Annotated in this window: 55 protein-coding genes (2 of these 55 running past the window's edge); 5 read left to right on the top strand and 50 right to left on the bottom strand. The window is 67.4% G+C overall.

The window, feature by feature from the left end; translation table 11 throughout:
- From flhB to RAB70_RS14080, 18 genes are all read right to left on the bottom strand, one after another.
- Positions 1-831 carry the 5' portion of a flagellar biosynthesis protein FlhB gene (gene flhB / locus RAB70_RS14165; protein ID WP_017909010.1) on the bottom strand. Its footprint begins 300 nt before the window's first position, so the window shows 831 of its 1,131 coding nt (coding positions 1-831); its start codon is at positions 829-831; its stop codon lies off the left edge, out of view.
- A 105-nt stretch (positions 832-936) separates the two neighbouring features.
- Entirely contained in the window at positions 937-3,825 is a 2,889-nt protein-coding gene (locus RAB70_RS14160; RefSeq protein ID WP_148830006.1) for a diguanylate cyclase, read from the bottom strand.
- A 234-nt stretch (positions 3,826-4,059) separates the two neighbouring features.
- Positions 4,060-4,851 (bottom strand): flagellar biosynthetic protein FliR, encoded by a 792-nt coding sequence (gene fliR / locus RAB70_RS14155; RefSeq protein WP_017909008.1) that lies wholly within the window; start codon positions 4,849-4,851, stop codon positions 4,060-4,062.
- Positions 4,851-5,348: a hypothetical protein gene (locus RAB70_RS14150; protein ID WP_265529089.1), complete on the bottom strand. Its 498-nt coding sequence runs from the start codon at positions 5,346-5,348 to the stop codon at positions 4,851-4,853. The genes fliR and RAB70_RS14150 overlap by 1 nt, the downstream gene beginning before the upstream one ends.
- Before the next feature lie 41 nt (positions 5,349-5,389).
- Entirely contained in the window at positions 5,390-5,659 is a 270-nt protein-coding gene (locus RAB70_RS14145; protein WP_010343869.1) for a flagellar biosynthetic protein FliQ, read from the bottom strand.
- Positions 5,660-5,663: 4 nt separating this feature from the next.
- Complete coding sequence (gene fliP / locus RAB70_RS14140) at positions 5,664-6,494, bottom strand: flagellar type III secretion system pore protein FliP (RefSeq protein WP_148830046.1); 831 nt, start codon at positions 6,492-6,494, stop codon at positions 5,664-5,666.
- A gap of 2 nt (positions 6,495-6,496) precedes the next feature.
- On the bottom strand, positions 6,497-6,913 hold the full coding sequence (gene fliO, locus RAB70_RS14135) for a flagellar biosynthetic protein FliO (RefSeq protein WP_017911181.1): 417 nt from the start codon (positions 6,911-6,913) through the stop codon (positions 6,497-6,499).
- The gene (gene fliN / locus RAB70_RS14130) at positions 6,910-7,248 is read right to left on the bottom strand and encodes a flagellar motor switch protein FliN (protein WP_148830047.1); all 339 of its coding nucleotides are present in this window, start codon (positions 7,246-7,248) and stop codon (positions 6,910-6,912) included. Before fliN ends, fliO begins: the two co-directional genes overlap by 4 nt.
- Entirely contained in the window at positions 7,245-8,252 is a 1,008-nt protein-coding gene (gene fliM, locus RAB70_RS14125; RefSeq protein WP_148830048.1) for a flagellar motor switch protein FliM, read from the bottom strand. Before fliM ends, fliN begins: the two co-directional genes overlap by 4 nt.
- Before the next feature lie 13 nt (positions 8,253-8,265).
- Positions 8,266-8,784: a flagellar basal body-associated FliL family protein gene (locus tag RAB70_RS14120; RefSeq protein ID WP_017909004.1), complete on the bottom strand. Its 519-nt coding sequence runs from the start codon at positions 8,782-8,784 to the stop codon at positions 8,266-8,268.
- A 249-nt stretch (positions 8,785-9,033) separates the two neighbouring features.
- Positions 9,034-10,332 (bottom strand): flagellar hook-length control protein FliK, encoded by a 1,299-nt coding sequence (locus tag RAB70_RS14115; RefSeq protein ID WP_148830049.1) that lies wholly within the window; start codon positions 10,330-10,332, stop codon positions 9,034-9,036.
- A complete protein-coding gene (gene fliJ, locus RAB70_RS14110; protein ID WP_010341649.1) occupies positions 10,329-10,790 on the bottom strand; it encodes a flagellar export protein FliJ in 462 nt (153 codons plus the stop codon). The genes RAB70_RS14115 and fliJ overlap by 4 nt, the downstream gene beginning before the upstream one ends.
- A 3-nt stretch (positions 10,791-10,793) precedes the next feature.
- A complete protein-coding gene (fliI, locus tag RAB70_RS14105; RefSeq protein WP_017908679.1) occupies positions 10,794-12,170 on the bottom strand; it encodes a flagellar protein export ATPase FliI in 1,377 nt (458 codons plus the stop codon).
- The gene (locus RAB70_RS14100) at positions 12,167-12,790 is read right to left on the bottom strand and encodes a FliH/SctL family protein (RefSeq protein WP_017908680.1); all 624 of its coding nucleotides are present in this window, start codon (positions 12,788-12,790) and stop codon (positions 12,167-12,169) included. The genes fliI and RAB70_RS14100 overlap by 4 nt, the downstream gene beginning before the upstream one ends.
- The gene (fliG, locus tag RAB70_RS14095; protein ID WP_017912588.1) at positions 12,787-13,776 is read right to left on the bottom strand and encodes a flagellar motor switch protein FliG; all 990 of its coding nucleotides are present in this window, start codon (positions 13,774-13,776) and stop codon (positions 12,787-12,789) included. The genes RAB70_RS14100 and fliG overlap by 4 nt, the downstream gene beginning before the upstream one ends.
- 10 nt (positions 13,777-13,786) lie before the next feature.
- Positions 13,787-15,505 carry a flagellar basal-body MS-ring/collar protein FliF gene (gene fliF, locus RAB70_RS14090; RefSeq protein WP_148829007.1) on the bottom strand — a complete coding sequence of 573 codons (1,719 nt, stop codon included), beginning with the start codon at positions 15,503-15,505 and terminating at the stop codon, positions 13,787-13,789.
- A 12-nt stretch (positions 15,506-15,517) separates the two neighbouring features.
- Complete coding sequence (gene fliE / locus RAB70_RS14085; RefSeq protein ID WP_010341655.1) at positions 15,518-15,880, bottom strand: flagellar hook-basal body complex protein FliE; 363 nt, start codon at positions 15,878-15,880, stop codon at positions 15,518-15,520.
- 256 nt (positions 15,881-16,136) lie between these two features.
- Complete coding sequence (locus tag RAB70_RS14080; RefSeq protein ID WP_230979392.1) at positions 16,137-19,631, bottom strand: glycosyltransferase; 3,495 nt, start codon at positions 19,629-19,631, stop codon at positions 16,137-16,139.
- A 708-nt stretch (positions 19,632-20,339) separates the two neighbouring features.
- Between RAB70_RS14080 and RAB70_RS14075 the strand changes: the two genes are divergently transcribed.
- Together RAB70_RS14075 and RAB70_RS14070 are read left to right on the top strand one after the other, a co-directional pair.
- Positions 20,340-20,702: a hypothetical protein gene (locus RAB70_RS14075; protein WP_148829009.1), complete on the top strand. Its 363-nt coding sequence runs from the start codon at positions 20,340-20,342 to the stop codon at positions 20,700-20,702.
- 186 nt (positions 20,703-20,888) lie between these two features.
- Complete coding sequence (locus tag RAB70_RS14070; RefSeq protein ID WP_148829010.1) at positions 20,889-21,806, top strand: hypothetical protein; 918 nt, start codon at positions 20,889-20,891, stop codon at positions 21,804-21,806.
- Positions 21,807-22,113: 307 nt separating this feature from the next.
- On the opposite strand, the gene RAB70_RS14065 is transcribed toward RAB70_RS14070, so the two are convergent.
- The 32 genes from RAB70_RS14065 to RAB70_RS13910 all read right to left on the bottom strand — a co-directional run bounded on the left by RAB70_RS14065 (position 22,114) and on the right by RAB70_RS13910 (position 53,986).
- Positions 22,114-23,247 carry an FkbM family methyltransferase gene (locus RAB70_RS14065; protein WP_148829011.1) on the bottom strand — a complete coding sequence of 378 codons (1,134 nt, stop codon included), beginning with the start codon at positions 23,245-23,247 and terminating at the stop codon, positions 22,114-22,116.
- 270 nt (positions 23,248-23,517) lie between these two features.
- Complete coding sequence (locus RAB70_RS14060; protein ID WP_148829012.1) at positions 23,518-24,141, bottom strand: UDP-3-O-(3-hydroxymyristoyl)glucosamine N-acyltransferase; 624 nt, start codon at positions 24,139-24,141, stop codon at positions 23,518-23,520.
- Positions 24,131-25,276 carry a Rieske 2Fe-2S domain-containing protein gene (locus tag RAB70_RS14055; protein ID WP_148829013.1) on the bottom strand — a complete coding sequence of 382 codons (1,146 nt, stop codon included), beginning with the start codon at positions 25,274-25,276 and terminating at the stop codon, positions 24,131-24,133. The genes RAB70_RS14060 and RAB70_RS14055 overlap by 11 nt, the downstream gene beginning before the upstream one ends.
- A gap of 14 nt (positions 25,277-25,290) precedes the next feature.
- Positions 25,291-25,935 (bottom strand): acetyltransferase, encoded by a 645-nt coding sequence (locus tag RAB70_RS14050; RefSeq protein WP_148829014.1) that lies wholly within the window; start codon positions 25,933-25,935, stop codon positions 25,291-25,293.
- Positions 25,932-26,669, bottom strand: a complete 738-nt coding sequence (locus RAB70_RS14045; protein WP_148829015.1) for an SDR family NAD(P)-dependent oxidoreductase — start codon at positions 26,667-26,669, stop codon at positions 25,932-25,934. The genes RAB70_RS14050 and RAB70_RS14045 overlap by 4 nt, the downstream gene beginning before the upstream one ends.
- Positions 26,666-27,430 (bottom strand): SDR family NAD(P)-dependent oxidoreductase, encoded by a 765-nt coding sequence (locus RAB70_RS14040; protein WP_148829016.1) that lies wholly within the window; start codon positions 27,428-27,430, stop codon positions 26,666-26,668. Before RAB70_RS14040 ends, RAB70_RS14045 begins: the two co-directional genes overlap by 4 nt.
- Positions 27,427-28,467, bottom strand: coding sequence for a ketoacyl-ACP synthase III (locus RAB70_RS14035; RefSeq protein WP_148829017.1), 1,041 nt, complete (start codon positions 28,465-28,467; stop codon positions 27,427-27,429). Before RAB70_RS14035 ends, RAB70_RS14040 begins: the two co-directional genes overlap by 4 nt.
- Before the next feature lies 1 nt (position 28,468).
- Positions 28,469-28,693, bottom strand: a complete 225-nt coding sequence (locus RAB70_RS14030; RefSeq protein WP_148829018.1) for an acyl carrier protein — start codon at positions 28,691-28,693, stop codon at positions 28,469-28,471.
- Entirely contained in the window at positions 28,690-29,874 is a 1,185-nt protein-coding gene (locus RAB70_RS14025) for a DegT/DnrJ/EryC1/StrS aminotransferase family protein (RefSeq protein WP_043091967.1), read from the bottom strand. Before RAB70_RS14025 ends, RAB70_RS14030 begins: the two co-directional genes overlap by 4 nt.
- A gap of 277 nt (positions 29,875-30,151) precedes the next feature.
- Positions 30,152-31,636: a sigma-54 dependent transcriptional regulator gene (locus RAB70_RS14020; protein ID WP_017908532.1), complete on the bottom strand. Its 1,485-nt coding sequence runs from the start codon at positions 31,634-31,636 to the stop codon at positions 30,152-30,154.
- Positions 31,633-32,016, bottom strand: a complete 384-nt coding sequence (locus RAB70_RS14015; protein WP_010341669.1) for a response regulator transcription factor — start codon at positions 32,014-32,016, stop codon at positions 31,633-31,635. Before RAB70_RS14015 ends, RAB70_RS14020 begins: the two co-directional genes overlap by 4 nt.
- Before the next feature lie 15 nt (positions 32,017-32,031).
- Positions 32,032-33,435 carry an RNA polymerase factor sigma-54 gene (gene rpoN / locus RAB70_RS14010; protein ID WP_148829019.1) on the bottom strand — a complete coding sequence of 468 codons (1,404 nt, stop codon included), beginning with the start codon at positions 33,433-33,435 and terminating at the stop codon, positions 32,032-32,034.
- A 267-nt stretch (positions 33,436-33,702) separates the two neighbouring features.
- Entirely contained in the window at positions 33,703-34,335 is a 633-nt protein-coding gene (locus tag RAB70_RS14005) for a response regulator transcription factor (RefSeq protein ID WP_017908534.1), read from the bottom strand.
- Between the two features lie 91 nt (positions 34,336-34,426).
- Positions 34,427-35,005, bottom strand: a complete 579-nt coding sequence (locus RAB70_RS14000; RefSeq protein WP_148829020.1) for a PilZ domain-containing protein — start codon at positions 35,003-35,005, stop codon at positions 34,427-34,429.
- Positions 35,002-35,301, bottom strand: a complete 300-nt coding sequence (locus RAB70_RS13995) for a hypothetical protein (RefSeq protein ID WP_017909625.1) — start codon at positions 35,299-35,301, stop codon at positions 35,002-35,004. Before RAB70_RS13995 ends, RAB70_RS14000 begins: the two co-directional genes overlap by 4 nt.
- The gene (fliS, locus tag RAB70_RS13990) at positions 35,298-35,717 is read right to left on the bottom strand and encodes a flagellar export chaperone FliS (protein WP_010341674.1); all 420 of its coding nucleotides are present in this window, start codon (positions 35,715-35,717) and stop codon (positions 35,298-35,300) included. Before fliS ends, RAB70_RS13995 begins: the two co-directional genes overlap by 4 nt.
- A gap of 148 nt (positions 35,718-35,865) precedes the next feature.
- On the bottom strand, positions 35,866-37,188 hold the full coding sequence (gene fliD, locus RAB70_RS13985; protein WP_017916434.1) for a flagellar filament capping protein FliD: 1,323 nt from the start codon (positions 37,186-37,188) through the stop codon (positions 35,866-35,868).
- A gap of 198 nt (positions 37,189-37,386) precedes the next feature.
- On the bottom strand, positions 37,387-38,571 hold the full coding sequence (locus RAB70_RS13980; protein ID WP_148829021.1) for a flagellin: 1,185 nt from the start codon (positions 38,569-38,571) through the stop codon (positions 37,387-37,389).
- Between the two features lie 97 nt (positions 38,572-38,668).
- Positions 38,669-39,853, bottom strand: a complete 1,185-nt coding sequence (locus RAB70_RS13975) for a flagellin (RefSeq protein WP_152246128.1) — start codon at positions 39,851-39,853, stop codon at positions 38,669-38,671.
- 829 nt (positions 39,854-40,682) lie between these two features.
- Positions 40,683-41,867 carry a flagellin gene (locus tag RAB70_RS13970; RefSeq protein WP_152246128.1) on the bottom strand — a complete coding sequence of 395 codons (1,185 nt, stop codon included), beginning with the start codon at positions 41,865-41,867 and terminating at the stop codon, positions 40,683-40,685.
- Between the two features lie 332 nt (positions 41,868-42,199).
- Positions 42,200-43,405 (bottom strand): flagellar hook-associated protein FlgL, encoded by a 1,206-nt coding sequence (gene flgL, locus RAB70_RS13965; RefSeq protein ID WP_017907281.1) that lies wholly within the window; start codon positions 43,403-43,405, stop codon positions 42,200-42,202.
- Positions 43,402-45,276 carry a flagellar hook-associated protein FlgK gene (gene flgK / locus RAB70_RS13960; RefSeq protein WP_148828685.1) on the bottom strand — a complete coding sequence of 625 codons (1,875 nt, stop codon included), beginning with the start codon at positions 45,274-45,276 and terminating at the stop codon, positions 43,402-43,404. The genes flgL and flgK overlap by 4 nt, the downstream gene beginning before the upstream one ends.
- A gap of 11 nt (positions 45,277-45,287) precedes the next feature.
- Positions 45,288-46,496: a flagellar assembly peptidoglycan hydrolase FlgJ gene (gene flgJ, locus RAB70_RS13955; protein WP_148828686.1), complete on the bottom strand. Its 1,209-nt coding sequence runs from the start codon at positions 46,494-46,496 to the stop codon at positions 45,288-45,290.
- Between the two features lies 1 nt (position 46,497).
- A complete protein-coding gene (locus RAB70_RS13950; protein WP_017912877.1) occupies positions 46,498-47,616 on the bottom strand; it encodes a flagellar basal body P-ring protein FlgI in 1,119 nt (372 codons plus the stop codon).
- 8 nt (positions 47,617-47,624) lie between these two features.
- Positions 47,625-48,326 carry a flagellar basal body L-ring protein FlgH gene (gene flgH, locus RAB70_RS13945; RefSeq protein WP_017908575.1) on the bottom strand — a complete coding sequence of 234 codons (702 nt, stop codon included), beginning with the start codon at positions 48,324-48,326 and terminating at the stop codon, positions 47,625-47,627.
- Positions 48,327-48,349: 23 nt separating this feature from the next.
- A complete protein-coding gene (gene flgG, locus RAB70_RS13940) occupies positions 48,350-49,135 on the bottom strand; it encodes a flagellar basal-body rod protein FlgG (protein ID WP_148828687.1) in 786 nt (261 codons plus the stop codon).
- Positions 49,136-49,237: 102 nt separating this feature from the next.
- Positions 49,238-49,993 carry a flagellar basal body rod protein FlgF gene (locus RAB70_RS13935; protein WP_017908573.1) on the bottom strand — a complete coding sequence of 252 codons (756 nt, stop codon included), beginning with the start codon at positions 49,991-49,993 and terminating at the stop codon, positions 49,238-49,240.
- A 106-nt stretch (positions 49,994-50,099) separates the two neighbouring features.
- A complete protein-coding gene (gene flgE / locus RAB70_RS13930) occupies positions 50,100-51,323 on the bottom strand; it encodes a flagellar hook protein FlgE (RefSeq protein ID WP_017908572.1) in 1,224 nt (407 codons plus the stop codon).
- A 29-nt stretch (positions 51,324-51,352) separates the two neighbouring features.
- Positions 51,353-52,027: a flagellar hook capping FlgD N-terminal domain-containing protein gene (locus RAB70_RS13925; RefSeq protein ID WP_017912876.1), complete on the bottom strand. Its 675-nt coding sequence runs from the start codon at positions 52,025-52,027 to the stop codon at positions 51,353-51,355.
- Between the two features lie 41 nt (positions 52,028-52,068).
- Positions 52,069-52,476 carry a flagellar basal body rod protein FlgC gene (gene flgC, locus RAB70_RS13920; RefSeq protein WP_017908570.1) on the bottom strand — a complete coding sequence of 136 codons (408 nt, stop codon included), beginning with the start codon at positions 52,474-52,476 and terminating at the stop codon, positions 52,069-52,071.
- A 2-nt stretch (positions 52,477-52,478) separates the two neighbouring features.
- Positions 52,479-52,877: a flagellar basal body rod protein FlgB gene (flgB, locus tag RAB70_RS13915; RefSeq protein WP_017908569.1), complete on the bottom strand. Its 399-nt coding sequence runs from the start codon at positions 52,875-52,877 to the stop codon at positions 52,479-52,481.
- A 158-nt stretch (positions 52,878-53,035) separates the two neighbouring features.
- Positions 53,036-53,986, bottom strand: coding sequence for a chemotaxis protein (locus RAB70_RS13910; RefSeq protein ID WP_026143352.1), 951 nt, complete (start codon positions 53,984-53,986; stop codon positions 53,036-53,038).
- A 113-nt stretch (positions 53,987-54,099) separates the two neighbouring features.
- On the opposite strand from RAB70_RS13910, the gene flgA reads away from it, so the two are divergent.
- From flgA to RAB70_RS13895, 3 genes are all read left to right on the top strand, one after another.
- The gene (gene flgA, locus RAB70_RS13905; protein WP_148828688.1) at positions 54,100-54,744 is read left to right on the top strand and encodes a flagellar basal body P-ring formation chaperone FlgA; all 645 of its coding nucleotides are present in this window, start codon (positions 54,100-54,102) and stop codon (positions 54,742-54,744) included.
- Positions 54,745-54,810: 66 nt separating this feature from the next.
- A complete protein-coding gene (gene flgM / locus RAB70_RS13900) occupies positions 54,811-55,128 on the top strand; it encodes a flagellar biosynthesis anti-sigma factor FlgM (RefSeq protein WP_026143351.1) in 318 nt (105 codons plus the stop codon).
- 2 nt (positions 55,129-55,130) lie between these two features.
- On the top strand, positions 55,131-55,193 hold the 5' end (the start) of the coding sequence (locus RAB70_RS13895; RefSeq protein WP_026143350.1) for a flagella protein. Its footprint extends 276 nt past the window's final position; only the first 63 of its 339 coding nucleotides appear in the window; it begins with the start codon at positions 55,131-55,133; its stop codon lies beyond the right edge, outside the window.

Below are 55,193 nucleotides of genomic sequence, written 5' to 3'. Positions count from 1 at the left end.
CGCCACCGCATAGTGGGTGGGGTTGACCACCACCACGTCGGCCTTGGGCACGGCTTCCATCATCCGCCGCTGCGACATCTGCATCTGCATCTGGCGGATGCGGCCCTTCACCTCGGGGCTGCCGTCGTTTTCCTTCATTTCCCGGCGCACTTCCTCGCGGGTCATCTTCAGTTTGCGGATGTAATTCCACTTCTGATAGGGCGCGTCGATCGCCGCCAGCAGCGCCAGCGCGCCGGCGGTGTACAGCAGCAGCCGCAGGGTGAAGCCCAGGCCGTGGCCGATGGCCTGCTCCAGCGGCTGCAGCAGCAGGCCGCGCAGGAAGTCGGTGCTGCCCCACAGGCACAGCATCGCGGCGCCGCCGACGAAGCCCATGCGCAGGATCGACTTGAGCAGTTCGACGATGGTCTCGGCGCCGTACATGCGGCTCAGCCCGTTCATCGGGTTGAGCCGGTCGAACTTGGGCATCAGCGCCTGGCCGGAGAAGCGCAGGGTGCCCATCAGCACCGGCGCGGCGAAGCTGGCCGCCAGGCAGATGCCGACCAGCGGCAGCACCACCCAGAGCAGGTTCAGCAGCAAGTCGCCGAAATGGCCGAACATCGCCTGCGGATGCTCGCGCAGCGACAGGTCCGGGCGCAGCGCCTGTTTCAGCCAGGCCACCGCCCCGGCGGCCATGGAGGTGGACAGGCCCATGAGGGCGAAGACGCCGGCGCTGAACACCGCGGCGGTCGCCAGTTCGCGCGAATGCGGGATGTTGCCCTGTTCGCGGGCTTCGCGCAGACGTTTGTCTGTTGGCTGTTCTGTGCGCTCTGCGCCTTCTTCGCTCTCGGACATCGGGGGTGCGCTCGGCCAGGATCGACCCTGCGCATTGCAAGGACCGTGCCGGTCCCTGGCCCGGATTCCGGGCGCTGCCGCCGCGCCTCTCGGCCGCGGCGGCGGCTAGGCGAGTTGCAGCTCGACCCGGTCGCGGCCCAGCCGCTTGGCCTGGTACAGCGCCGCGTCGGCGCGCGCCAGCAGGTGCTGCAGCGGTTCGCCCGGTCGATACCAGGCCACGCCGATCGAGGCGGTGATCGCCAACTGCCGCTCGCCGATGCGCAGCGGCTGCCCGGCGATGGTGGCGCGCAGGGCCTGCAGCCGCTCGCCGCAGCTCGGCGGCAAGCCCGGCAGCACCGCCAGCAGTTCCTCGCCGCCGTAGCGGCCGACCATGTCGGCGTCGCGCAGGTTGGCGCCCAGGCGCCGCGCCACCTCGATCAGCACCGCGTCGCCCACCAGGTGGCCGTGTTCGTCGTTGATCCGCTTGAAGTGGTCGAGGTCGATCATCGCCACTGCCAGCGGGGTCTGCTCGGCGTCGCTGCGGCGCATCTGCGCCGCCAGCGCCTCGAGGATGCCGGCGCGGTTGAGCAGGCCGGTGAGGGCGTCGTGCGAGGCCTTCACCGCCAGTGCGGCGCGGGCGATCTCCAGTTCGCGCTTGTCGTGTTCCAGCTCCTCGGTGCGCAGCGCCACCAGTTCGGCCAGTTCGCGCTGGCGCTGGTGCAGGCGGCGTTCGCGCCAGTGCAGCAGGGCCACCGCCAGGCCGCCGCCGAGCACCAGGTACAGCGCGATCATCGGCTGGCTGCGCCACCACACCGGCGCCACCGAGAACGCCACCCGCAGCGGCGCCGAGGCGCTGCGCCGGTAGGCGTCCAGCAACTGCACCTCCAGCACGTAGTGGCCCGGCGCCAGCGGCGGTTGCTCGAACTCGAAGTTGGGCGTGTGCAGCCAGCGGGTGTGTGCGCCCTCGAAGCGATAGCGGAAGCTGATGCGGTTGCGCTCGTCGTACAGGTCCGGCGAGCCGACCGCGATATGCAGCGGATCTTCGCTCCAGCGCAGGCGCGCGCCCGCGGCGATGGCGGCGCCGGCACGGCTGAACTCCTTGAGCGCCAGCCTTGGCGCCTGCGCCGGGAACAGCCGCGCCGGATCCAGCAGATGGGTGACGCCACGGCTGCTGCCCAGCCATACCGAGCCGTCGTGGTCTTCCAGGAAGGCCGATTCGGACATGTCGTTCCAGAGCAGCCCCTGCGCCTGCGTCAGCCGCGACCAGGCGCGGCCGTCGTAGACGTCCACGCCCTGGTTGTGGCTGATCCAGATCCACCCGTTGCGGGTGCGGCGCAGGCTGTACAGCTGCATGCCGCTCAACTGCGCATCGGCCGGCTGCAGGTACAGGGTGTCGCCGTCGAGCCGCCCTTGCCAGGCCCCGGGTCCATACAGGCTGGCCCAGGCCTGGTCATCGTCCAGGACCAGCAGCTTGCTGAGCACGGGTTGCGCCGGCGCACCATCCACGACCAGCCGGATCGGCGTCCAGGTCTCGCCACGCAGTCGGAACACGCCGGTCATACCCACCGCCAGCACGCTGCCGTCGCCACGCTGCTGGATGTCCGAATACTCGCCACCGGGCAGCGCCTGCACCTTCTGCGGCACCGCGTCGGCGTCGGCCGCCGCCAGCAGATACACCCCGCGGTTGCTGAGGATCCACACCCGGCCGCTCGCATCCACGAACAGCTGTTTGGCGATGCCGTCCAGCGGCGGGTAGGCGCGCAGCAGCCGGCCCTGCGCGTCGTATCGGCGCAGCGCGCCGACCGAGCCGATGCTCCACAGCGTGCCGTCCGCGGCGCGTTGCAGGCCGATCATCTGCGTGCCGTGGTCGCTGGGCCAGCGCTGGAAGCGGCCATCCTCGCGCAGGCGGTCGACGCCGCCCTCGTTACCGACCAGCAGGTCGCCGCGCTGGGTGCGCTGGATGCTCCAGGTCGGCGCCCGACTGATGCCCTGCGACACATCCCAGTTCTCGATCCAGCCGTAGCCGTTCCAGCGCAGCACGCCTTCGCCATCCATGCTCAGCCACAGGTCGCCGGCCTGGTCGAAGTGCATGGCGACGATGCTGCCATCGGGCAGGCCGTTGCGACGGTCGAAACTGCGCCAGCGTCCCTGTTCCCAACGCGCCAGGCCCTGGTTGGTCCGCACCAGCACGCGGTGCTGCGGGTCCAGCAGGATCGGCGTGCGCGAGGTCACCAGGGCCGGTCCGTCCAGCCCGGGGGGTGTCTGCTCCTGGAAGCGCGTCGCGCCGGCCTGCAGCCGCATCACCTTGCGACTGCCGACGACCCACAGGTTCCCGTCGCGGTCGCGCACCGCATTGCGCCAGAATTCGGGGGGCAGGCCCTGGGCCTGGTCGTAGCGGGTGGCGCGACCGTCGGCATCGATCCGGCACAAGGCCTTGGCGCAGCCCAGCCACAGTGTGTCGTCGACGACGAACAGGTCGTGGATGTCGGCCAGTTCCGGTTGCCGCGCCAGCGTCGCCGCATCGAACAGGGGTTGCAGTTCCCATCCCTTCGCATCGGCCTTGCGCACCGCGCGCAGCAGGCGGTGGTCGTCCAGCACCACCGTGCCCCAGGCCGGCGCGGCCAGGCGCGGGCGGTTGAGCGGGCGATGCGAGGGCAGGCTGCCGTGCTCCAGCGGCATCCAGCCGGCCGGCGAGCCATCGTCCACGTAGATCGCATCGAAGGTGGCCACCCACAGCCGCCGCTGGGCGTCCTCGGCGGCATCGGAGATGTAATGGCCGCCGTGGCCCTGCAGCTTCACTTGCTGGAACTGGTCGCCGTCGAAGGCATACAGGCCGCTTTCGCTGCAGACCAGCAGGCTGCCGTCGCGACGCTGCAGCAGACAGGTGCCGGCCAGGCCGAGCAGGCCTTGTTCCTGCGCATAGTGCCGCAACGGGATCACCTGGGCCTGTGTCGCCCCGGTGCAGGTCAGTGCCGACAGCAGCAGCCACAGCGGCCCCCACAGGCATCGACCCATGACCGTGCGCATGCGCGCTCAGCCGCCGCTGCACCGCCGTGGGACACGGCGATGGCAGGCACGAGCGGGCGCTGGCAGGCGATAGGGCATGGCGTACGACGAGCGATGGAAGGAAGGACGGACCGCGGCGATCGACGGGATCCGGGACGGTCGGCGCTGCCGCCGCCCATCCTGGCCCGCCAACGGTAGCCTGCCGTCGGTATCGGCCGCGTCGCGGCGCAGCTTGAGCGCCGGCTAGGCGGTCAGCGCGCGCGCGGCATTGAAGGCGGCATCGAACAGCCGCTGCACCGGCGCCCCCATCTCACCGACCAGCACCGCCAGCAGCGCCAGGCCCAGCACCACCGCCACCGGCAGGCCGAGCTGGATCGGGTTCAGCGACGGCGCCGCCTTGGCCAGCGCGCCGAAGGCCAGGTTCACCGCCATCATCGCCACCATGACCGGCAGCGCCAGGGTCACCGCCCCGCGCATGATGCTCATGAAGAAGTTAGGCGCGACCGAGGCCATGGCCTGCGCATCGGGCAGCGCGGTGCCGATCGGCAGCGCCTTGTAGCTGTCCACCAGCAGCGACACCACCGCCAGATGCCCGTTGGCGGTGAAGAACATCATGCCGAAGGCCAGGTAGAACCACTGGCCGATCACCGGCGAGTTGACCCCGCGCAGCGGATCGGCCATCTGCGCGAAGCCCAGGCCGGTGCTCTGCGAGACCAGTTCCCCGGCCATCGCCCCGGCCTCGAAGATCATCCGCAGCATGAAGCCCATGCTGGCCCCCACCGCCAGCTCCCGTGCCACGCTGAGCACCACCGCGGCATTGAACCCGTCCCAGTCCGGCACCGGCGGCAGGATCGGCGCCAGCGCAATCGCCAGCGTCCCGGCCAGGATCACCCGCACCCGCCCCGGCACCGCCTTGCTCCCGACCATCGGCATCACCGTCAACATCGCCCCGATCCGCAGCATCGTCCACAGCACCGCCCCGATCATCGCGAACGCCCGCGACCCATCGACGACCATTTGCGTGGCGGCATCCATCAGCCCGAGACCCCGTTAACCGCAACAAAAGAACGCCCGGTGGCGCCAGCGCGAAGCCAACGCCCCACCACCATCAATGGCACCCCGGCCGGCCCCTGACCAACCAAGGACACCGCACGACTGGCAACGACGCCAAAGCCAAAGCTGCGATAGCCGCAGCTGCCGCTTTTGCGGTTGCTGTTGCCGTTGCTGTTGTTTTGTTCTTGCTCCACCGGGTCCCCTCCGCAGCGGCGGAGCTGGCGGGCAAAACCCCCCGCAGGGGGGCGGCGCACAGGGATGTGCGCCGTTTTCGGCCGGGGCAGGATGCCCCGGCCGAAAATCCCGCTAGCGGAGCGGACCCGCGCAGCGGGCGCGAAGGCGGGGTGTGCTTTCTTTTGGTTACTTTTCTTTGCACAAGCAAAGAAAAGTGACTCGCCGCCAGGCGAAAGCTTTTGTTTTTCAAACGGCTCGCAGTAATGCGCAAGCCGTTGCTGATTCTGTCCAACAACGAAGGACATCAAAACGCTGGAAAGCGTAGCGGCAGACGCAGCCATCCCCGCTACCCAATCAAATGCGGAATACGCTGAAACAACATCGTCGTGTACTCCACCAGATGCGCCAGTAACATACTTCCCGTCGCGAACAACATCGCCGTCAACGCCACCACCTTCGCGATGAACGCAATGGTCGGCTCATTGAGCTGCGTCGCCGCCTGGAACACACCGATCACCACACCCACCGCCAACATCGCCAGCAACAACGGCCCCGCCACCCACAACACCGTGATCAACCCGCCACGCAACTCCGTCAGCGCCAGTTCCGGACTCATGGCCTCAGACCCCGTTGAAACTGGCAGCCAGCGTGCCGACCGTCAGCACCCAGCCATCGACCAGCACGAACAGCAGAATCTTGAACGGCGCCGAGATCAGCATCGGCGACATCATCATCATGCCCATCGACATCAGCACGCTGGCTACCACCAGATCGATGATCACGAACGGGATGAAGATCAGAAAGCCGATCTCGAACGCCGTCTTCAGCTCGCTGGTGACGAACGAGGCCACCAGCACCTGGAACGGCACCGCATCCGGGCCGCTGTAGGTGCCGTTGCCGGCCATGCCGGCGAAGGTCATCAGATCGGTCTCGCGCACCTGCGCCAGCATGAACGCGCGCAGCGGCTGCGTGGTCAGCGTCCACGCCGTCTGGAAATCGATCTGGCCGTTGAGATACGGGCTCATGCCCTGGCCCCAGGCCTTTTCCCACACCGGCATCATCACCAGCGCGGTCAGGAACAGCGCCAGGCCCATCAGCACCTGGTTGGACGGCGTCTGCCCGGTGCCCAGCGCCTGCCGCAGCAGGCCGAGCACGATGGTGATGCGGGTGAAGGCGGTCAGCACCAGCAGCAGCGACGGCAGCAGGGTGATGGCCGTCATCAACAGCAGGGTCTGCAGCGGCAGGCTCACCGGCTGCGCGCCGATCTTGCCGACGTTGACCTCCGGCAGCGAGGGCAGGGTGGGCGCGGCGTTCTGCGGGGCCTGCGCGGTCGGCGTGGCGGCCGGCGCCGGCTTGGCCTGCGCCCAGGCGAACGCGGGCAGCAGGCTCAGCGTCAACAGGATCAGCAGCAGGCGCAGGCGGCGGGCGTTGCGGTTCCAGAAAAACGGCATGGTCATTTGTCCTTGCGCAGCTTCTGCGCCAGAAGCTGGGCGAAATCGGGAAGCTGCTTGAACGGCTTGATCGAGGGCAGGGTCGGCGCAGGCGCCTGCGGCAGCGGCTCGGGCAGCTGATGCAAGGTGCGTACCCCGCCGGGCGAGACGCCGAGCAGCAGCTGTTCGCCGTTGACCTCGACCACCACCACCCGCTCCTTGGCGCCGACCGCCAGGCTGGCGACCACTCGCAGGCCTTGCGCCGGGCGGAAGCCGCTGCCGGGCAGGCGCTTGAGCACCCAGGCCATGGCCAGGATCAGGCCCAGCACCAGCAGCAGCGCGAACACCGCGCCGAGCAGGCTGGGCGCCGACGGCGCCGCGTTGCCGACGCCCGAGCCGTGCTTGGCGGTCTGCGTGGCGACGGCGAGCAGCAGGCTCACCGCAGTCTCCGGATGCGCTCGCTGGGGCTGACCACGTCGGTCAGACGCACGCCGAAGCGGTCGTTGATGGTCACCACTTCGCCGTGCGCGATCAGGGTGCCGTTGACGTACACGTCCAGCGCCTCGCCGGCGCCGCGCTCCAGCTCCACCACCGAGCCCTGGTTGAGCTGCAGCAGGTTGCGGATCGGGATGCGGCTGCGGCCGACTTCCAGCGACAGCGTCACCGGCACGTCCAGGATCACGTCCAGGTTCAGGTCGTTGGATTCGGCCACGGCGTCCGGCTGCAGGCTGTCGAACTGGGCCGGCGCCGGCTGGGTGGGATCGGTCTGGGTCATGGCAGGTCTTCCTGGGGAGCGGGGCGGCGGCGCAGCGCGCCGGGGGGATGGGTGGCGGTGATCTTCACCGCGTTCTGGCCGTGCGAGATGCCGAACTCGCCGGTGAACACCGGGATGTTCTCCACGCACAGCGGCACCTGCTTGGGCAGGTCGATCGGCAGCACGTCGCCGATCTTCAGCCGGGTCAGCTCGCGCAGGCTCATCTGTTTCTGCGCCAGCACGCTGGAAATGGTGACCTCCGAGCCGAACAGCTGCTCGCGCAGCATGATGTTCCAGCTCTCGTCGCGGTCCACGCGGTCGCTCTGGATGCCGGCGTCGAGCAGTTCGCGGATCGGCTCCAGCATCGAGTACGGCAGGGTCACGTGGATCTCGCCGCCACCGCCTTCCAGCTCCACGTGGAAGCGGCTGACCACCACGTACTCGCGCGGGGTGACGATGTTGGCGAAGTGCGGGTTGACCTCGGAATTGAGGTACTCGAACTCCACCTCCATCACCGGCGCCCAGGCTTCGGCCAGGTCGGCGAAGGTCTGCTTGAGCATCAGCTGGATCACCCGCATCTCGGTCGGGGTGAACTCGCGGCCTTCGATACGGGTGGGGTAGCGGCCGTCGCCGCCGAAGAAGTTGTCGACCACGGTGAACACCAGGGTCGGCTCGAACACGATCAGGCCGGTGCCGCGCAGCGGCTTGAACTTGATCAGGTTCAGGTTGCTCGGCACGTACAGCGAGTGCATGTAGTCGTTGAACTTGATCAGGTCGATGCCGCGCACCGACAGGTCGGCCGAGCGCCGGATCAGGTTGAACAGGCCGATCCGCCACAGGCGCGCGAAGCGTTCGTTGACCATCTCCAGGGTCGGCATGCGCCCACGGATGATCCGGTCCTGGCTGGAGAAGTCGTAGCTGCGCGCTTCGCCCGGCTCCGGCGGCGCCGGCTCGGTGTCCACCACGCCCGCGTCGACGCCATGCAGCAGGGCATCGATCTCGTCTTGGGAGAGCAGGTCGGTCATCGCGGCAGCGCCTTTACTGGGTGACGAAGCTGGTGAACAGGAGTTCTTCCACGCACTTCTTGCCGGTCTCGGCGGTCATCAGCTTCTGCGCGTCGGCCAGCGCCGCGGCCTGCAGCTTCTTGCGCCCATCGATGTTGGCGATGTCCTGCGCCTGCACCTGCGAGAACAGCATCAGCAGGTGCGCACGGATCGCCGGGGCGTTCTCGGTGATCAGCTTCAGTTCTTCCGGGTCGCGGGTCATCAACTGCACTTCCAGCTGCAGGTAATGCGGGCCGTCTTCCGCGCCGCCATTGAGATTGACCACGAACGCCGGGTCCATCGCGAAGTACTGCGCCGGCTTGGGGATCTCGGCGGTCTTTTCCTCGGCCTTGGCGTGGCCGCCTTCGGGCTTCTTCAGGAAGAAGAACGCGCCGGCACCGCCGCCGCCCAGCACCAGCACCGCCGCGACGACGATGATCAGCAGCTTCTTCTTCGACTTGCCGCCTTCCGGGGCGTCCTTGGCGTCTTTCTTGGATTTGTCGGCGGCTGACACTGAGCGGGCTCCTGAGGGGGTCTGCCCCTGAGGATGCAATCGCCGTGCCGAAACCGGGCGCCTGGCGCGCCGGGTGTTTGACGGCGCCGCCGCGCGCCATGCCGGCGCGGGCCGAGACCGTTGTGGGAGAGGGGATCGGACCCAGCGGAGGGGCCTCAACCCCGCCGTGTCCTTCCGACGAACGTCGAGGCCGAGACCCGTTCCACTCCCTCGATCGCCGTGAAGGGGCGCCTGGCGCGCCCCGGATCGTCAGGCGTAGGCGTCGAGCAGACCGCGCTGGCGCAACACCACTGCCGGAATCCCGACGCTGCCGGACAGGTCGTCGGCGAGCTCGCCGCCGTTGCGGCCGCCGCCCTGCGGCGTGCCCTGCGCATTGGCCTGCTGTTGCTGCGGCTGCTGCTGGCCGACGTCGGCCTGGCCGAGCTGGAAGCCGTGCTGGCCGAGCATGTCGCGCAGGCGCGGCAGGCTGTTCTCGAGGGCCTGGCGCACGTCGGCCTGGTTGCTGCTGAAGCTGGCGTTGACCTGGTCGCCGGCCATGTGCAGGCGCACTTCGACCGGGCCGAGCTCGGCCGGATTGAGCTTGATGTGGGCGTGGCCGATCTTCTGGTCGGCCAGCCAGCTGATGCGCGCGCCCAGTTCCTCGTCGAACTGGTTGCCGTGCAGGTTCGGGGTCGGCGTGGGCGAGCCGGTGAACGGCTGCGGATCGGCCAGGCGCGCCGTGGCGTGCAGCGGGGCCGCCGCCGCGGTCGGCACGATCGCGCTGGGATCGGCGGCGGGCGCGGCGTCGCCGCTCTCGCCACTCTTGCCGCCGGCCGCGGCGGCGATGGCGGCCAGCGCCGCCAACGGCGCCGCGGTGTCGGCGCCGCTAGCCTTGTCGGCGGACCCGGCCTGTGCCAACAGCATCGCGCCGAAGCCGCCGGCCGCAGAGGCCGGGGCGGTGCCGGCCGTTGCGGCAGTCGGATCGGTGGCGCCGGCCGCGGTCTGGGCCGCGGCGTCGCCGCCGAGCAGGGCGCCTACGCCGTTGGCCACGGCGCCGGCGACGCCGACCGCCAGCCCGGCCGCTGCGCCCAGCGGGGTCGCGGTGGCCGCCGGCAGCACCGCCGCGCCGATCGCCGGTAGCAGGCCCAGGCCGATGCCGGCCAGCCCGGCCGGCGGCCAGGCGCTGTCGTCGGGCTTGGCGTCCTCGTGCTTGTCTTCGGTCTTGGCCTTGCCCTTGTCGCTGCCCGAGGCCTTGGTCTCGGTGCTGCTCTTCTCGGCGTCCTGGGCGACCTTGTCGCCGGCCTGCGCGGTGCGCGCGGGGTCGCTGGCGGTGTCGTCCGCGGCGGCCGGACGCTTGTCCGCCTGGTCCTTGCCGGCGTTCTGCGCCGGCTTGGGCGTCTCGCGGGCGGCGGGCTTGGGCGCGGTGGTACGCGCCGAGCCGCCGCCGCCTCCGCCGAGCAGCTTGGCGAAGTCCTTGCCGCCGGCGCGGTCGGTGCCCTGCGTGTCGCTGCCGCCGCCGATCTGGCTGGCGCGGCCGCTGCCGCCCAGCGCGGAAAGCGCGTTGTTCATCGTCCGTCTCCGTCATCGTGTTCGTCGGCGGTGGCCGCCAGGCGCGCGCGGCGCGCGCCGAGGTCGTCCATCTCGCGCTGGCTGCGGCGGTCGTCGACCTTGCGTTCCTGCGCGCGGTAGCTGGCCGCGAGCTGTTCCAGCACCTGCTTGTCGCGGCTGGCCAGCAGCAGCCGGCTGCGTTCCATCTCCACCTTCTCGCGGTTGCGGTCCACGGTCTGGCATTGCTGCTGCACCGCGCTCTCCAGCCGGTCCAGGAAGGCGCGGCGGTTGGCCAGTTGCGCCAGGCTGGTCGCGGCCATCTGGCTGTTGGCGTACTCCTCGGCGTAGCGGCGCAGTTCCTCCAGCCGCGACTCGTGGGTGGCCAGGGCGCGCTGGCGCTCGGCGAGATCGCGGGCGACCTCGTCTTCGTGCTGCTGGGCGCGGCGGAGCAGGGGATCGAGACGTTGCGATTGCATCATGGCTTAGTTCTCGCGGTCGACCAGGCGCTTGAGGGCGGCCTGGCTGTGGGGCAGATCTGCGGCTTTGGCGACGTCCTGTCCGAGGAATTCCATGATCTCCGGCCAGCGCTCCAGCGCTTCGTCCACGGCCGGATCGTTGCCGCGCTGGTAGGCGCCGATGGTGATCAGGTCGCGGTTGGCCGAGTACGCGGCCACCAGCCGCTTAAGCGAGCGGATGCGCATCCGCCACGGCTCGTCGGCGATGTCCTGGACCACGCGGCTGACCGAGGACTCGACGTCGATGGCCGGGTACAGGCCGCTGTCGGCGACGCGCCGCGACAGCAGGATGTGGCCGTCGAGGATGGCGCGCGCGGCGTCGGCGATCGGGTCCTGCGGATCGTCGCCTTCGGTGAGCACGGTGTAGAAGGCGGTGATCGAGCCGCGGCCCTTGGCGCCGTTGCCGGCGCGCTCGACCAGGGCCGGCAGCTTGGCGAACACCGAGGGCGGGTAGCCGCGGGTGGTCGGCGGCTCGCCCACCGACAGGCCGATCTCGCGCTGGGCCTGGGCGAAGCGGGTCAGCGAGTCCATCAGCAGCAGCACGTTCAGGCCCTGGTCGCGGAACCACTCGGCGATGGCGGTGGCGCGGTAGGCGCCGTGCAGGCGCGCCAGCGGCGGGCGGTCGGCGGGGGCGGCGACCACCACGGCGCGGCGCAGGCCTTCCTCGCCCAGGGTGGTCTCGACGAAATCGCGCACTTCGCGGCCGCGTTCGCCGATCAGCCCGACCACGATCACGTCGGCAGCGGTGTAGCGGGTCATCATGCCCAACAGGGTGGACTTGCCGACGCCGGAGCCGGCGAACAGGCCCACGCGCTGCCCGCGGCCGATCGGCAGCAGCGCGTTGATCGCGCGCACGCCCACGTCCAGCGGGGTGGTGATCGGTTCGCGCGCCAGCGGGTTGATCGACACGCCGGCCATGCCCACCGAGCCTTCGGCGCGGATCGGACCCTTGCCGTCCAGCGGCACGCCGTCCGAGTCGATCACCCGGCCGAGCAGGCCTTCGCCCACTTCGACGCCGCCGCGGCGGTGCAGCGGCACCACCCGCGCGTTGGGCAGCAAGCCGTGGGTTTCGGCACTGGGCATCAACGAGGTGCGGTCGCCGGAGAAGCCGACCACTTCCGCGTCGACCCAGCCGCCGTCGACCTCGACCTTGCAGGTGGCGCCCATCGGCGCCTCGCAACCGACCGCTTCCAGGGTCAGGCCGACCGCGCGGCGCAGGATGCCTTCGCGGATCAGGCCGCGGCCGGCGGCCACGTCCAGATCGAGCTTGCCGAGGCGGCCGGCCAGGCGCAGGTTGCGCGCATCCAGCCAGTCGGCGGGGTGGGTGCCGGACAGCGCGCTCACAGGCCCGCTCCGGACTTGCGCATCACCGTTTCCAGGGCCGCGCGCAGGCGCGCCTCGAGGGTGCCGTCGATGCGCACCGATTCGGCGTGCACGCGCAGGTCGCCGCGGCTCAGGCTCAGGTCCGGCACCAGCCGGATGCCCTGATCCATCAGCGTCAGCAGCGGGGTCAGCGCGGCGATGTCGTCCGGGTGCAGGCGCACCTCGACATCGCGGCGCGCGCCGCCGACCGCGTCCAGCGCCTCGGCGACCAGTTCCGACAGCAGCACCGGGTCGGCCTGGTAGGCGCGGCCGACCAGGCTGCCGGCGATGCGCACGGCCAGCTCGCCGAGCGCGCCGACCACCTCGTTCTCCAGCCGCGCCAGCGGCCGCGAGAAGTTGTCCAGGATGCCTTCGATCTGTGCGGTGAGGCGGCGGATCTCGGCCTGGCCCTGGGCCAGGCCCTCGGCGTGGCCGCGTTCGAAGCCTTCGTGCTGGGCCGCGGCCTCGATCGCCTGGATCTCCTCCAGGCTCGGCGGACGCAGCACCGGCTCGTCCGGCAGCGCGTCTTCGTAGGGCAGCGCCGCCAGCGCGGACGGGGCATCGAGTTCCGGCGCCAGCCAGCGCACCACGTTGCCGTTCATACCATGGCCTCCGCACCGCTACCGCCCAGGCTGATCACGCCTTCGTCGGCCAGGCGCCGCACGATCGCCAGGATCTCCTTCTGCGCGGCTTCCACGTCGGACAGGCGCACCGGGCCGCGCGCTTCCATGTCTTCCAGCAGGATCTCGGCGGCGCGCTGGGACATGTTCTTGGTGATCTTGTCGCGCACCTTGATGTCGGCGCCGCGTAGGGCCAGGCCGAGACGGTCGCCGCTGACTTCGCGGAGCATGGTCTGCAGGCCGCGGTCGTCCAGCTCCACCAGGTTGTCGAACACGAACATCAGGTCCTGGATGCGGCTGCCCAGGTCGGCGTCGATCTTGCTGATCGCCGACAGCACGCCCTGGTCCGAGCCGCTGTCCAGGAAGTTGAGGATGTTGGCCGCGACCTTGACCCCGCCCACGTTGGACGACTTCAGGTTCTGGTTGCCGGAGAACTGCCGCTCCATGATCTCGTTGAGCTCGTTGAGCGCGTGCGGCGGGATGCCGTCGAGGGTGGCGATGCGCATCAGCACGTCGGCGCGGGTGCGCTCGGGCAGCAGCTTCAGCGCCTCGGCGGCCTGGTCGCTGTCCAGGTGCGCCATCACGATGGCGATGATCTGCGGATGCTCGTTGCGCACCAGGTCGGCGATGGAGCGCGGGTCCATCCACTTCAGGGTGTCCAGGCCGGTGGTGTTGCGGCCCAGCAGGATGCGGTCGATCAGGCTGCCGGCCTTGTCGGCGCCCAGCGCCTGCACCAGCACGTTGCGGATGTAGTCGTCGGCGCCCACGCCCAGCGAGGTCTTGCTGCCCAGCTCGGCGTTGAACTCCTCCATGACCTTCTCGACCTGGTCGCGCGAGATGCCGCTCAGCGTCGCCATGGCGATGCCGATCTTCTGCACCTCCTTGGGGTCCATGTGCTTGAGCACCTCGGCCGCGTCGGCCTCGCCGAGCGACAGCAGCAGCACGGCGGCGCGCTGGGTGCCATTCATTGCGTTCGCATCAGGCTTCACTGGCGACCCATCCCTTCACGACCTGCGCCACGCGCTTGGAATCCTGTTTGACCGCTTCGCGGGCCTGACGCAACCGTTCCTCGTAGGCGTCGGGCAGGGCGATGGCGGGGTTGCCGCCAGCGCCGCCGCTGAGGCTGGCGGTGTCCTCGCCCAGCGACGGCAGCAGCGGGTTGTCGTCGTCGAGCATCGACAGCTTGGCGTCGCGCGGCTCGTTGCCGTCGCGGTCGTGGCCCACCGACGCGGCCGGCGCGGGACCGGCGATCTGGCGCAGCGCCGGGCGCAGCACGCCGAACAGCAGCGCCAGCACCACCGCCGCACCCAGCACCAGGCGCGCGACGTTCATCACCCGCGGATCTTCCCACCAGCCGGGCTTGTCGGCCGCTTCCGGGGCCTGGCGGACGAACGGGGCGTTCATCACCGAGACGGTGTCGCCGCGTTCGGCATTGAAGCCCACCGCCTGCTTGACCAGGCCTTCGATGCGGGTCAGTTCGGCGGCGCTGAGCGCCTGCTCGGTCATCTTGCCCTTGGCGCCGGGACGCATCACGTGGTCCACCAGCACGGCCACCGAGACGCGCTTGATCCGTCCGGCCGGCTGCCGGGTGTGCTGCAGGGTGCGGTCCAGCTCGTAGTTGCGGGTGGCGCTCTTGGAGCTTTCGGTCGGGGTCGCGGCGGCGGCCTGCTGGGTGCCGGTGCCGGCGACGGGCGGGGCACCGGTGGCGCCCGGCTGGCCCGGCGCGCTGCCCGGCGAGTTGCTGGTCGCGCCGGGTGCGCCCTGCGGGCCGCTGGTGCTGGTGCTGCTGTCGCTGACCTGCTCGCTGCGCAGCTTCGGCGGGTCGCCGTTGTACAGCTCGCGCGCTTCCTCGACCACCGAGAAGTCCATGTCCACGTTCACTTCCGGGTTGACCCGGCCCGGGCCGGTCATCGGCTCCAGCAGTTCGCGGATGCGCTGGTTGTAGGCGCTTTCCTGGCGCCGCACCTGGTCGAACTGGGCGGCGTTGAGCGCGGCGTCGCTGTTGGGGTCGGCGATGGTCAGCATGCGCCCGCTCTGGTCGACCACGGTGACGCGGTCCGGCGCCAGGTCGGGGATGCTGGAGGCGACCATGTTGACGATCGCATCGACCTGGTTGCGTTCCAGGGTGGTGCCGCCGCGCAGTTCCAATACCACCGAGGCGCTGGCGGCCTCGCGCTGGCGGGTGAACGCGCTCGGCTTGGGGATGGCCAGATGCACCCGCGCCTCGCGCACCGGGCGCAGGCTGGCGATGGTGCGCGCCAGTTCGGTTTCCAGGGCGTGCTGGTAGCGCGCGTTCTCCACGAACTGGCTGACCCCGAAGCCGGGATCCTTTTCCATCACTTCGAAGCCCATGTTGCCGTTGTCGGTCAGGCCGGCGCCGGCCAGCTTCAGCCGCGCGTCGTACAGCTTGTCCTCCGGCACCGTGATCGCGCCGGTGGCCTGGTCGAGCTTGAACGGGATCTGCGCGGTGCGCAGCAGGTCGGTGGCCTCGGCCGTGCCCTTCTCGTCCAGGCCGGTGTACAGGGGAGTGTAGGCCGGCTTCTGCGACCAGAAGAACACGAACAGGCCGGCGGCCACGGCCACCGCGATCATCGCCATCAGGCCGATGCGCCGGGTGAGCTGCAGGCTCTGCAGGCGGTCGAACCAGGCCCCGGCCTTTTCGCTGTTGAATGTGTCTTTGCTGATCGCAAGCGCCATCGTCTTCTACCCTTACAGCGGCATGTTCATCACGTCCTGGTACGCCTGGACGAGTCGGTTGCGGACTTCCACGGTAGCGCGAAACGCCACCTGGGACTGTTGCGCGGCCAGCATCACCTTGGCCAGGTCGGCGCTGGGGTCGCCCAGTTCGAAGGCCTTGGCGAGGTCGCCGGACTTCTGCTGGGCCTCGTTCACGCCGCCGATCGCGTTGCGCAGGGTCTCGGTGAAGCTCGGGCCCTGCACGCCCTGGCTGCCGCCCAGGCCTTCGATCGCATTGCTGCGGCCGACATCGCCCACCCGCGTCTGCGCCGCCTGGCCGACCTGGCCCTGGTAGCTGCGGATCTGCGAAAGGATGGAGCTGATGGAGTCGCTCATACGGTGAAGTCCCTGCCGGGAGACGGCTTGCCCGTATGCAATGCAAGCGGTGTGCCGAAACGGCACTCACGTGTCGCGCAGCCTCCGGACAGGCATGCGCGGGGAAGGCCGGCACCCGGTGACGGGTTCCTGGCGCCGGCGGCACGGCCGGCACGGACCGCGCGCCGGCAAGGTGTCGGCAGGTTGACGCCGTGCGCCGCGTCACGGTCGGACGCGGGCGCCGCGCGGCGACCTCAAGGCCGGCGAGGGGACCGACTCAGTCCGGCAGCCAGGCTGCCCGCCACTCCTGCAGATTGGCGCCCTGCAGCAACCAGTCGCGCTGCACCGTCGCGCGCAGGGCAGTGCCGGCCGCAGTGCGCGCGTCGGCATCGGCCAGGTGCGCGCGGATCGCATTGACCCAGTCGCGAAAGCGATTCTTGACCAGGGTGACCGGCAGCGCGCCATCGCGGTAGGGCGGCAGGTCGCTGGCCACCACCGGATAGCCGCAGGCGCCGTATTCGAGCAGGCGCAGGTTGCTCTTGCAGCGATTGAACAGGTTGTCTTCCAGCGGCGCCAGCGCCAGGTCCAGGCCCAGTGCGGCCAGCGCCTGCGGATAGCGGGCGAAGTCCACGCCTGCGTGCACCTCGTGCACATGCCGGCGCAGCCGCTCCGGGCACAGGCCCATGAACACCCAGTGCACCTCGCCGGCCAGCGCCTGCACCACGTCGGCGATCAGTTCCAGGTCGCCGGTGTGGCTAAGCCCGCCGGCCCAGCCGACCCGTGGCTTGGCCGAGGCGGATGCCGCCGGCGGCGCCAGCGCGCCCCACAGCTGCGGCTCCAGCCGGTTGCGCACCACGCGGATGTCGCCGTGCAGGCCGGCCAGCGCCTCGGCCAGGTCCGGCGTGGAGACGGTGACCCGGTCCACCAGCGTGGCGGCGCGCCGCAGCGAGCGCAGCACGTCCTTGGGCATGTGCTCGCGATGCGCGCTCTTCAGCGGCAGGTTCGGCAGGTAGTCGTCCAGCTCGTAGACCATGAAGGCAGTGCCGAACCGGCGCATGCGCTCCATCCGCGCCAGTTCCGCGTCGCCGACCCGGCGCTGCAGCACCACCACGTCGGCACCGATGCGCTGCAGCTCCACCGGGTCGAGCAACCGCGCGTAGTACAGGCCGTCGATCTGCGCGGCCGCGGCCAGTGCCTGGAACGGCTGGATCACCCGGTACTGGCCGCTGCCGAAGGTGTCGCCGGGATGGGCCAGCACCCGCGGCAGCGGTTTCCAGGCCAGCGGCTGCCAGGAGAATTCGGACTCGGTCAACTGGAAACCGCCGGGCTGGTCCAGGCCCAGGCTCGGCGAATACGCCGGATCCTGCGCCAGCGCCGGCAGCCAGCGCTGCAGCAGCGCCTCGTCGGCCACCTCGCTGCGCGTGGCCGAGGCTGGTTGCAGCAGCAGCGCCTGCGGCGTCCACACGGTCCAGGCGCCCGTCGCCGCGGCGCGCAGGCACAGGTCCACGTCGGCGCCGCCGGCGGCGAAGCCCGCCGCGTCGAAGCCGGACAGGTGCTCGAACAGCGCCCGCCGCACCAGCAGGCAATGCGCCGACACCGCGCTGTAGCGGTGTGCCACCTGCAGCCGGCCCATGTAGCCCGGCTGCGCCATCGCCTCGCCGGCGAAGGCGTGGCCGGCGCCGGCCAGCAGGCCCGGCAGCAGGCCGGCATGGGTGATGCGGCCGTCGGCGGACACGCCCTTGGCGCCGACGATGCCGACTTCGGGCCGCTGCGCGTGGTTCATCAGCGCGTGCAGCCAGCCGTCCTGCACCGCGGCGCTGTCGGCGTCCAGGAACAGCAGGTACTCGCCTTGCGCCTGGGTGGCGGCGAGGTTGTGCGCCTCGGCCTGGCACACCCGCTGTTCCAGCGCGAACACGCGGATGCGGCCGTTGCCCAGTTCGGCTACCGCCTGCATCCACGCGGTGATCTCCGGCGCCTGGCTGGCGTTGTCCACCAGCAGCAATTCATAGGCGGGGTAGGCGGTCTGTTCGAGCAGGCTGACCACCGCGCGCTGCAACGCCGGCAGGTTGTCCTGCGCCAGCAGCACGATCGAGACCGGCGGCTGCGCGGGGTGGCCGTAGTCGATGCGGAACAGGCCGCCCGGCAACGGCTCGACCGTGGCCTGCGGATAGCCGCGGGCCTGCAGGTGCGCGGCGATCGCGCGCTGGCGCGCCGGACCGCCGGCCTCGGCGCTGGCCGGCGTGGCGACCAGCAGTGGCTCGGGCAGGTGTGCGATGCCGTCGCCGCCGTCGCGCAGGAACAGGCGCAGGATCAAGTCCAGTTCGCTGGCGCCGTCGTGGGCCGGATCGAAGCCGCCCAGCGTCCGCACCGCCGTGCGGCGGAACACCCAGTGCCCGGCCGTGGCCAGCGGATTGCCCAGCAGCAGGTCCAGGTCCGGGTCGGACCGCAGCAGCGGCGCCAGGGTGTCCGCGTCCACGGCCAGCCATTCGTCCGCATACAGTGCGTTGCACTGCGGTTGCTGCGCCAGTTCCAGCAGCAGCCGCAGCAGGCCGCCCGCGTAGAACCGGGTGCCCGCGACCACGCGCAGGCACCAGTCGCTGGCCGGCGAGGCATCCAGCGCGGCGGACAGCGCCGCGGCATCGGCCTCGGCCGGCAGCGGTGGCAGGATCCGGACCCGCGGGTCGGGCCACGCGGGGAGGGAGGCGTCGCCCAGCACCAGCGCCTGCACCTGCGCGAACGGCGTGCCCTCCAGCAGCAGGCTGTCCAGCGTTGCGTCCAGCGCGGCACGGTCGGCGCCGCGTGCGTCGACCAGCACGGTGAGCCGCGGCGCGCCGCCGAGGGCGTCCAGGCGCGCGTCGAGGAGGTCGCGTTGCGCCGGCGTCACCGTCCGCCGCGCCTGCCAGTCGCGCAGCGTCGCCTGTACGCAGACCCGCGCGTAGGCGTCCTGGATCGCCTGCAGCAGGTCCACCGGCGTGCCGGGGCCGCCGCCCAGCGGCGTCACCGTGACCTGGCGGACGTCGCCATCGCCGCGGTACCAGCCCATCGCGCGCACGCCCTGGCGGAAGTTGGCATGCCCCTGGTCGCCGATGCCTGGCTGGTCGCGGCCTGCCTGGCTGTATTGCTCTTCCGATACCCGGAAGCGGGTCAGCGGCTTTGCCAGCAGCGCCAGGTGGCCGCGGTGCAGCAGCTTGGCGTACAGCGCCAGGTCGCCGACCCAGTTGATGACCTTGCCGGCCAGCGTCATCAGCTCGTCGCCGATCTCCAGCAGGTCGCTGCGCCGGCACAGCACGCAGCTGGGCTCGCCGACGAAGTTGATGGTGTGGTCGGCCAGGAACGACAGCAGCTCCGGCCCGTCCAGCAGCACGTCGCCGGCGAACGGGAAGGCGGTGGCGTGGATGTCCTCCAGCGGCGCGCCGTGGCTGTCGATGCGCTGGCGGCGCGAGGACGCCAGCAGGACGTTCGGTGCACTCTGCATCGCCGCGACCAGCGCGGCCACGCAATCCGGCGCCAGCACGTCGTCGTCGTGCAGGAACTTGACGTACTCGCCCTGGGCCAGGGCGATGGCGCGCGCGGTGCTGCCGAGTTCGCCGTAGCGCTCCGGATTGCGGTGGTAGCGGATCGGGAACGGGGCCATCGCGGCGCGGCGTTCCACCACCTCGGCGATCGCCTCGGTGGGGTTGTCGTCGCAGATGACCAGTTCCAGCGCCGGATAGGTCTGGGCCAGCACGCTGTCGAGCGCCTGCTCGAAGTAGCGCAGCTTGTAGGCCGGCATGACCACGCTGACCAGGGGCGGGTGGGGCATGAACGATGGACCGTGTCGGGAGGGGCAGGTTCGGTCGCGAGCGAGGTCGCGATCAAGTGGGGCAGTTTCCCGATCATGCAATAAGCGTGCCGATGGATGTCGGCCCGGTGAAACGAAGGAAAGCGAGCTGGCGGGGCCTGAGTTGAAGAACGTGAAGCAGTGCTTCAAAGAGAAGACCGTTGAGCCCCGCCAATCGAGCGATGACCAGGCGTCTACATATAAGGAATCGTCGGCATAAGTGGCTTTGCGTCATCTCATAAGCCGGGATGACATGTCAGCAACAGCGAGCTGCGACATTGAGGTCGCTCAGACCGCAATTGAACACTCACGATTCGATGCAGTCGCAGGATTTGATCCTGCAACTCCCTACAGTGTCTACACGGCATGCGGTGGGAGTTAAAAGGATCACAAAAAGGCATCACATGGGCGGGCTTATCCCAGCTGCGAGCGTGAGCGTAATGATTCTTTGGGTTGAAAAACAACCTTCATGAAATGAGTTGATAGTTGGCGACTGCTATGCCTTCCATCCTGCCTGTAGTGAATTTACTGGAGTTATAGCGTCAATGTATATGTAAATTTGGTCGGGTAAAGTGATTCAATAAAAGGGGGGGTGATCAAATGAATTAGCTCATTCGGAAGTAAATTTTAAAGGCATAAATCACATTCAAGGAGGGTGCTATGGAAGCTGTCAAGATTGGTGCATTTTCGCGCTGTGTATTTCCGAATGGAAATGTGGTGCAAATTGTGCAGCCGTCGCAAAATAAGAACGGAATCTATCTGCGGACCGCAGGTATTCAGCCAGGGCATGGATGGGTGAACCTCTATGCCTCGGCGACGCCACCTCCTGGTCCGGGAGATATCGATACGCCAATTATTTTTGCGGGAAATGGATCCGCTCGTGCCGGTGAGCGTTCTCAGGTCCTCCTTCAATATCCTTTGTTCATCCCGTCCGGCCTTGGCTTGTGGGTTAGTAGCGGAAGTTTCCTCGATGGCGCGGCTGCTGATGGTGCGTTCTTCGCGACGTGGGATCTGCTTAGTTAGTAAGGGGGTAAATGTATTAATTCCCCTGTTTTTCACAATGAAGAGCGAATCTGTTGATTGTTTGAAAATCGTGAATTGGGGTTGCTGCGACAAACGGTAACCAAAGCCAGGAATTCGAAAATCATCATTGTGACTGCTGCGTTTTTGTCCGAAAAACTTCTTAACTAAATATCAAGGAATTTATTTATGTCGAATGCAATCTCGGGTGCCAATATCTACGTGAAAGCTGGTACGCGTGCGGATTTTGACGCTGCAGCGACGGCCGGTGAACTTGCGGCCCGTGAGCCATATTTCATCAGTGATGAAGGGCGGTTCGCGATGGGGACTAGCGCGAATGGCTACGTTACTTATGCCGTCGCATTGACTCAGGATTTGTCTTTGTATGTCTCCAATGCCGGCAGTGACTCCAATGACGGATTGAGCGCTGCGACGGCATTCCAGACCATTCAGCATGCTGTAGATGTCGCGCGGACTCGTTATTCGCTATGCGGCTATACAGTATTCATCAATGTCGCAGACGGGACCTATGTAGAAAACGTTGTGGTCGGCAATGTGGCCGGTGGCATCGTTCGGTTTGTAGGCAGTACGTCTGCGATTTGGCGTAATACTGCGGGATGGATCCTTACGGTGACTGACGCCAGCAGGGTACTCGTGTCTGGTTTTACGTTTGGCGGCGGCGCAACAGTAAACGGCATAGTGATTGGGAACAGAGCGTCTTGTAGTTTTTTGGGTGGTCACGTGTTTGCAGCGGTCACCGGTTCCCAAATCACAGTAGCGACCAATGGTGTCTGCTACGTGTCAGGTAATTATAGTATTACTGGCGGTGGTACCACCCATTATGGGGTGTACGATGGCGGTCAACTGATCCTTGGCAGTATCACTGTTAACCTGACAGGTACGCCGAATTTTACTATCGCCTTCGCTGACATTGGCCGGGTTGGTGGCATAAATGGCGGTGACAACACATTTACATTTTCTGGAGCAGCGACAGGAACGCGGTATAAAGTCTATGTAAACGGCGGTGTTTGGGTGAATGGAAAGGGGCAAAATGTGTTTCCGGGAAATTCGGCTGGAATTGTAAATACAGGTGGTAGTTACTATTGATATTTAGGTCCTGTGAGGCCATTTTTGGCGAACCCAGTAATCCGCCTTTTTCTGCCTGTTTTCTTATCGATGCCTCAGGGGAATATGCTGAGGCTGATATGAGGCTTGGGATCGGCGATGTCGTTGCGAAGTCGAAGTATGTCTATGCGATGCGCTGGTATGTCAACTGACGGTAGGTTGAACAATTTTTATTTAGTCCTGATTTTTGATTGAAATTTTCGTCGGAATTGAAGGCGTGGCGGCATCTCTAAAGAGATGCCGCCGCGTCCTCTCGATGCGGCGGGAGTCGCGCCATTTCCTATCTGTGTCATTCCACGTAAAGCACTGTGTCGTAGAAATATAGCGAGTACTGGCGCAGGCGCAGTCTGGCGTCCGGCAGGATCCGATTCAATTCGGCAACGATGTCCAATAGGTCAAGCGCGTGGTGATAGCCGGTAATGGCCATACGCGGACGGCAGCGCCGGATCAGCTCGGTGGCGCCGCGCAATACCTTGGCCTCTGCGCCTTCCACATCCATCTTCAGGACGCTGACGTGTTCGACCAGGTCGTCCAAACGCACGCAATCCACGCGCGCGTCGCCGCGTCCGTCTAACCGGCTGCCCATGGTGCCCTGGGCATCGAACGCCATGGTCCCGGCGACATCGGCGACCGCCGCGTTGTACAGGGTGGTGCGACCGCCGTCTTCTCCCAATCCATGCTGCAGTGCGGCGAAGTTGGCCGGATCCGGCTCAAACGCGTGGATGGCTGCATAGTCGTGTCGCGCCGCAGCCCGAAACTTCTTCACCGTGTCGCCGCGATATGCGCCGATGTCCACGTAGTGTTCGTCTGCGCCGATTCGCAGCGGATGCTCCACAGCCGAATACACCGAGTAGTACTCCTGCTCCACGGGGCAGAGCACGTCCAACAGTGGCCGTCGGTCCCCGTCCATGCGCATCCGCAGCACCGCATCCAGCGTACGAACGCTCAGCCCGTCGGCGAAGCGCGTGCGCAGGGCCTCGAACTGTGCGGCATGCGCCAGGGTCTGCTCCCGTGTCACCCGCCCGGTCTGATACACCAGCGGCATGTCCAGTGCGTACATCAGCTGCGGCAGATCGATGCCGCGGCCATGGCTCAGCCGCTGTAGTTGATCGAAGTGCAGCCAAGAGGCTGGCATGTACGCACAGTTGATCGAGGGTAACCCGGCCAAATCCGGATCGCGTAGGAACGCGCTGGTCGGCCGCACGTCGTCGAAACCCGCATTGGCGATGCGGCGTTCGTGTAGCAGATCGTCGAGAGCCACGATGCGAGTGCCGGGCGCGCGCTCGGCGATCAGGGCGGCCGCACGGGCCGCGAAGAGGCTGCCGAGGCTGGAGCTGGGAGCCAGGAAAATTGCGCCGCCGGCGCGCTTGCAGTCGTCGATCAGGTCCGCTTCGCGCTGAAGCGCGGCCACAGAGTCGTTCATGGGCTCACTCAAAAAGGGTGCGCTCACAGGCGCACATGTTGGGAAGACAGAGCAACGGGTGTCGCATCACTAGGGGCCACAGATTACGGCGCGAAGCACCCATCTTCGATCGTAGCGAAGCGCGCTAGGTGGGCGCCGTGCATACATCCCAGCCCTAAGTCACGGCATGACGCATGCTCTAGCGGTAGTCCACGAAACAACGCAGCCGCTTCGATTGCGCGGCACAGCAAATCGCTCAGTATCGGGATTCGCGGATGCTAGCGTAGCGGTTTACTTGCCGTAGACGTGGATGGGTTCATCGTAGCGGCTGTCGAACACGGTTCTTGGGGGGATGTCGTGACGGTACACTTGCGGCCACCCGAGTTCGCAGCCTCTGCCCACCTTGATTCCATGCTGCAGGATGACGCCACAGTGCAGCGTGCAATGGCTGCCGAGTTCGACGTTATCCGCCAGATGGACACCGTGGTCGAGCCAGCACGAAGATTTGATGCGGCTGCCGTAGCCGACGTGCGCACCGGACAGGATCACGGTGTTGTAGTCGATCTTGCAGTCAGGATCGACCACGGTGGCGGGACCGATGAAGCTGTTCGGTCCGATGCTGGTGCCTTTGTCGACGACCGCGGTCGGATGCACGAATGGATCCATGCGCCACCCACGTTCCATCACCGCCTGCATCAGTTCCATGCGTTTGAAGTTTCCGAAGCGTTGATCGAATGCCACGAAAACCCCACCGTTGTCCGCGGCAATAACGTCGAGAGCGGAAAAGTCGAAACGGTAGTCGGGGCCCTGTGGAACCTCCAGCCGTTGCAATGGCTGATCGGGCCGGGCCTGCTGCCACATGCGGAAAACCAGATCGAGAAAGGGGCCACCACCCACGATCCACTTAGATTCCATCGTTCTTCTCCATCATGGTGGTGTACCAGCGCTCGATCAGCCGATTGAACGCCTCATAGTCGCCTTGCTGAGGCACTGGCGCATCCGTGTGCAGCGCCGCCTGAACTTGTTCCATGATCTCGATGTCTTCGCCGACGACTAGCTTGCTGCCGTGCATCTGTGCGAGTAGCACCTGGTGCGATCCGGCATAGGCTTGTCTTTTTCGTGCCGTGAACCAGTAGATTTCGACATCCGTCTGGTTTGCGGAGATCGGAATGTGATTTTCCAGCGTGAACGAGTGCCCGCCGTTGGCGCTGGCGATGTGCATGTTCGGGAACGTCAGCCAGTTGTAGTAGACATCCTGATCGCCCCAGCGGTCCACTTTCTCGTGCCACCCGAAGTGCTTCATGCCATGAATGGCGGCGTCGGCGCCGCCGGTGCTGAATCGCGACATTTCCTTTCGCAGTCCGGCGACGGATGTGTCGGCCAGCGGCAACTTGGTTTCTTCCAGCAGCGCGCGGTCGACGTGTGCGACGAAGTCGACGGTCTTGGCAAGGCTTTTGGGGTGAACGAAGCGAGGGTGATTGGCGTCGCGCAAGTTTTCGTACGCCAGTTTCCAGTTGAAGCGGCCATGCCACGTGGTCACCATCACTTCGGTATCGTAGGCATTGGAGCTGCTCTCAAGCGACATCAAGAAGTCTGGAGAAAACTGCGATTCGAAAGGCAGGGGGGAGTCGTCGACGTTGACGAACAACAGGTTTCCCACCTCGCGCAGCGCGAACTCGCGTAGCTTCATACCGCGTTTTTCCGCGTCGCTGAAGCCGTACACTGCCTCGCAATCGGGAATGTTGGCGACACAGCCATCCGCATCGTACTTCCAGGCATGGTAAGGGCATACCAACGGCCGCCTTCCCACTGCCGCGGTCTGCAGCATCGCGCTTCGGTGTAGACAGACGTTCTCGAACGCACGCAGCCTCCCCTGGAAATTCTGGATGACGACCGGCACTCCGCCGATCTTGCGGGTGATGAAGCAGTTGTTCTCGGGAAGCAGCGTTTTCAGGCCAGCGAAGATCCACAGCTTGCGAAAGATCTTGCGTTGCTCGAGCGCGAAGATGTCCTGGGACAGGTAGTAGCGTGGCTGCATTCGTGAAAGCATCGGGGCAGGGTCTCTCAAGAATCTTTGCTAAAGATCAGCTTCGCAGGATTGCCGAACACGCTTGCACCGTCGGGGACGTCCTTCACTACAACCGATCCTGCGCCGATGATGGCGCCATCGCCGATTCGGATGCCAGGCAGAATGGTGGCATGCGGATGCACCGTGGCGTAGTCGCCAATGGATGCGCCTCCACCGACGAACGTCATCGCTCCGATCTGGGCATAACGCCCCACCTGCACGTCGTGCCCGAGCATGGTGTTGGCGTGGATGTTGGCGAAATCGCCCAGCCGTACGTTGGGGCTGAGCTGAACACGATGGCAGAGAATGCAACCCACGCCGATATGGACCTGCGGACTAAGGAAGGCCCCGGTAATGATCGGAATGAACTCTGCGTTTTTTTCCAGTAGCGGTGTTGCATACCGCTCGCGGGCGTGTGGATCTCCAATCGCGCAGACGAAGCGTTGTTCCGGGAGTGGATGGTGCGCGGCGGGCTCGCCTACGATGGGCAATTTGCAATCGGTGCCATCGAGAACATGTGGGCGGGTATCCAGGAAGCCCTGCGGCTGCCATTTCGTTCCGCAGTCCGGGTCGCCAAGCATCTGCGCCAGCACTTCGCGTCCCCAGCCACCTGCGCCGATGATGAGTACCGGGTGGGTCACAGGATGGACCCGCCATCCATGACCAGGCTCGTTCCAGTCACCCAACGGCTCGCGTCCGCTAGCAGATACACCGCTGCATTGGCCACGTCCTGGGGCTCGCCCAGTCCTAACGGATGCCTGGATTTCTGCGCTTCGAGTTGTTCCGTGCTCCACATGGGCGTGGCGACTGCGGATGGAGAAATCCCGTTGACGCGAATTCTGCGCTTGGCCTGCTCCAGCGCCAGGCATTTGATGATGCCGACCAGGCCGGCCTTCATGGCCGAGTAGGGGCCGACGCCACGTGTCCCAAGATGCGCCGCGGTGGACAGCATGAACACGATCGAGCCTTGCGGGACGATGGCATTGGCCTGGAGCAGGCGTTGCGTAAGCATCACTGGCGCCAGAAAATTGGTCGTGTAGATGTCGGTCATCGCGGCCTCGGTCAGTTGCCTGATCGGGCAATGCTTTTGCACGGCTGCACAATGCACAACGCCGTGGATGGCCTCGCCCGCCTCGCGTACCAGCGTTTCGCGCTGGTCGGAGTGGGTCAGGTCGGAGACGACGCGAAGATGGCCATCACCCTCAAGTTGGCCCAATGTCTCGTCGAGACGTTCCGCGTTGCGCCCGGTGAGGACCATGCGCGCGCCGCGTCTGGCGCAGGCGATGGCGATCTGCCGTCCCAGACCGGAGGACGCGCCGGTGACCAGAATGGTCTTTTCATGGAGCGAGAATGCAGCGAGCGTCGGATTCTTCATGCGTAGATGTCCATGGGGACGGTCAGGCCGCCATCGACGATGAAGTAGTTGCGGGTGATCCAGCGGCTTGCGTCGGCTAGAAAGAAGACTGCCGCATACGCGACGTCTTCCGGTTCCCCCATGTCCAATGGCGTCAGCTTGAACAGACCTTCCATGTTGCCTCCACTGCCCTGAAGTCCTTCCAGCAATGGCGTGCGAACGTAGCCAGGCGCAATGCAGTTGGCGCGGATGCCGTGCTTGCCGACCTCCTGGGCAAGCGATCGCACCATGCCGAGCAGGGCGCTTTTGCTGGAGGCGTAAGCGCTGCTGGCCATGGGGCCGATATGTGAAGCCACCGATGAGATGAACACGAGGGACCCGCCGGCGGCGATACGCTTCTTCGCCAGTAACCCCCGCGTCAACAGGGTAGGTGCGAATGTATTGCTTGAAAAGGTGTCTTCTAGGTGCGAACGATTGATCAATCGCACCGGTACCAAGCGAGAAATCCCGGCCGCGTTGACCACACCATGCAGGAGGCCGCACTCGGCCACCAGTCGATCGATGTCCTCTTGCCGGTCCAGATCCGCCTGGATCGATGCATGCCCGCCAGCAGGCATATCGTCCAGCGTGGATGCGAGCCGGTCCTGGTGTCTTCCCGTAATGAGGACCTGCGCGCCCATCTGCGCGCAGCAGAGGGCGACCTGGCGGCCGATGCCGGAGGAGGCACCGGTGACCAGGATGCGCTTGCCTTCGAGCGAGAATGGATCGGTCACAGGACTCACGACTCGATGAGATCCGGAAACACCGCGCCGTCGATATCGACCAGGCAGCTTCCCCAGGAGAGGCCGATGCCGAAGCCGCACAACAGCACGCGCTTGCCGCCTTCTTCCAGTTCTCTGTTGATCCGCGCGGTCATGGTCACCGGCAGCGAGGCGCCGCTGGTGTTGCCGAAATCGTGCAAGGTGGAGGGCACCTTTTCCGGCGGCAGGCCGAGCTTCTTGCGGATGGTCTCGTTGATCATCCGGTTGGCCTGGTGGAACACGAAGTAATCGACCTCGTCCTTGGACACGCCGCTGTAGTCGAGCAGCTTCTGCACCGCCGGCGGCACCCGCTGGGTGGAGAAGCTCAGTACCGCCACGCCGTCCAGTTGCAGGTCGGTACCACGGTGCCAGCGGTCGTGCTCGTCGGCTCGGTACGGGATCAGGTGCTGCACTCCGACCGGTTCGCGGTGGCCGCCGACCGGCAGGATGATCGCGCGGTAACCGCTGCCATCGCTATTGAGGTCGAAGTGCATCGGCGCGGCGTCGGCACTGAATTCCAGTGCGGTGGCGGTACCGGAGTCGGAGAAGATCGGGTCCTCGAGGTTGGCACTGCGGTCGCCGACCAGCAGCAAGCCTTTCTTGACGCCGCCAGCGGCGATCATCGAGCCGAGCAGGTTGATGCCGAACGGGTAGGCCGAGCAGCCCAGGTTGACGTCGAAGGCGATGGTGGCGTGCGACAGGCCCAGGCGGTCCTGCAGGATGATCGCCGTGGCCGGGATCGGGTAGTCCGGCGACTGGGTGACCACGATCAACGCATCGACCTCCTCACGCTGCCACTGCAGGCGCTCCAGCAGTACTTGCGCCGCGTCGAAGGCCAGATCGGAGAAGCACTGCCATTCGGCGGCCATGCGCCGCGTCTCGATGCCGATATTGCGCACCAGCCGCTCGCGCTCAGAGCGGATCTGCGGCCGGCAATCGGTGAGATTGGAGACGACGCGCTTGGGAACGCAGGTCGCCATGCCGGCGAAGCGTACGTTACGCAGCGTGGAGGTCGGCATGTTACGCCCCTGTCAGCTTGTACAGATCGCCCAGGGTGACCACGGCGGCCAGGTGCTCGCCGGTGATGGTCTTGCCGTAGTCCGTATCGAACATCACGATCACACCCAGTGCGGCCAGCGAATCCCATTCCGGCAGTTCGCGCAGCACCGTGTCCATGGTCACCTCGACCGGATTCTGAAAATCGGTCGCGGACAGGAAATTCTCGATAAACGTGTCTTGGCTCATGCTGCGGGTTCCACGGGTTGGGCGAAGGAGGGAGGGGCGGTGATGCTAGCGGAAGAGGAAGGGCGCGCGGGCATGACGCCGCCCGCCGCGGCGATCAGGTCGACGATGGCGTCCACCTGCTCGGCCGCCAGTCCGGGAAAGATCGGCAGGCACAGCACGCGCTCGGCCATCTGCCGCGCCACCGGCAGGCCGGCCGGGGCCGAGGAGGGCAGGCCGCGGTACATCGGGAAGTCGCTGATCAGCGGGTAGAAATAGCGGCGCACCAGAATGTCGTGGCTGCGCAGCAGCCGGTGCAGTTCGTCGCGCACCAGCGGGAAGGCGTCCTCGACCAGGATCGGGAACGAGGCGTAGTTGGACAGTCCCGGTTCCCGCGGCGCCAGGCAGCGGATCCCCGGCACCTGCGCCAGGCGCCGACGGTACTGCGCGTCGATCGCCCCGCGCTGCGCCAGTGCGTCGTCGATGTGCTGCAGTTGCAGCAGCCCGAAGGCGGCGTTGATCTCGCTCATCTTGCCGTTGATGCCGGTGGCCACCACCGTGGTCTCGTCGACGAAGCCGAAGTTCTTCAGGCGGCTGATGCGCTGGTAGGTCTTGGCGTCCGGGCAGACGATGGCGCCGCCCTCGAAGGTGTTGAACACCTTGGTGGCGTGGAAGCTGAGCACGCTGAGGTCGCCGTGGCGCAGGATCGAGCCGCCGGCGTCCTTGACCCCGAACGCATGCGCGGCGTCGTAGATGACCTTGAGGTTGTAGGTATCGGCGATACGCTCGATCGCGCTGGTGTCGCAAGGCGTGCCATAGCAGTGCACCGGCATGATCGCGGTGGTGTGCGGGGTGATCGCCGCCTCGATCTTGAGCGGATCCAGGTTCATGGTCTGCGGATCGATGTCCACGAACACCGGCTTGATGCCGCGCCACAGCAGCGAATGCGCGGTGGCGACGAACGAGTATGGCGTGGTGATCACCTCGCCGGTGATGCGCAGCGCCTGCAGCGCGGTCAGCAGCGCCAGGGTGCCGTTGGTCAGCAGTGCCAGGTGATTGACCCCCAGATATTCGGCCAGCGCCTTCTCCAGTGCGCGGTGCATGTCGCCGCCGTTGGTCAGGATGCGGCTGCGCCAGATCTGCTCCAGGTAGGGGACGAACGCCTCCAGGGGCGGCAGCAGCGGACTGGTGACGGGGATGGACATGGGACCTGCCTGGCGACGGGTGGAAGTCCCCGGTGCGGAACGTGCCGCCCGGTGCTGTGGAAACGTGAAGCAAGCCACATGCCAAAGGTGCCTGTCCACTGCCGGCGGTGCCGATCGGGATGCGGTGCAGGCGAAACCTGGCTTGGCCGCCGCGAGCGCGCGCGCTGCGACAGCGCCCGCGTCGGACCGGCAGGTGACGAGGAAAGGGAAGAGGGCGTGGCGTTCCGAGGGACAAGGGGCGCGTCGGGTGCGGCCGCACCCGACGCCGTGCGCCGGCTCAGCTAGCCAGTTCGGTCTGGTCGCGGTCGATGCCGTACTTGCGCAGCTTCTCGACCAGGGTGGTGCGCCGCAGGCCCAGCAGCTGCGCCGCATGCGCAACCACGCCCTGGGTGCGCTCCAGCGCCTCGTTGATCAGCGCCAGCTCGATGTTGGCCATGTGCCCGCGCAGGTCCAGGCCGCTTTCCGGCAGCGTCGCCGCGGCCTGGGCCGGGGCATCCGCGTCCGTTCCCGGCTTGCCGCCGACGTGCAGGTCGACCACGTTGGGCACCCGCCGCGGATCCGTTGCGATCGGCGCCGGCGGGGCCGAGACGTCGATGGACGAGGCGAAGTCGCCGCGGTAGCGTGCCGGCAGGTCCTGCACCCGCACCAGACCGCCCGGGTGCAGCACCGCCAGGCGCTCGACCAGATTGGTCAGCTCGCGCACGTTGCCCGGCCACTCGTAGCTGCGCAGCGCCTGCAAGGCCTCTTCGGAGAAGCGCACTTCGCCGCGTCCGGTCCGCGCCAGTTGCGCGGCGATGGTGTGCACCAGCGCCGGCAGGTCGTCGCTGCGTTCGCGCAACGCCGGCATCTCGATCGGGAACACGTTGAGCCGGTAGAACAGGTCCTCGCGGAACTGGTTGCCGGCGATGCGTTCTTCCAGGTTGCGGTGGGTCGCGGCGATCACCCGCACGTTGCAGCGGATGGTCACGTTGCCGCCGACCCGCTCGAAGCTGCGCTCCTGCAGGACGCGCAACAACTTGACCTGCATCGGCAGGCTCATGTCGCCGATCTCGTCGAGCAGCAGGGTGCCCCCCTCGGCCATCTCGAAACGGCCCTTGCGCGCGCTCAGCGCGCCGGTGAAGGACCCCTTTTCGTGGCCGAACAGTTCGCTTTCCAGCAGATCCGGCGGGATTGCGCCGCAGTTGATCGCCACGAACGGACCGTCGCGGCGCGGCGACTGCTGGTGGATCGCCCGCGCCACCACTTCCTTGCCGGTGCCGGACTCGCCCAGTACCAGCACGGTGGTGTCGAAGGCGGCGACCTGGTCGATCAGCCGGCGCAGGCGGGTCACCGCGGCGCTGGTGCCGGTCGGGCCGTTGTCCTGCGCGGCACCGGCCTGGTGCTCGGCGTCCAGGCGCTTGAGGCTGGCGCGGCGCAGCAGGGTTTCCAGCTGCGCGTGGCGCAGCGGCGCTTCCAACTGCCACACGTTGGCTTCGTGCAGGCCATGGCGCTGCGCGAAGGCCTGCGCATCGCCGTTGAGCAGCAGCACCGGCGGCGGCAGCGAACTGCGCGCCACCCAGCCGAAGAAGGCATCGGCCTGGTCCTGGTCGTCGAGCCCGCCGACCAGGATCGCCATCCACTCGGTCTGCCGATGCCGGCCGGGCTGGACGTCGGCCACGTCGGTGACCCAACGCGGGTTGAGGTCCATGAATTCGAGCAGGCTGACGGTCCGCTCGGCGCGCACCGCGTCGTCATCGATCACCAGGATCCGCGATTCGCTCATGCCGGCACTCCTTCGGTCCGAAGTCCCTCCAGGATCGGCATCACTTCCTGGATGTAGGACAGCTTGCTGACGAAGTTGTCGGCACCGGCGCGCATGGCGTGCTCGCGGTGCTCGGCATCGTCGAAATGGCTGGCGATCACGATGTAGGGTGCCTGATCCTGGGTCTTGATCAGGCGCGTGGCCTGCAGACCGCCCATCTCGGGCATGGCCAGGTCCATCAGCACCACCTGCGGGCGCAACGACTCGGACCGCTCGATGGCCTCCAGGCCATTGGCGGCGCTGCCGATCACTTCCATCCAGTCGAGCTTGCGGAAGTGGCGCATGGCGGCGTTGATGAAACCTTCGTGGTCGTCGACCAGAAGCACGGACAGTTTGTTCATATGCGTCGTTTTTCCTTAGCCCGCACGGGCCAGCAGCGGTTTGCTGCCGCGGCGGCGTTCGCGTGCGGGAGCGATGTCCAATTGTTCACGATACTTGGCGACAGTGCGCCTTGCCACGTTCACGCCCTGTCGCGACAGCAGCCCGGCGATGGCCTCGTCGGCCAGCGGCCGCCCCGCCGGCTCGGATTCGATCAGGCGCCGGACCATGGCGCGCACCGCCTGGCCGGACACCGCCGCGCCTTCCAGGCGCACGGCGAAGAAGTGCTTCAGCTCGAACGTGCCGCGCGGGGTCTGCAGGTACTTGCCGGTGGTGATGCGGGAAATGGTCGACTCGTGCATGCCGATCGCCTCGGCCACTTCCTTGAGGGTCAGCGGCGCCATCGCTTCCTCGCCCTTGACCAGGAACGCCGACTGACGCTCGACGATGGCGCGGGTGGTGCGCAGCAGGGTCTCGTAGCGCATCGACAGGCCGCGGGTCAGCCAGCGCGCTTCCTGCAGCATCTCGCGCAGCGGCTGCGCGGCGTCGCCGGCCTCGGCCAGGGCGCGCTCGTGCATCGGGTTGACGGTGACGCGGTGGGTGGTGGCCGGGTTCAGCGCGACACGCCAGGTGCCGTCGGCGTGCCAGGCGACCACGTCCGGCAGGACATGGCCCAGATCCTGCGGCTGCAGGCAGTCGCCGGGCCGCGGCTGCAGCGACAGGATCAGCCGCACCGCCTCGCGCACGTCGTCGGTCTCGGCGTCGAGCTGGCGACCGAGCAGGGCGTAGTCGTGGCTGGCGAGCAGGTCGAGGTCGCCGGCGAGGATGCGCGCGGCCAGGTGGCGGCCGGGCACGCGGCCGGGCAGGTCGCTCAGCTGCGCCTGCAGGCACTCGCGCAGGTCGCAGGCGCCGAGGCCGCCCGGGTCGCCGTGCAGCAGGCGCTGGCGGACGGCTTCGGCCTGCGCCACCGACAGGCCCAGCCGGGCGCTGGCCAGTTGCTGCAGGGTATCCAGCGCGCCGTCCAGGTAGCCGGCATCGTCGCAGTGTTCCAGCCAGAACGCGGCCGCCGCCAGTTCCGCCGCCGGCAGTTCCAGGGCCAGCCGCTGCAGCACGCGCAGGTGCGGATCGGTCGACTCGCCCGCGGCGATGCGCTGCATGCGGTCGTCTTCGCCGTCGTTCCAGCCGGCGGCCGGGATGTCCCACATCGAGGATTCGGGCAGTTCGTCGAATGCCGCGGTTTCCAGCGCCGCATCCTCGTGCTTGACCACCGGCTCGATCACGCCCTCGGGCTCTTCCAACTCAAGCAATGGATTGGTCTCCAGCGCGCGGCGGATTTCCAGTTCCAGTTGCATGCCATCGAGCTGCAGCAGCCGGATCGACTGCAGCAGTTGCGGGGTCAGATGCAGTTGCTGGCCCAGTTGGGCGGAAACGGTCGGCTTCATGCGGACTTCCTCGGTTCGGCGCCAACCCTCTGGCGCCCGTGGAACGCATAGTGCTTGTCGCCCGACGGTAACAGAATCGGGGTGTTCCTGAGTAGGGTAGTCAAATTCCCGACAGGGTGTCAGGGATTTCCCGACATGCGGCGCGTGGGCGCCGGACAGTCGACGGCGAAATGCCTGATGCAGCGGGGTCCGGCGGAAGCGTCACGCCTGCTGACCGATTAAGGCAAGCGCCATGCCAATGTCCCGTGTCGGGATGCCGTCCCCAGTTCAGCTCAGCTCGCCCTGGTGGCGTGCGGCCAGCAGGACCAGATCGTTGGCGCGGCGGCAGCCCAGCGATTCCATCATCCGCGCGCGGTGGGTCTCGACGGTCTTGACGCTGATGCCCAGGTCCGAGGCGATTTCCTTGTTGCTCTGGCCGCGGCCGATCTGGCGCAGGATCTCGCGCTGCCGCGGCGACAGTGCGGCGATGCCGACCGGGCGCTCGCGGCCGAGCATCGGCGCGATCATCTTGGAGGAGATCTGCGGGCTCAGGAACACCTGGTTGGCGCTGGCCGCGCGCAACGCCAGCTCCAGCTCCAGCGGGGCGGCGTCCTTGACCACGAAGCCGGTGGCGCCACGGTCCAGCGCATCGCGCACATGCACCGGGTCGTCGTGCATCGACATCATCACCACCCGGGTCTTGGGCGAGCTGTGCAGCACGTCGGTGAGCGCGTCCAGGCCGCTGCGCCCCGGCAGGGACAGGTCCATCAGCACCAGGTCGGGGCGGTGCAGGGTGGCCAGGTCCACGGCCTGTTGCGCGTTGCTGGCCTCGGCGACCACGTCGACGTCCGCAAACGTCTGCAGCAGCCGGCTCAGGCCGGCGCGTACCAGGGTGTGATCGTCGACGATGATGACTCGCACGGTGCAGGTCCTTCTATTCAGAGCCGCACATTAGCCGAGCCGCCCGCCGCCGCCAACCTCGCCGCGGCGGTCCGGGGGGCGGTGTGCCGGCTCAGCGCGCGCGCCGGCTGTCGGCGATCTGCCGGCGGTGCAGCCGGAACAGGTGGCGTTCCACGGCCTCTTCCAGGCCCGGCGGCTGTGTCTCGAACCGTAGCCAAAGTTGCACGACGCCCGCGGTGGCGGCCTCGGCCAGCACCCGTACCGGCAGTTCCAGGTGGTCCGGGAGCCAGTCCGAGGGCTGCAGGCGCAGCAGGCCGGCGGCGCCGGCCGCGGCGCCCGAGCGCGCGCCCAGCTCCAGCCGCACGCCCCGGCGCGACCAGCACAGCGGCCGCAGCGGCAGGGCATCCTCGTGCTGGCGGGCCAGCCGGCCCAGCAGCACCAGCATCAGGTCGAGCTTGGCCTCCATCCGCTGGGTCTGCGCGGTGGACTCGCTGCGGTCGTCGCTGCCGTCCTCGCCGCGCAGATCCTCGATCTGCGCCAGGCTGCGCAACAGCGCTTCGCCGGCAGCGAGCCGGCCGGCGCCGTTGCCCAGGCGGAAATCCGCCGGCAGCGCCAGTTCGCAACTGAGGGTGTCGTGGAACAGCTCGGCGTCGGCCGGGTGCTGCGCCGCGCCGTCCGAGCCGGTGTTCATCCCAGCATTCCGGCCTGCGAATAGAGCCGCGCGGCGTGGCTGGACTGGCGGCTGCTGCGCAGCCAAGCCGCGGCATGGTCGCGCTCCATGCGCATCTGCGCGGTCACCGCCTGCTGCAGGGCCAGCAACGGCTTCAATGCCTCGCGCGAGCGGTCGGCGCCGTCCTGCTGCAGATACGCCTGCAGGTGCCGCGCGTGGTCGGCGACCATGGCCTGGGCCAGCGCGTAGTCGTCGCCACGCAGGACCTCGCGCAACTCGTGCAGGTCGTTGTGCAGGTCGGCGAGCTGGATGTTCACGACGCGTTCGCCGTGGCCAGTTCGCGCTGCTGCGCGGGAATGGCGGCCCAGGCCGCGTCGATCTCGCTGAGCAGTTCCAGCGCTTCGGTCAGCGCGGCATCGTCGTTGTGCAGGTTGGCTTCGGTCAGCCGGTGCATCACGTAGTCGTAGAGCGCCGACAGATTGCCGGCGATCTCGCCGCCGGCCTCGTGGTCGAGCGAGCCGTTGAGATGGCCGACGATGGCGCAGGCCTCGCCGATCGCCTTGCCCTTGCGTGCCTGGTCGCCCTGCGCGAGGCAGGCCTGGGCCTGGCGGATGCGCTGGCAGGCGCCGGCGAACAGCATGGCGACCAGCTTGTGCGGATCGGCATCGGTGACGCTGGTGGAAATGCCCATCTTGCGATATTGCTCGGCGTACTGGCGGCTGGAACCGTACATGGAAAACTCCTCGGGTGGATCGGCTGGCCTCCGCGCCGCGCCGGTGAGCGGCGACGCTGCGGTTGCTGCGGCCAATCCGTAATGACTGTCGATACTCTTTCTATCGGCCGCCACGCGTCTCGACTTGAGCCGCGCGGCCGCCTGTGCGTCATTTGAACTGCTTGGCCAAACCGTCGCTCACGCTCTGCATCTGCGTCACCAGCGTCTCCATCGCCGTGAAGCGCGCGGTGTACTGGTCGCTCAGCGCTTGCATGCGCTTGTCGAGATCGCCGAGTTGGTCGGTCAGGTCGGCGATGTGCTTGTTGATCGCGTCGGTCCGCTGGGTCAGCGTGCCGCTGGTGCTGTCCAGGTTGCTCTTCAGCAGCGTGCTCATGCCGGTACCGAAACTGCCGTTGTTGCCGAGCAGGGTCTTGGCCGCCGACGGATCGGCGGCCGCCGCGGTGTCGAACTTGGCGCTGTCGAAGCTCATCACCCCGTCCTTGTCGATGGTCACGCCCATCGCCATCAGGCCGCTCACGTTGTCGCTGACCAGCCGGCGCAGCGACTGCTGCAGGCCGCGCACCATCGCATCGCCGGTCATCGGCGAGGCCTTCTTGTTGGTGGCGTCGTAGGCGCTGGACGACTTGAGCACGCTGTTGGCGGAGTTGTAGGCGCTGACCAGGGCAGTCAGATTGGCCTTCAGCGGGGTGTTGTCGTTGGTGATGTTGAGATTGAAGCTGGTGCCGGCCACGGCCTTGGTGAGATTGATGGCCACGCCGGGCACCAGGTCGGCGATGGTGTTGCTGCTGGAGGTGCGCTGGAAGCCGTCCACTTTCACCACCGCGTCGGCGGCGGCGATGGTCTGGGTCAGCCCGCCGTTGTTGCCGGGCGGGTAGGTGAGCTTGGCCAGGCCGCCGTCGCCGCCGGACGTGGTGATGGTCAGGGCGCCCTTGGTGCCGGTGTCGACCGCGTTGAGCACCAGATGGTCGCCATCGTCGGCGGTGACCACGCTGGCGGTCACGCCGGCACCGTTGGCGGCCTTGTTGATGAAGGCGGCCACGTCGCTGAGCTTGCTGCCGGCATCGACGTTGATGTTGAGCGTGGTGCTGCCGTAGGCGATGGTCAGGGTGCCGCCACCGACGACGGCGCCGCTGGCGTAGGCCGACGAGGTCAGTTTCTGCGACTGCGCCAGTTTCACCACCTCGATGCCGTATTTGCCGGCGTTGGCGCTGGAGGTCACGGTGGCGGTATAGCCGGCGCCGTCGTCGATGGTCGCCTTGTAGGCGCCCTTGTCGGCGCTGTCGGACACCGTGCTCATCGCCGTCTGCAGGTTGGACAGCGCGCTCTTGATCGTGCTCAAGGACGACAGTTGCGCGCTGGAAGCGGTACCGTCGCGGTTGATCCGGTCTTCCTGCGGCTGGCGTTCCTTCGCCACCAGTTTGGCGACGAAGCTGGGAATGTCCAGGCCTGAGCCGATTCCAGTGGTGGACATGGTGGCGGTCCTTGAGGTGGCCGGCACGCGGTGCGCCAGCGGCTGAGGGGAGTATCGGCGCGCGGGAGCGCTTCTTGAGCGGCGCCTGCGCGTTGCGACGGCTCCCCGTGCCATGCAAATCCTGTGCCGCATCCAGGGCGTCAAAAAAAGGCCCCTCCTTGCGGAGGGGCCCCGTGGTGCGTTGCGGTGCGTCCGTGCTTAGCCCTGGAGCAGGCTCAGCACGCTCTGCGGCGCCTGCTTGGCCTGAGCCAGCATGGCGGTGCCGGCCTGCTGCAGGATCTGCGTGCGGGTCAGCTCGGCGGTTTCCTTGGCGTAGTCGGTGTCGCGGATGCGGCTGCGCGAGGCCGACAGGTTCTCCGAGGTGGAGCTCAGGTTGGCGATGGTGGAGGTGAAGCGGTTCTGGATCGCACCCATGTCCGCGCGCGAGGAGTTCACCGAGGTCAGCGCGTTGTCGATGATGCTCAGCGCCTTCTGCGCGCCCTGGAAGGTCGAGATGTCCACGTCCTTCAGGAAGTTGGTGGTACCCGCGGCGGCAGTGGCAGTGGCGGCGATGCCGCTCTGGTCGAAGGTGATGCCGGTGGCGCCGGTGGCCGAGCCCGCGGTGAACGAGAAGTCCTGGCCGCCCTTGACCGATTCCAGCTTCAGCTTGTTGCTGCTGTCCACCGAGGCGTACACGCCGGTCTGGGCCAGCTTGTCGTTGATCGCCGAGGCGATCTTCTTGGCCACGCTGGTGTCCACGTCGCCGACGGCCACCGAGACCGAGGCGATGCTGACGCCGTTGACGACCATGCCGGAGAAGCTGCCGCTGGCGGTGGCGGTACCCGAGGCCAGGGCGTTGGTGGTGGTCTGGGTGGCGGCGAAGCCGGCCTTGCCCAGCGCGGCGGCGCTGGCGTTGACGATGCTGTTGATGCCGATGGTCTGGCCGGCGTCGGCACCGATCTGGAACAGGGCGCCGGAGAACGAGCCGTCCAGCAGCTTGGTGCCGTTGAAGTTGGTCTGGCTGGAGACGCGGTCGATTTCCGAGGCCAGCTGCTTGACTTCCGAGTTCAGCGCGCCACGGTCGGTGGTGGAGTTGGTGGCGTTGGCCGACTGCACCGCCAGTTCGCGGATACGCTGCAGGTTGTTGCCGATTTCGACCATCGCGCCTTCGGCGGTCTGCGCCAGCGAGATGCCGTCGTTGGCGTTGCGCGAGGCAACGTCCAGGCCGCGGATCTGGGTGGTGAAGCGCTCGGAGATCGCCAGACCGGCCGCGTCGTCCTTGGCGCTGTTGATGCGCAGGCCCGAGGACAGGCGCTGGATCGTCGTCGCCAGGCTGGCGCTGGTGGTATTGAGGTTCCGCTGAGCGTTCAGCGACATTACGTTGGTATTGATGACCTGTGCCATTTGTACGCCTTGGTTTTAACGTGTTTGATATCGTTTCCGCTCGAGGGCTCCTAATGGCGTAGAAGCCCTCGGCGGTGCGTCGCGGCTTGCCGCGCGCTTAGCCCTGGAGCAGGCTCAGCACGCTCTGCGGCGCCTGCTTGGCCTGAGCCAGCATGGCGGTGCCGGCCTGCTGCAGGATCTGCGTGCGGGTCAGCTCGGCGGTTTCCTTGGCGTAGTCGGTGTCGCGGATGCGGCTGCGCGAAGCCGACAGGTTCTCGGAGGTGGAGCTCAGGTTGGCGATGGTGGACGTGAAGCGGTTCTGGATCGCACCCATGTCCGCGCGCGAGGAGTTCACCGAGGTCAGCGCGTTGTCGATGATGCTCAGCGCCTTCTGCGCGCCCTGGAAGGTCGAGATGTCCACGTCCTTCAGGAAGTTGGTGGTACCCGCGGCGGCAGTGGCAGTGGCGGCGATGCCGCTCTGGTCGAAGGTGATGCCGGTGGCACCGGTGGCGCTGCCCGCGGTGAACGAGAAGTCCTGGCCGCCCTTGACCGATTCCAGCTTCAGCTTGTTGCTGCTGTCCAGCGAGGCGTACACGCCGGTCTGGGCCAGCTTGTCGTTGATCGCCGAGGCGATCTTCTTGGCCACATCGGTGTCCACGTCGCCGACGGCCACCGAGACCGAGGCGATGCTGACGCCGTTGACGACCATGCCGGAGAAGCTGCCGCTGGCGGTGGCGGTACCCGAGGCCAGGGCGTTGGTGGTGGTCTGGGTGGCGGCGAAGCCGGCCTTGCCCAGCGAGGCGGCGCTGGCGTTGACGATGCTGTTGATGCCGATGGTCTGGCCGGCGTCGGCGCCGACCTGGAACAGCGCGCCGGAGAAGGAGCCGTCCAGCAGCTTGGTGCCGTTGAAGTTGGTCTGGCTGGAGACGCGGTCGATTTCCGAGGCCAGCTGCTTGACTTCCGAGTTCAGCGCGCCGCGGTCGGTGGTGGAGTTGGTCGCATTGGCCGACTGCACCGCCAGTTCGCGGATACGCTGCAGGTTGTTGCCGATTTCGACCATCGCGCCTTCGGCGGTCTGCGCCAGCGAGATGCCGTCGTTGGCGTTGCGCGAGGCCACGTCCAGGCCGCGGATCTGGGTGGTGAAGCGCTCGGAGATCGCCAGACCGGCCGCGTCGTCCTTGGCGCTGTTGATGCGCAGGCCCGAGGACAGGCGCTGGATCGTCGTCGCCAGGCTGGCGCTGGTGGTGTTGAGGTTCCGCTGAGCGTTCAGCGACATTACGTTGGTATTGATGACCTGTGCCATTTTGATATCTCCTCTAAGCGATTTGTCCGGCAACCCATTGGTGCCTGGAGCCTCCGCAGGGGGCCATCAATTGGCCAGTGCCGCTGCTGGTATAAGTAACGGCAGTCGGTGCGCAACCTTTAGGGATTTACTGCCGAAAATTTGGCGTTTCGGCGATTTGCGTGACACCAGAAACGCGGCGAAAGGCTTGTTTCGGCCGCGCTTCGTCAAACTTTAGGCGTCTTGCACAAGTCGGGGAAAGAGCGGCCTGGATCGCGCCGAGGGCGATGCGCGCGATGTTCTCGATCGTGTGTCGCGTCGACGACGCGAACGCTTGACCTGCCGGTACGCAGCGCATCGCGACGCGAGGGCTTGGCCATCTCTCCCTCTACCTGTCTGATCGCCTTACGGCCGTCCATGACTATGAAGTAGAAGGAGCGTCGGTTGTCCGGCGATGTAGGCAATGCCGGCGCGCTTTCAGGTCGTGCACTGCGTTGATGACGCATGACAGGCGATCTTGAAGTGCGGCCACGGTCATCGCCAACTGCTGACCGCCATCCAGCCCACTGGTCACGTGTCGCGCGACAGCGCAGGCGGTCGGTGGCCATGGCTGTCTCCCGTCGATCCCGCATAACGGGTCGCATGCACGGGATCGCCGCGAATAGCGTGGCCACGCTGTCAGCTGGCCGTCGCCCTGCCAGTCATGGCAGCGCTCGCCTTCGGCGTCGAGGACCGGCAACGCGCGGAGATGACGCTTCCTCCGGGATGCGACGGCCCGTCGCGGGAAGAGGAAACAAAAAAGGCCCCTCCTTGCGGAGGGGCCTCGGTGGCGCAATGCGGCTGGCGACGCTTAGCCCTGGAGCAGGCTCAGCACGCTCTGCGGGGCCTGCTTGGCCTGAGCCAGCATCGCGGTGCCGGCCTGCTGCAGGATCTGCGTGCGGGTCAGCTCGGCGGTTTCCTTGGCGTAGTCGGTATCGCGGATGCGGCTGCGCGAGGCCGACAGGTTCTCCGAGGTGGAGCTCAGGTTGGCGATGGTGGAGGTGAAGCGGTTCTGGATCGCACCCATGTCCGCACGCGAGGAGTTCACCGAGGTCAGCGCGTTGTCGATGATGCTCAACGCCTTCTGCGCGCCCTGGAAGGTCGAGATGTCCACGTCCTTCAGGAAGTTGGTGGTGCCCGCGGCGGCAGTGGCAGTGGCGGCGATGCCGCTCTGGTCGAAGGTGATGCCGGTGGCACCGGTGGCGCTGCCCGCGGTGAACGAGAAGTCCTGGCCGCCCTTGACCGATTCCAGCTTCAGCTTGTTGCTGCTGTCCAGCGAGGCGTACACGCCGGTCTGGGCCAGCTTGTCGTTGATCGCCGAGGCGATCTTCTTGGCCACATCGGTGTCCACGTCGCCGACGGCCACCGAGACCGAGGCGATGCTGACGCCGTTGACGACCATGCCGGAGAAGCTGCCGCTGGCGGTGGCGGTACCCGAGGCCAGGGCGTTGGTGGTGGTCTGGGTGGCGGCGAAGCCGGCCTTGCCCAGCGAGGCGGCGCTGGCGTTGACGATGCTGTTGATGCCGATGGTCTGGCCGGCGTCGGCGCCGACCTGGAACAGTGCGCCGGAGAAGGAGCCGTCCAGCAGCTTGGTGCCGTTGAAGTTGGTCTGGCTGGAGACGCGATCGATTTCCGAGGCCAGCTGCTTGACTTCCGAGTTCAGCGCGCCACGGTCGGTGGTGGAGTTGGTGGCGTTGGCCGACTGCACCGCCAGTTCGCGGATACGCTGCAGGTTGTTGCCGATTTCGACCATCGCGCCTTCGGCGGTCTGCGCCAGCGAGATGCCGTCGTTGGCGTTGCGCGAGGCCACGTCCAGGCCGCGGATCTGGGTGGTGAAGCGCTCGGAGATCGCCAGACCGGCCGCGTCGTCCTTGGCGCTGTTGATGCGCAGGCCCGAGGACAGGCGCTGGATCGTCGTCGCCAGGCTGGCGCTGGTGGTGTTGAGGTTCCGCTGAGCGTTCAGCGACATTACGTTGGTATTGATGACCTGTGCCATTTTGATATCTCCTCTAAGCGATTTGTCCGGCAACCGGTTGGTGCCTGGAGTCTCCGCAGGGGGCCATCAATTTGGCCAGTGCGGCTGGTGATATAAGTAACGGCGACAGGCTCGCAACCTTTAGCGATTTACTGCAGAAAATTTGCCGTTCCGGCGATGCGCAAAACACCAGGAATACCGCGGAGAGCCTTTCTCGGCCGCACTTCGGCAAACTTTAGGGCTGCCTGCGCGTTGTCTACCTATCCAGCGGCGATGACGATCTTTGTATAACGCGAAAGGCCCGGAAGCGTTGCCGCGCTCCGGGCCTTTCTGTATATCCGGTATATCGCCGATCAGCCGAGCCGGTCGAACAGCGACATCCTTTGCATCTGGGTAAAGATGGTCTGTGCCGCTTTCAGCGCCGACTGTTCCAGTTGGTACTGGGAGATCGCCTGTGCGTAGTCGAGGTCGCGCAGCGAGGACAGGGTGGTCTTCAGGGTCACGTCGTTGGAGGCGCGCAGGTCGGTGGCGTTGTCGATCGCCGCGAGCTGGGCGCCGCCGGCGGCGCGCGCATCGATCATCTTCGACGAGGCCTGGGTGATGTCGCGCATCGACGACTGCAGACCATTCTGCAGGGCAGCCTTGGCGGCCGGGGTGATCGGATCGGTGTTGAGCAGGTTGACCAGGTTGCTGATGGTGGAGAACACGTCCTTGGTGGTCGAGGCGCCGATCTGGAAGCTGTCGCCGGCGGCGGGGGCGCCGTCCACACGCATCTTCAAGCCGGGCAGGCCGATGCTCTCGCCGGCGGCATAGGTGCCGGTGTTGACCACCGCGCCACTGCTGTCGCGCACCTCGTAGGTGGTGGCGGCGGTGAACACGACACTGTAGCTGCCGCCGTTCCAGGCGCTGCCGGAGCCGTCGCGGCTGAAATCCAGCAGCAGGCCGGTGCCGGTGTTGCCGGCGGCCGCATGCGCGTCCACGGTGCCGTCGCCGGTGGGTACGCGCATGAAGATCTCGCTGCCGGGCAGGGTGTCGGAGACCTTGGTGTCCGGTGCCACTTCCACGCTGCGCTGGGTCTGGTTGCCGCTGTAGACCACGTTGCCCGAGACCACGGCGAACGGGGCCGCATCGTCGGCGGTGCCGCCGAACAGGTAGCGGCCGGAGCCGTCGGTGCTGTTGGACAGGCTCAGCAGGCTGTCGTGCAGGGTCTTCAGCTCCGCGGCGATGGCCTTGCGGTCGGGCGTGGTCAGCGCCGAACTATTGGCTTCCACCGTCAGATCCTTGACCCGCGCCATCAGGTCGCCGGCCTGCGCCAGCGAGTTTTCCTGCAGGTTGAGCCGATTCTGCACGTTGTTGGCGTTGTCGCCGAAGCGCGCCAGCGCGGCCACCGTGCGGTCCAGGCTGACCGCGGTGCCCGCGGCGACCGGATCGTCGGCCGCACTGACGATGCGCTGACCGGTGGAGAGCTGTTGCTGCAGGTGCGAGATCGTCGCCTGCTTGCCGAGCATGGTGTTGAGCGACTGATTGAAGATCATGCCGCTGGAGATGCGATTGCTCATCGGACCGCGCTCAGGATGGACTGGAACAGGGTGTCGGCGGTGGAGATCAGGCGCGAGGCCGCCTGGTAGGCCTGCTGCAGCCGCAGCATGTCCGCCGCTTCCTCGTCGAGGTTGACGCCGGACAGCGAGTCGCGCGCGTCCTGTGCGCTGCTCTGGATCACGTCCTGCGCATCGGCCGCGTACTTGGCCTGGCGCGCCGCCGAGCCGACCGTGGTGGTCAGGCCGGCCACCGCACCGTTGAGGGTGATGGTGCCGCCGTTGAAGGCCTTGGCATCGTCCAGGTTGGACAGCAGCAGGGCGTTGCCGTTGTTGCTCGAGCCGACCCCGGTCGGGCCCACCGCGAAGCTGTCGCCGGCGGACGGGACCCCGTCCATGGTCAGGCTCCAGCCGTTGGCGCTGATGGTCTGGCCGGCGGTGTAGGTCTGCGGCGCGCCGCCGTTGATCGAGTAATGGGTGGAATCGATGAAGGCGATGTTCGCCGGCGTCAGCAGGTTGGCATTGTTGGCGTTGGTTGCGGTGACATTGCTGACCTTGCCGGTGCCCTGGTTGCTGAGCGTGGCGCTGGCCTGGATCGGCGTCGCCGCGGCGATGCGCGAGGGGTCGCTGATGGCCACGGACAGCTTGCTGATGGCATTGGCGGTGGGCTGCAGCAGGAACTTGTCGCCGCTGGCGGCGGTGCCGGAGACCTGCAGGGTCACGCCGTTGACCACGAACGGATCGGCGTTGGTGCCGGAGCCGCTCATCGGGACGCTGGCGCCGGTGTCGGCGCGGCTGGCGCTCCAGGCGGTGCCGTTGTAGGTCAGCAGCAGGTTCTGCCCGTCGAGCTTGCTCAGGTCGCTGACGTTGGCGGTGAACGCCGCGGTGCCGGTGTTGGCGCTGTTGCCGTCCACGGTCGGCGCCGGCAGGTTGAAGAAATCGCCGCCCATCTGGCCGTACAGGTCCATGCCGGCGTGGTGCTGCTGGTTGTAGCTGCTGGCCACGCCGGTGGCGATGCGGCCGAGTTCGGCCTTGGTCGGATCCAGAACGTTGCTGCGGAACTCCAGGAAGCCGCCGATCTGCCCGCCCAGTGCCTTGCTGGTGAGCGGCGTCGAGCCGCCCGGGGTCTTCAGCGCGATCTGCAGCTTTTCCGGTTGATAGGGATCGGGACTGGTGACCAGGGTCGACGCATTGGTGCCGACCACCATCGCCTGGCCGCCGGAGGTGTAGACGTTCATCATCCCGCCGTCCTGCTGGATGACGCTGCCGCCGGTGTAGCCGATGAGCTGGCCGATCATCTGGTCGCGGCGATCGAGCAGGTCCGGTGCGGCGGCATTGGCGTTGGAGCCGATCTGGCCGTTGAGCTTGGCGATCTCGGTGGCCAGGCGGTTGGCTTCGGCGGTGCCGGCCAGCAGACCGTTGTTGACTTCGCTGCCGAGCGAGTCGAGCTGGCCGTTGAGCTGCTTGAAGCGGGTGACCAGCGAATTGCCGGCGTCCAGCAGGTTCTGCCGGTTGGCGCTGGCCGAGGCGTTGGAGGACAGGCCGGTGGTGGCGTCGAAGAAGTTCGACCACTGTCCGGCGATGCTGGTGGCCTTGTCCGAGAACAGCCCGTCGACGCGGCTGGACAGGCTGGAGAGCTGCTTCAGCCTGGCGACTTCGCCGGTGCTGTCGAACAGGCGCGAGATCGCCAGTTGGTCGGCGACGCGGGAGACGTCGGTGATCTGGGTGCCGTTGCCGATGAACTCGCTGCCGTACTGGCTCGGGACCGTGGTCGCGAACGTCGTCCGCTGCCGGCTGTAGCCGTCGGTATTGATGTTGGCGACGTTGTGGCTGACCGTGGACAGGGCCCGCTGGAAGGCGAGCAGGGCGCCGGTACCGGTGGAGAGGATGGACATGGACGGCTACCTCAACGGCGCACGAGGCCGGACGGATCGACGGTGCTGGCCAGCACGCGCTCGATGCCGCCGGCGGCGGCGCTGCCGATCGCGGCCACCGCACGGCCGATGGTCGGGCCGCCGGCGATGGCGGCGATCTTGGCTGCGTAGGCGGGGTCGGTGGCGTAGCCGGCGCGCTGCAGGCCCTGGGCGAAGCCGCGGATGTCGGTGCCGGCCTTCAGCGCCTGCTGGTAGCGCGGATTGGTCTTCAGCAGGCGCACGTAGTCGGCGAAGCTTTCCGCCGGCGAGGAATAGGCACGGAAATCGGCGGTCTGCGACTGCTTGACCCCGTCCACGTACTCGTGGGTGCCGGTGGTCACGCGGTCGCCGTTCCAGCCGGTGGCCTTGATCCCGAACAGGTTGTTGGAACTGGCGCCGTCGCCGCGGGAAATGCCGCGGCGGCCCCAGCCGGTTTCCAGCGCGGCCTGCGCGACCAGGGCGCGCGCGTCCACGCCCAGTTCCTGCGCGGCCTTCTGCGCATGGTTCCAGATCTTGGCGACGAAGCCTTCCGGGGTGCGCTCGCCGAGGCTGGCCGCGGCGGCGTTGGCGGCCGCGGCGGCGCTGGGATCGATGGCGGTGCCGCTGTCGGCGGCCGCCTGCACGTTCGACCAGCGGTCGTCGGCACCGGCCCAGGACATGCCGGCGCTGCCGTCGGCCGGGCTGCTGCCGATGGCCTGGTGCATGGCGCTGCTCTCGCGGCCGGCGATCATGTCCAGCACCTGTTGCTGCGGGGCGGCGGTCGCCTCGGCGCCGCTCCACGGGCCGACGCCGGCGCCGGCCGTGGCACCGGCGGCAAGCGCGGCTTCGCCCTGCAGCGCCATCGGGCCGTTGCCGGACTGACCGGACACCAGCGAGTAGGCCTTGGCCGCCTTGGCCGCGCCCAGCGAGGTATTGGCCGGCGTGGTCGCCGCCGGCTGGCCGCCACCGAGCTGCTTGGAGATCATCGCCGCCAGGCCCAGCCCCTTGCCGTCGGTCAGGCCCTTGGCGAGCTGCTGGTCGTACATGTCGCGGAAGGTCTGGTTCTCGCCGGGGAACAGCGAATTGCCGAAACTGGCCTCGCGCATGCTTTTGACCAGCATGTTGGCGAACTGCCCTTCGAGCTGGCGCGAGACCTTGTCGATCTTGGCCGGATCGTTCTGGGTAGAGGCGTGCAGGTCGAAGGGAGCGGCCGAGATACGCATGTCAGATCACCTCCAGCTCCGCGCTCAGGGCACCGGCCTGCTTGAGCGCTTCCAGAATCGCGATCAGGTCGCCAGGCGCGGCGCCGACCTCGTTGACCGCCCGCACGATCTGATCCAGCGAGGTGCCGCCCTCGAACTTGAACATGCGGCTGCCTTCGTTGGTGGCGGTGATGGTGGACTTGGGCGTGGCCACGGTCTGGCCGCCACTCAGCGCATTGGGCTGGCTGACCTGGGTGCCTTCGCTGATGGTCACCGTCAGCGAGCCGTGCGAGATCGCCGCCGGGCTGACCCGGACCTGCGAGCCGATCACCACCGTGCCGGTGCGGGCGTTGACCACCACCTTGGCCGGTGCCGCACCCGGCGACAGCTCGACGTTCTCGATCCGTGCCAGCAGGCCGATCCGCGCGCTCTGGTCGGTGGGCGAACGCACCGCCACGGTGGAGCCGTCCACCGCATGTGCGCTGCCGGGGCCGAAGGTGCTTTCCAGCGCCGAGACCATGCGCGAGACGGTGGTGAAATCGGGCTGGTGCAGGTTGAGGGTGATCTCGCCGGTGTTGCCGAACACGTCCGGCAGCGCACGTTCCACCGTCGCGCCGTTGGGGATCAGGCCGACGCTGGGCACGTTCACCGAGATCCGCGAACCGTCCTTGCCCTGCGCGCCGAAGCCGCCGACCACCAGGTTGCCCTGGGCCACCGCATAGACCTGGCCGTCGGCGCCCTTCAGCGGCGCCATCAGCAGGGTACCGCCGCGCAGCGAGATGGCGTTGCCGATCGAGGAGACGGTGATGTCGATGGTCTGGCCCGGCTTGGCGAACGCCGGCAGCTGCGCGCTGATCGCCACCGCGGCCACGTTCTTCAACTGCGGGTTGACGTTGGCCGGCACGTTGACGCCCAGCTCGCCGAGCATGTTCTTCAAGCTCTGCACGGTGAAGGGCGCCTGGCTGGTGCGGTCGCCGCTGCCGTCCAGGCCGACCACCAGGCCGTAGCCGACCAGCGCGTTGTTGCGCACGCCGCCGACCTGGGCCAGGTCCTTGATGCGTTCGGCCGCGGCCGGCGCGGCCAGGCCGGCGCACAGGGCGACGGCGGCGAGCAGGCGGCAGGGCAGGGACAGGAGAGTCATGGCGGGCCTCAGTACGGCGAGATGCGCGAGTTGAAGAAGCGGCTCAGCCAGCCCATTGCGTTGGACTGCGCGACCGCGCCGCGGCCGCCGTAGGCGATGCGCGCTTCGGCCACCTTGCTGGAGGGAATGGTGTTGTCCGGGGCGATGTCGGCGGCGCGGACCACGCCCTGCACCTGCACCAGTTCGTCGCCCTGGTTCAGGCGCAGGTTCTTCTGGCCCTGGATCACCAGGTTGCCGTTGGGCAGGCGCTGCATCACGGTCACGGTGATGCTGCCCTGCATGGTGTTGCTCTGCGCGGTGTTGCCCTTGCCGGCGAAGCTGCGGTCGCCGCTGGTGGAGTTGTTGAGGATGTTGGTGCCGTTGACGGTGAGCGGCGCGCCCAGCAGCGTCGGCGTGGCCATGGTCACCGCATCCTTTTTGCTGATGCTGGTGTTGGCGGTGCTGCTGGCGTTGGTGCTTTCGACCAGGGTGATGGTCAGCAGGTCGCCGACGTCGCGGGCGCGACGATCGGAGTACAGCTGCAGGCCGGGGCCGGCGGCGTAGATCGCACCCGCGGTCGGCTGCGCCTGCGGCGCCATCACCGGCACGATCGGCGCCATCGGCGCGTACGGACGCACGTCGCCGGCGGCCACGCCCAGACCGGCGCAACCGCCGAGCAGGACCGGCAGCAGCAGCGCGGCGGAGAAGGAGAGAGAGGACAGGCGCGACATGGCGGATTCCGGAGGCGAGGGGATCAGACGTTGTTGTTCAGATAGCCGAGCATCGAGTCGGTGGTGGAGATGGCCTTGGCATTCATCTCGTAGGCGCGCTGGGTCTCGATCATGCTCACCAGCTCTTCCACCACATTGACGTTGCTGCCTTCCAGCGCGCCCTGCGCGATCTTGCCGAGGCCGTTGAGGCCGGGCGTGCCGTTCGTCGCCGGCCCGGAGGCGGCGGTTTCCACATACAGGTTCTGGCCCTGGGCCTGCAGGCCGGAGGGATTGATGAAGTCGGTCAGGGTCAGCGCGCCGACCTGCAGCGCCGCGGCGGTACCGGCGACCTGCACGCTCACCGTGCCGTCGGAAGCGATGGTCACCGACTGCGCGCCTTCCGGAATCTGGATGCCCGGCTGGATCGGGTAGCCGCTGTTGGTGACCAGTTGGCCCTGCGCATCGATCTGGAAGCTGCCGTCGCGGGTGTAGGCCGAGGTGCCGTCCGGCATCTGCACTTCGAAGAAGCCGCGGCCGTTGACCATCACGTCCAGGGCGCGATCGGTCTGCTGCTGGCTGCCCTGCTCGAAATCCTTGGCGGTGGCGACCACGCGCACGCCGGTACCCACCTGCAGGCCCGAGGGCAGCTGCGTCTGCGAGGAGCTGGCGCCGCCGGGCTGCCGCAGCTGTTGGTACAGCAGGTCCTCGAAGTTGGCGCGGTCGCGCTTGAAACCGGTGGTGTTGGTGTTGGCCAGGTTGTTGGAGACGACCGACATGCGCGTCTGCTGCGCATCCAGTCCGGTCTTGGCGACCCACAAAGCCTGATTCATGACCCGAGTTCCTCTGATGGTGGCCCCGGCACGACGCGCCGGGGGCGCAGGGAGTGATGCACGTGCCGTGCCAAACCGGCGCCGCTGGCGCCGCGGCGTGCCTTAGCCGTTCAGACGCAGCAGGGTGTTGGCCGACTGCGCGTTCTCGTCGCCGTTCTTGATGACCTTCACCTGCATTTCGAACTGGCGCTGCAACTGGATCATCTGCACCAGCGCACCGGCGGCATCGACGTTGCTGCCCTCGAGTACCCCGGTTCGCAGCGAATTGCCGGTGGCCGGCGCAAAGGCCTTGGCCGGATCGTCGCTGACATTGCGCATCAGGCCGTCGGGCCTGCGCGTGAGCTGGTCCGCCGGCGCCTGCACCACCTTCAGCGTGGCGATGGTGCTCATCGCGGTGGGAGCTTCGCCCAGCGGCACGATCGACACCGTGCCGTCGTTGCCGATCTCCAGCGACTGGTGCGGCGGAATCGCCACCGGATTGCCCTGGTCGTCGAGCACCGCATGGCCGCTGGCGGTGACCAGCTGGCCGTTCGGGGTCAGCGCCAATTCGCCGCCGCGCGTGTACGCCTCCTTGCCGTCGGCGGACTGCACCGCCAGCCAGCGATCGGCATCCAGCGACAGATCCAGCGGATTGCCGGTCTGGTGCTGCGCGCCGACGTCGCGGTTGAACCCCTGGTCGATGTGCAGCGCATCGATCCGCGACGGATAACCGGCGCCAGGAATCCGATAGGCCTCGGTATTGGCCAGCGCCGCCTTGAACCCGGAGGTCTCGACGTTGGCCAGGTTGTGCGACACGGTGGCCTGCGCCTGCAGCGACGCGCGGGCGCCGGTCATGGCGACGTAGAGGGCTTTGTCCATTGGAGGGAACCGGGAATGGGGAATCGGGAATGGCGGAAAGCGGGAGGTCGGTGGCGGGAACCGCGTTTACGATTCCCGATTCCCCGTTCCCGATTCCCGGCGGTCGTCAACGCATATTGATGATGGTCTGCGTGACCTGATCCTGGGTCGAGATCACCTGCGAGTTCGCCTGGAAGTTGCGCTGGGCCACGATCATGTTGACCAACTGCTCGGTCAGGTCGACGGTCGAGGATTCCAGTGCGCCGGACTGCACGCTGCCGAAGTCCGAGGTCGCAGGCGAGCCGGTGCGGGCGATGCCCGAGGCCGAGCTTTCCGCCCAGGCGTTGTCGCCGAGCGAACTCAGGCCCTGCGGATTGACGAAGTTGGTCACCGCGATCTGGCCCAGCGCCTTGTCGGCGTTGTTGGAGTAGCGCGCGTAGACGATGCCCTTCTCGTCGATGCTGATCGAGTTGAGCTTGCCGCTGGCGTAGCCGTCCTGGGTCGCGCCGCGCAGGGCGAAGGCTTCGCCGTACTGGGTCGAGCCGAACACGTTGAGGGTCAGCGACAGGGTGCCGGCGCCGGTGGCGGGGGTGAAGGAGCCCAGCGGAATCTTGCCGTCGGCCGGGCTGACCAGCGCGCCGCTGTTGGAGAACTGCAGCGTGCTGGCGCCGCCGGCGGCGACGCCGTCCACGTAGTTGTAGACGGTCCACTGGTTGGGCGTAGCGGTCTTGACGAAGTACGAGGTCTGCACGTGGGCCACGCCCAGCGAGTCGTAGACGGTGGTGCCGCCGCTGGAGTTGTTGTAGCTGTTGGCGTCGTTCGGATCGAACGTGGCCACCGTCGGCGGCTGGGTATTGCCGGGCAGGGTGAAGGTCAGGTTGACCGTGCTGCTCTGCTTGGGCGGGCTGTCGGTGGTCAGCAACTGCAGGTCGGTCAGCGTACCGGCCGCAAAGCCGTTGCCGTTGCTCGCCGGCGGGAACACCTGCAGCCGCGCGCCTTGCGGATTGACCACATAGCCGTTGGCGTCGGTCTGGAAGTTGCCGGCGCGCGAGTACACGCGAGCGCCGTTGTTTGACAGGGTGAAGAAGCCAGAGCCGGAAATGGCCAGGTCCAGGCTGCGCCCGGTCGGATCGATGGTGCCCTGCGAGAACTGCTGGGCGACGTTGCTGACGCGCACGCCCGACCCCACCGCGTTGCGCGCCAGGCCGTAGCCGTTGAGCGTGAACTGGTCGGCGAACTCGGCGCGCGAGCCCTTGAAGCCGGTGGTGTTGGCGTTGGCGATGTTGTTGGCGGTGACGTTGAGGTCGGTATTGGCCGCCCTGAGGCCGGACAGCGATGTATTGAAACCCATGGTGGACTCCTGTGGATGTCGGCGTGGCGTTAGCTGACGCGGAGGACGTTGGTCAGCGGCGTGGTGCCGAGCCCGGTCAGATCGAGATAGATGCCGTCCGATCCGATGATGGCGCTCTCGACCGGCGCCTGGACGTAGGTAGACAGGGACAGTTGGTTGCCCTGGGCATCGGTCTGCCCAGCGATGATGCTGTAGCTGCCGGCCGGCATGCGCTTGCCGCTGGCGTCGGTGCCGTCCCAGGCGAAATCGAGCTGGCCGGCCTTGTCGGCGGTGAGGCTGATCTTCTTGATCGGCTGGCCGGTGGCGTCGCTGACGGTGACGTCGACCACGCCGGCGGCCTTGGCCGCGACCAGGCCGCCGGTGCTGCCCTCGGCGCCCAGCGGCAGCGTCGCCGACGGCACCAGCACCTTGTGTCCGATCAGATTGGCGCCGCGCAGCACCTGGTCGGTGCTCATCGACGAGGACAGGGCGGTGACGGTCTTGTTGAGGTCGCCGATGCCCTGCACCGTGGACAGCTGCGCCATCTGCGCGACCATCTGGCTGTTGTCCATCGGCTTGAGCGGATCCTGGTGCTGCAGCTGCTCGGTCATCAGCTTCAGGAAGTCCGCCTGCTGCAGCGCCTTGTTCTTGGTGGTGCTGGTGTTGGCCGAGGCGCTCAGGCCCAGGCTGGAATAGGTGTCGGTGGAGGTGGTGACGCTGCTCATGAAAGCGGTCCTGGGACGTGACGCGGCGGAAGGAGGGCGGATCAGCGGCCCATGGTCAGAGTGGCCAGCGCCAGTTCCTTGGCGGTGTTGAGCACCTCCACGCCGGCCTGGTAATTGCGCGAAGCGGAGATCAGGTTGACCATCTGCGAGACCGGGTCCACATCGGGCGAATAGATGTAGCCCTCGGCGTCGGCGAGCGGATGGCCGGGTTCGTAGCGCTTGATCGGCGGTGCGTTGGTCTGGGCGATTTCCTTGACGTTGACCGAGGTCAGGCTGCTGTCGTGCGGGTTGCGCACCGCCTGGAAGATCGGCTCGATCGGCTTGTAGGCCGCCTCCGCCGAACCGGCCACCGAATCGGCGTTGGACAGGTTGCTGGCGATGGTGCTCATGCGCACCGACTGCGCCTGCAGCGCGGAGCCGGCGACGTCGAAGATCGGCAGGTTGCTCATGCTTATTGGCCCGTGATCGCGGTGAGCATGCTGCGCACCTTGGATTCGAGGAAGCTCAGCGAGGCGCGGTACTCCAGCGCGGCGCGGCCGTAGGCGGCGCGTTCGGCGTCCGGATCGACGGTGTTGCCGTCCATGCTGGGCTGGCTGGCGGCCCGGGTGATCTGGAACGGATTCAGGCCATCGCCGCCGACCGCGATGTGGCGGCTGTCGTCGACCGCGAGCTGGGTGCCTTCGCGCTGTCCCTGCGCGGCACGCATCGCCGCGTCGAAATCCAGGTCCTGGGCCTTGTACCCGGGCGTGTCGACGTTGCTGAGGTTGCTGGCGATCAGCTTCATGCGCTGCTCGCGCAGCGGCAGGGCGTCGCCATGGACGCCGAAGTAGGCTGTGATCGGATTGGACATGGCACGATCCCGCGGTTCGTTGCCGAAACCACAGGCAAGGCGCGTGCCAAAGGCGGGCGCGGGGCCCCGTGAGATCAGGGGGTTGCCTCGGGAGGCGGGGGACGCCCGCGCTCTATTAGAACGTCAGGCAGGCCACGCAGCGAGACGCGGCGCCCGGGTCAGGCGGCCGCTTGCGCTGCCGCGGCGACCACCCGCAGCCGGGTCAGCACGTACTCGGCCAACTCGTTGGGGCTGTACTTGGCCACGAAGGCATTGGCGCCCACGCGCTCGACCATCGCATTGTTGAACACGCCCGACAGCGAGGTGTGCAACAGCACGTACAGGCCGGCCAGCCCGGGGTGACGGCGGATTTCCGTCGTCAGCGTGTAGCCGTCCATCGCCGGCATCTCGATGTCCGAGATCACCATGGCGTAGCGTTCGGCCGGATTCTCGCCGGCGGCGTGGATCTGCAAGAGATGGTCCAGGGCCTGGCGGCCGTCCGACAGCAGGGTCGCGCCGACCCCGAGCTGGTCCAGCACGCTGCGGATCTGCTGCCGCGCCACCCGCGAGTCGTCGACTACCAGCACCTGCAGCTGCGGGCCGGTGAGCGCCAGCGACGGGTCCAGGTTGGCCTCGACCCGGGTCTGGGCGATGTCGGCCAGCACGCTTTCCACGTCGATCACCTGGATCAGCTCGCCCTGGAAACGGGTCACCGCGGTCAGGTAGCTGGACTCGGCGCCCAGTTCCGGTGGCGGATGGATGTCCTCCACCGCGATGTTGACGATGCGTTCCACGCCGCTGACCAGGAAGCCCTGGACCGAGCGGTTGAATTCGGTCACCACCAGATAGCCTGGGGCGGTGTCCGCGTTCGGCTCGCGCTCCGGATGGCCGATGGCCAGGCCCAGGTCGAGCACCGGCACCGAGCGCCCGCGCACGTCGGCGACGCCGGAGAATTGCAGCGGCAGCCCCGGCACCTGGAACAGCTCCGGGCGGCGCAGCACTTCCTGCACCTTGAAGACGTTCACGCCAAAAAGCTGACGACCGCCCAGCCGGAACAGCAGCAGGGCAAGCCGGTTGTGGCCCGCCAAGCGGGTGCGCTGGTCGATTCGGTTGAGAAGGTCATGACTCATGGCGTTCATATCGGCGCCTGCGCGGCGGAACTTGAGGGCGCGGTCCGGATCGGACGTGCGGTTTGCGGCACGGCCTTTGCATGGTGCCGGCGACCTTTCAGAGAGAGACGGCGATGCGCCCGATCCTATTGCTGGTCCTGCTGGCGGCGACGCCGGCCTGGGCCGCGGACTTCCAGCCGGTGGAGTCGATCCGTGCCGCGGCGTTGTCGCTGGCCGGGGCCGACGCCGATGCCGAGGCGACCCTGGACCCCTCGGTGCGGGTGCCGCTGTGCCCGGTGCCGCTGCAGGCGCAGCCGACCGGCACCACCACCGTGGAGGTGAGTTGCCCGCGCGAGACCGGCTGGCGGCTGTTCGTCCCGGTGAAGGTGCGGCGCATGCAGCATGTGCTGGTGCTGGCGCGCGGCCTGTCCGCTGGAGAAACCATCGGCGCGGCCGATATCGTCCCCGAGAAGCGCGACGCGGCGCGCATCGTCGGCGCCGCGATGACCGAGCCGGAAGCGGCGATCGGCAAGGTGGTGCGGCGAACCCTGCCGGCCGGCACCCTGCTGTCCGCCACCGACCTGGTCGCGCCGCGGCTGGTCCGGCGCGGCGACAATGTGGCGCTGGTGGCACGCAGTGGTGGCCTGGAAGTGCGCATGTCCGGCCGTGCACTGGGCGATGCGGGCGAAAACGAGCGGGTGACCGTCGAAAACCTGTCGTCCAAGCGCATCGTTCAGGGAACTGTGTCACAAAATGGCGACGTTTTAGTGACGCGCTAAGAATCCGGCTAAAGTTCTCCGACGCTGTGCCGTTACCTACACCGAACCCGTAACAGGATGTCCGTCATGACCCAGAAAATTGAAGGGAGTTTGCCGAGCCCGGCCACCCTTCGCACGTCGTCCGTCTCGACCAAGGCCGCCTCCGGCGCGTCCGAGGAAGGCAAGGAGCGTGCGGTCGGTGCGGCCGCAGCCACCGATAGCCTGCGCCTGACCGGCGAAGCGTCCGGTTTGCAGACCCTGCAGCGCCAACTGTCAGCCGCGCCGGCGGTGGACAGCAGCCGCGTCGATGCGGTGCGCTCGGCGCTGCAGAACGGCAGCTACAAGATCAACCCCGACGCGATCGCCAGCCGCATGATCGACATGGATCGGCAACTCGGCGCATGAACATGTCCGTGACCAACCCCCTGCAGCAGCTCAGCGACGCGCTCGCCGGCGAGCGCCAGGCGTTG

Origin of the sequence: Xanthomonas sontii (genome assembly GCF_040529055.1) — a bacterium.
Classification (GTDB): Bacteria; Pseudomonadota; Gammaproteobacteria; order Xanthomonadales; family Xanthomonadaceae; genus Xanthomonas_A; species Xanthomonas_A sontii.
The sequence above is the reverse complement of the archived record's forward strand: the minus strand, read 5'-3'. Positions and strand labels throughout refer to the sequence as shown.

Excerpts from the sequence above, each read along its gene's own strand:
- RAB70_RS14030 (WP_148829018.1), bottom strand. The coding sequence starts at position 28,693 with ATGAGCCAAGACACGTTTATCGAGAATTTCCTGTCCGCGACCGATTTT.
- RAB70_RS14065 (WP_148829011.1), bottom strand. The coding sequence starts at position 23,247 with ATGAACGACTCTGTGGCCGCGCTTCAGCGCGAAGCGGACCTGATCGAC.
- flgJ (WP_148828686.1), bottom strand. The coding sequence starts at position 46,496 with ATGCGTATCTCGGCCGCTCCCTTCGACCTGCACGCCTCTACCCAGAAC.
- RAB70_RS14000 (WP_148829020.1), bottom strand. The coding sequence starts at position 35,005 with ATGAACACCGGCTCGGACGGCGCGGCGCAGCACCCGGCCGACGCCGAG.
- flgM (WP_026143351.1), top strand. The coding sequence starts at position 54,811 with ATGACCCAGAAAATTGAAGGGAGTTTGCCGAGCCCGGCCACCCTTCGC.
- fliG (WP_017912588.1), bottom strand. The coding sequence starts at position 13,776 with ATGAATGGCACCCAGCGCGCCGCCGTGCTGCTGCTGTCGCTCGGCGAG.
- flgC (WP_017908570.1), bottom strand. The coding sequence starts at position 52,476 with ATGAGCAACCTGCCGATCTTCGACGTCGCCGGCTCCGCGCTGCAGGCG.
- RAB70_RS14020 (WP_017908532.1), bottom strand. The coding sequence starts at position 31,636 with ATGAGCGAATCGCGGATCCTGGTGATCGATGACGACGCGGTGCGCGCC.
- RAB70_RS14100 (WP_017908680.1), bottom strand. The coding sequence starts at position 12,790 with ATGAACGGCAACGTGGTGCGCTGGCTGGCGCCGGAACTCGATGCCCCG.
- RAB70_RS14115 (WP_148830049.1), bottom strand. The coding sequence starts at position 10,332 with ATGAACAACGCGCTTTCCGCGCTGGGCGGCAGCGGCCGCGCCAGCCAG.
- RAB70_RS14160 (WP_148830006.1), bottom strand. The coding sequence starts at position 3,825 with ATGGGTCGATGCCTGTGGGGGCCGCTGTGGCTGCTGCTGTCGGCACTG.
- RAB70_RS13925 (WP_017912876.1), bottom strand. The coding sequence starts at position 52,027 with ATGAGCAGCGTCACCACCTCCACCGACACCTATTCCAGCCTGGGCCTG.
- RAB70_RS14015 (WP_010341669.1), bottom strand. The coding sequence starts at position 32,016 with ATGAACAAACTGTCCGTGCTTCTGGTCGACGACCACGAAGGTTTCATC.
- RAB70_RS14025 (WP_043091967.1), bottom strand. The coding sequence starts at position 29,874 with ATGTCCATCCCCGTCACCAGTCCGCTGCTGCCGCCCCTGGAGGCGTTC.
- flgE (WP_017908572.1), bottom strand. The coding sequence starts at position 51,323 with ATGGGTTTCAATACATCGCTGTCCGGCCTCAGGGCGGCCAATACCGAC.
- RAB70_RS14080 (WP_230979392.1), bottom strand. The coding sequence starts at position 19,631 with ATGCCGGCCTACAAGCTGCGCTACTTCGAGCAGGCGCTCGACAGCGTG.
- RAB70_RS14150 (WP_265529089.1), bottom strand. The coding sequence starts at position 5,348 with ATGTCCTTCGTTGTTGGACAGAATCAGCAACGGCTTGCGCATTACTGC.
- RAB70_RS13910 (WP_026143352.1), bottom strand. The coding sequence starts at position 53,986 with ATGAGTCATGACCTTCTCAACCGAATCGACCAGCGCACCCGCTTGGCG.
- RAB70_RS13975 (WP_152246128.1), bottom strand. The coding sequence starts at position 39,853 with ATGGCACAGGTCATCAATACCAACGTAATGTCGCTGAACGCTCAGCGG.
- RAB70_RS14145 (WP_010343869.1), bottom strand. The coding sequence starts at position 5,659 with ATGAGTCCGGAACTGGCGCTGACGGAGTTGCGTGGCGGGTTGATCACG.
- fliN (WP_148830047.1), bottom strand. The coding sequence starts at position 7,248 with ATGACCCAGACCGATCCCACCCAGCCGGCGCCGGCCCAGTTCGACAGC.
- RAB70_RS13970 (WP_152246128.1), bottom strand. The coding sequence starts at position 41,867 with ATGGCACAGGTCATCAATACCAACGTAATGTCGCTGAACGCTCAGCGG.
- RAB70_RS14045 (WP_148829015.1), bottom strand. The coding sequence starts at position 26,669 with ATGAAGAATCCGACGCTCGCTGCATTCTCGCTCCATGAAAAGACCATT.
- RAB70_RS14075 (WP_148829009.1), top strand. The coding sequence starts at position 20,340 with ATGGAAGCTGTCAAGATTGGTGCATTTTCGCGCTGTGTATTTCCGAAT.
- RAB70_RS14060 (WP_148829012.1), bottom strand. The coding sequence starts at position 24,141 with ATGGAATCTAAGTGGATCGTGGGTGGTGGCCCCTTTCTCGATCTGGTT.
- flgK (WP_148828685.1), bottom strand. The coding sequence starts at position 45,276 with ATGTCCATCCTCTCCACCGGTACCGGCGCCCTGCTCGCCTTCCAGCGG.
- flgA (WP_148828688.1), top strand. The coding sequence starts at position 54,100 with ATGCGCCCGATCCTATTGCTGGTCCTGCTGGCGGCGACGCCGGCCTGG.
- fliD (WP_017916434.1), bottom strand. The coding sequence starts at position 37,188 with ATGTCCACCACTGGAATCGGCTCAGGCCTGGACATTCCCAGCTTCGTC.
- fliJ (WP_010341649.1), bottom strand. The coding sequence starts at position 10,790 with ATGATGCAATCGCAACGTCTCGATCCCCTGCTCCGCCGCGCCCAGCAG.
- fliF (WP_148829007.1), bottom strand. The coding sequence starts at position 15,505 with ATGGCGCTTGCGATCAGCAAAGACACATTCAACAGCGAAAAGGCCGGG.
- RAB70_RS14055 (WP_148829013.1), bottom strand. The coding sequence starts at position 25,276 with ATGCTTTCACGAATGCAGCCACGCTACTACCTGTCCCAGGACATCTTC.
- fliP (WP_148830046.1), bottom strand. The coding sequence starts at position 6,494 with ATGCCGTTTTTCTGGAACCGCAACGCCCGCCGCCTGCGCCTGCTGCTG.
- RAB70_RS14035 (WP_148829017.1), bottom strand. The coding sequence starts at position 28,467 with ATGCCGACCTCCACGCTGCGTAACGTACGCTTCGCCGGCATGGCGACC.
- RAB70_RS14070 (WP_148829010.1), top strand. The coding sequence starts at position 20,889 with ATGTCGAATGCAATCTCGGGTGCCAATATCTACGTGAAAGCTGGTACG.
- fliR (WP_017909008.1), bottom strand. The coding sequence starts at position 4,851 with ATGGATGCCGCCACGCAAATGGTCGTCGATGGGTCGCGGGCGTTCGCG.
- RAB70_RS13950 (WP_017912877.1), bottom strand. The coding sequence starts at position 47,616 with ATGACTCTCCTGTCCCTGCCCTGCCGCCTGCTCGCCGCCGTCGCCCTG.
- RAB70_RS13935 (WP_017908573.1), bottom strand. The coding sequence starts at position 49,993 with ATGGACAAAGCCCTCTACGTCGCCATGACCGGCGCCCGCGCGTCGCTG.
- flgG (WP_148828687.1), bottom strand. The coding sequence starts at position 49,135 with ATGAATCAGGCTTTGTGGGTCGCCAAGACCGGACTGGATGCGCAGCAG.
- fliE (WP_010341655.1), bottom strand. The coding sequence starts at position 15,880 with ATGAGCGACTCCATCAGCTCCATCCTTTCGCAGATCCGCAGCTACCAG.
- RAB70_RS13980 (WP_148829021.1), bottom strand. The coding sequence starts at position 38,571 with ATGGCACAGGTCATCAATACCAACGTAATGTCGCTGAACGCTCAGCGG.
- fliS (WP_010341674.1), bottom strand. The coding sequence starts at position 35,717 with ATGTACGGTTCCAGCCGCCAGTACGCCGAGCAATATCGCAAGATGGGC.
- flgB (WP_017908569.1), bottom strand. The coding sequence starts at position 52,877 with ATGTCCAATCCGATCACAGCCTACTTCGGCGTCCATGGCGACGCCCTG.
- flgL (WP_017907281.1), bottom strand. The coding sequence starts at position 43,405 with ATGAGCAATCGCATCTCCAGCGGCATGATCTTCAATCAGTCGCTCAAC.
- flgH (WP_017908575.1), bottom strand. The coding sequence starts at position 48,326 with ATGTCGCGCCTGTCCTCTCTCTCCTTCTCCGCCGCGCTGCTGCTGCCG.
- fliM (WP_148830048.1), bottom strand. The coding sequence starts at position 8,252 with ATGACCGACCTGCTCTCCCAAGACGAGATCGATGCCCTGCTGCATGGC.
- rpoN (WP_148829019.1), bottom strand. The coding sequence starts at position 33,435 with ATGAAGCCGACCGTTTCCGCCCAACTGGGCCAGCAACTGCATCTGACC.